The sequence below is a fragment of the Massilia sp. CFBP 13721 genome (assembly GCF_014842025.1).
Taxonomy (GTDB): domain Bacteria; phylum Pseudomonadota; class Gammaproteobacteria; order Burkholderiales; family Burkholderiaceae_D; genus Telluria.
The window spans coordinates 227,765-282,852 of record NZ_JACYUY010000005.1; the positions used below are offsets into that span (position 1 = coordinate 227,765).

At 63.8% G+C, this 55,088-nt stretch carries 56 protein-coding genes (2 of these 56 running past the window's edge); 21 read left to right on the forward strand and 35 right to left on the reverse strand.

Annotated elements, in window-relative coordinates; genetic code table 11:
- On the reverse strand, window positions 1–80 hold the 5' end (the start) of the coding sequence (locus IFT60_RS07020) for an FKBP-type peptidyl-prolyl cis-trans isomerase (RefSeq protein ID WP_192050976.1). 463 nt of this gene lie to the left of the window's left edge; only the first 80 of its 543 coding nucleotides appear in the window; its start codon is at window positions 78–80; its stop codon lies beyond the left edge, outside the window.
- A 78-nt stretch (window positions 81–158) separates the two neighbouring features.
- On the opposite strand from IFT60_RS07020, the gene IFT60_RS07025 reads away from it, so the two are divergent.
- From IFT60_RS07025 to IFT60_RS07035, 3 genes are all read left to right on the forward strand, one after another.
- Entirely contained in the window at window positions 159–1,280 is a 1,122-nt protein-coding gene (locus IFT60_RS07025; protein ID WP_192050978.1) for a ribosomal protein uL16 3-hydroxylase, read from the forward strand.
- Window positions 1,281–1,287: 7 nt separating this feature from the next.
- Window positions 1,288–1,767: a DUF7931 domain-containing protein gene (locus IFT60_RS07030; RefSeq protein WP_192050980.1), complete on the forward strand. Its 480-nt coding sequence runs from the start codon at window positions 1,288–1,290 to the stop codon at window positions 1,765–1,767.
- Between the two features lie 268 nt (window positions 1,768–2,035).
- The gene (locus IFT60_RS07035; RefSeq protein WP_192050983.1) at window positions 2,036–2,338 is read left to right on the forward strand and encodes a hypothetical protein; all 303 of its coding nucleotides are present in this window, start codon (window positions 2,036–2,038) and stop codon (window positions 2,336–2,338) included.
- 304 nt (window positions 2,339–2,642) lie between these two features.
- Here IFT60_RS07035 and bamC read toward each other — a convergent pair whose 3' ends face one another.
- The 7 genes from bamC to IFT60_RS07070 form a co-directional block, all read right to left on the reverse strand.
- On the reverse strand, window positions 2,643–3,815 hold the full coding sequence (bamC, locus tag IFT60_RS07040; protein ID WP_192050986.1) for an NlpB/DapX family lipoprotein: 1,173 nt from the start codon (window positions 3,813–3,815) through the stop codon (window positions 2,643–2,645).
- A 24-nt stretch (window positions 3,816–3,839) separates the two neighbouring features.
- A complete protein-coding gene (gene dapA / locus IFT60_RS07045; protein ID WP_192050988.1) occupies window positions 3,840–4,724 on the reverse strand; it encodes a 4-hydroxy-tetrahydrodipicolinate synthase in 885 nt (294 codons plus the stop codon).
- Window positions 4,725–4,785: 61 nt separating this feature from the next.
- Window positions 4,786–5,355, reverse strand: coding sequence for a class I SAM-dependent methyltransferase (locus tag IFT60_RS07050; RefSeq protein WP_192050991.1), 570 nt, complete (start codon window positions 5,353–5,355; stop codon window positions 4,786–4,788).
- A gap of 13 nt (window positions 5,356–5,368) precedes the next feature.
- Window positions 5,369–6,022, reverse strand: a complete 654-nt coding sequence (locus tag IFT60_RS07055) for a site-2 protease family protein (protein ID WP_192050993.1) — start codon at window positions 6,020–6,022, stop codon at window positions 5,369–5,371.
- A 54-nt stretch (window positions 6,023–6,076) separates the two neighbouring features.
- Window positions 6,077–6,700 (reverse strand): L-threonylcarbamoyladenylate synthase, encoded by a 624-nt coding sequence (locus IFT60_RS07060; protein WP_192050995.1) that lies wholly within the window; start codon window positions 6,698–6,700, stop codon window positions 6,077–6,079.
- Between the two features lie 27 nt (window positions 6,701–6,727).
- Window positions 6,728–7,600, reverse strand: a complete 873-nt coding sequence (gene htpX / locus IFT60_RS07065; protein ID WP_192050998.1) for a protease HtpX — start codon at window positions 7,598–7,600, stop codon at window positions 6,728–6,730.
- A gap of 248 nt (window positions 7,601–7,848) precedes the next feature.
- Window positions 7,849–8,682 carry a 3',5'-nucleoside bisphosphate phosphatase gene (locus IFT60_RS07070; RefSeq protein ID WP_192051143.1) on the reverse strand — a complete coding sequence of 278 codons (834 nt, stop codon included), beginning with the start codon at window positions 8,680–8,682 and terminating at the stop codon, window positions 7,849–7,851.
- Window positions 8,683–8,776: 94 nt separating this feature from the next.
- Between IFT60_RS07070 and IFT60_RS07075 the strand changes: the two genes are divergently transcribed.
- The gene (locus IFT60_RS07075; protein WP_374000831.1) at window positions 8,777–9,196 is read left to right on the forward strand and encodes a GFA family protein; all 420 of its coding nucleotides are present in this window, start codon (window positions 8,777–8,779) and stop codon (window positions 9,194–9,196) included.
- Between the two features lie 201 nt (window positions 9,197–9,397).
- Here the strand turns inward: IFT60_RS07075 and IFT60_RS07080 are convergent, their stop codons facing one another.
- Entirely contained in the window at window positions 9,398–10,276 is an 879-nt protein-coding gene (locus IFT60_RS07080; protein ID WP_192051000.1) for an alpha/beta fold hydrolase, read from the reverse strand.
- Between the two features lie 302 nt (window positions 10,277–10,578).
- Between IFT60_RS07080 and IFT60_RS07085 the strand changes: the two genes are divergently transcribed.
- Genes IFT60_RS07085 through IFT60_RS07095 form a run of 3 tightly spaced genes read left to right on the forward strand, consistent with a single transcriptional unit; the run spans window position 10,579 to window position 12,508 of the window.
- Complete coding sequence (locus tag IFT60_RS07085) at window positions 10,579–11,103, forward strand: gamma carbonic anhydrase family protein (protein ID WP_192051002.1); 525 nt, start codon at window positions 10,579–10,581, stop codon at window positions 11,101–11,103.
- A 3-nt stretch (window positions 11,104–11,106) separates the two neighbouring features.
- Entirely contained in the window at window positions 11,107–12,063 is a 957-nt protein-coding gene (gene hslO / locus IFT60_RS07090; RefSeq protein ID WP_192051005.1) for an Hsp33 family molecular chaperone HslO, read from the forward strand.
- A gap of 16 nt (window positions 12,064–12,079) precedes the next feature.
- Window positions 12,080–12,508, forward strand: a complete 429-nt coding sequence (locus IFT60_RS07095) for an acyl-CoA thioesterase (RefSeq protein WP_197986240.1) — start codon at window positions 12,080–12,082, stop codon at window positions 12,506–12,508.
- Here IFT60_RS07095 and IFT60_RS07100 read toward each other — a convergent pair.
- On the reverse strand, window positions 12,505–12,810 hold the full coding sequence (locus IFT60_RS07100; protein ID WP_192051007.1) for a hypothetical protein: 306 nt from the start codon (window positions 12,808–12,810) through the stop codon (window positions 12,505–12,507). The two genes, IFT60_RS07095 and IFT60_RS07100, sit on opposite strands and share 4 nt — an antisense overlap.
- Window positions 12,811–13,021: 211 nt before the next feature.
- Here IFT60_RS07100 and IFT60_RS07105 point away from each other — a divergent pair, with 211 nt between their 5' ends.
- Window positions 13,022–13,528 (forward strand): Dps family protein, encoded by a 507-nt coding sequence (locus tag IFT60_RS07105; protein ID WP_192051009.1) that lies wholly within the window; start codon window positions 13,022–13,024, stop codon window positions 13,526–13,528.
- A gap of 57 nt (window positions 13,529–13,585) precedes the next feature.
- Here IFT60_RS07105 and IFT60_RS07110 read toward each other — a convergent pair whose 3' ends face one another.
- Genes IFT60_RS07110 through IFT60_RS07120 form a run of 3 tightly spaced genes read right to left on the reverse strand, consistent with a single transcriptional unit; the run spans window position 13,586 to window position 16,789 of the window.
- Complete coding sequence (locus tag IFT60_RS07110) at window positions 13,586–15,049, reverse strand: M48 family metalloprotease (protein WP_192051011.1); 1,464 nt, start codon at window positions 15,047–15,049, stop codon at window positions 13,586–13,588.
- A 2-nt stretch (window positions 15,050–15,051) separates the two neighbouring features.
- Window positions 15,052–15,438, reverse strand: a complete 387-nt coding sequence (locus IFT60_RS07115) for a hypothetical protein (protein WP_192051014.1) — start codon at window positions 15,436–15,438, stop codon at window positions 15,052–15,054.
- The gene (locus IFT60_RS07120) at window positions 15,413–16,789 is read right to left on the reverse strand and encodes a CHASE2 domain-containing protein (RefSeq protein ID WP_192051016.1); all 1,377 of its coding nucleotides are present in this window, start codon (window positions 16,787–16,789) and stop codon (window positions 15,413–15,415) included. Before IFT60_RS07120 ends, IFT60_RS07115 begins: the two co-directional genes overlap by 26 nt.
- A 424-nt stretch (window positions 16,790–17,213) precedes the next feature.
- Here IFT60_RS07120 and IFT60_RS07125 point away from each other — a divergent pair, with 424 nt between their 5' ends.
- Entirely contained in the window at window positions 17,214–17,753 is a 540-nt protein-coding gene (locus IFT60_RS07125; protein WP_192051018.1) for a DUF2726 domain-containing protein, read from the forward strand.
- A 205-nt stretch (window positions 17,754–17,958) separates the two neighbouring features.
- Window positions 17,959–18,561 carry a PEP-CTERM sorting domain-containing protein gene (locus IFT60_RS07130; protein ID WP_192051021.1) on the forward strand — a complete coding sequence of 201 codons (603 nt, stop codon included), beginning with the start codon at window positions 17,959–17,961 and terminating at the stop codon, window positions 18,559–18,561.
- Window positions 18,562–18,596: 35 nt separating this feature from the next.
- Here IFT60_RS07130 and IFT60_RS07135 read toward each other — a convergent pair whose 3' ends face one another.
- From IFT60_RS07135 to IFT60_RS07170, 8 genes are all read right to left on the reverse strand, one after another.
- Window positions 18,597–19,034 (reverse strand): hypothetical protein, encoded by a 438-nt coding sequence (locus IFT60_RS07135; RefSeq protein WP_192051023.1) that lies wholly within the window; start codon window positions 19,032–19,034, stop codon window positions 18,597–18,599.
- 279 nt (window positions 19,035–19,313) lie between these two features.
- Complete coding sequence (locus IFT60_RS07140) at window positions 19,314–19,718, reverse strand: DUF3224 domain-containing protein (protein ID WP_192051025.1); 405 nt, start codon at window positions 19,716–19,718, stop codon at window positions 19,314–19,316.
- 283 nt (window positions 19,719–20,001) lie between these two features.
- Window positions 20,002–20,268, reverse strand: coding sequence for a hypothetical protein (locus IFT60_RS07145; RefSeq protein WP_192051028.1), 267 nt, complete (start codon window positions 20,266–20,268; stop codon window positions 20,002–20,004).
- A 1-nt stretch (window position 20,269) separates the two neighbouring features.
- Window positions 20,270–20,629 carry a cell division protein FtsB gene (gene ftsB, locus IFT60_RS07150; protein WP_192051030.1) on the reverse strand — a complete coding sequence of 120 codons (360 nt, stop codon included), beginning with the start codon at window positions 20,627–20,629 and terminating at the stop codon, window positions 20,270–20,272.
- A 71-nt stretch (window positions 20,630–20,700) separates the two neighbouring features.
- Complete coding sequence (eno, locus tag IFT60_RS07155; RefSeq protein ID WP_192051032.1) at window positions 20,701–21,984, reverse strand: phosphopyruvate hydratase; 1,284 nt, start codon at window positions 21,982–21,984, stop codon at window positions 20,701–20,703.
- A 95-nt stretch (window positions 21,985–22,079) separates the two neighbouring features.
- Window positions 22,080–22,937 carry a 3-deoxy-8-phosphooctulonate synthase gene (gene kdsA / locus IFT60_RS07160; protein WP_192051034.1) on the reverse strand — a complete coding sequence of 286 codons (858 nt, stop codon included), beginning with the start codon at window positions 22,935–22,937 and terminating at the stop codon, window positions 22,080–22,082.
- The gene (gene pyrG, locus IFT60_RS07165) at window positions 22,934–24,637 is read right to left on the reverse strand and encodes a CTP synthase (RefSeq protein ID WP_192051036.1); all 1,704 of its coding nucleotides are present in this window, start codon (window positions 24,635–24,637) and stop codon (window positions 22,934–22,936) included. Before pyrG ends, kdsA begins: the two co-directional genes overlap by 4 nt.
- A 47-nt stretch (window positions 24,638–24,684) precedes the next feature.
- A complete protein-coding gene (locus IFT60_RS07170) occupies window positions 24,685–24,888 on the reverse strand; it encodes a hypothetical protein (protein ID WP_192051038.1) in 204 nt (67 codons plus the stop codon).
- Here IFT60_RS07170 and IFT60_RS07175 point away from each other — a divergent pair.
- Window positions 24,887–26,596, forward strand: coding sequence for a methyl-accepting chemotaxis protein (locus IFT60_RS07175; protein WP_192051041.1), 1,710 nt, complete (start codon window positions 24,887–24,889; stop codon window positions 26,594–26,596). The two genes, IFT60_RS07170 and IFT60_RS07175, sit on opposite strands and share 2 nt — an antisense overlap.
- A 235-nt stretch (window positions 26,597–26,831) precedes the next feature.
- Here the strand turns inward: IFT60_RS07175 and IFT60_RS07180 are convergent, their stop codons facing one another.
- Window positions 26,832–28,175, reverse strand: a complete 1,344-nt coding sequence (locus IFT60_RS07180) for an amidohydrolase (protein WP_192051043.1) — start codon at window positions 28,173–28,175, stop codon at window positions 26,832–26,834.
- A 287-nt stretch (window positions 28,176–28,462) separates the two neighbouring features.
- On the opposite strand from IFT60_RS07180, the gene IFT60_RS07185 reads away from it, so the two are divergent.
- The 4 genes from IFT60_RS07185 (at window position 28,463) to IFT60_RS07200 (ending at window position 32,526) form a co-directional block, all read left to right on the forward strand.
- Complete coding sequence (locus IFT60_RS07185; RefSeq protein WP_192051046.1) at window positions 28,463–30,166, forward strand: methyl-accepting chemotaxis protein; 1,704 nt, start codon at window positions 28,463–28,465, stop codon at window positions 30,164–30,166.
- A 118-nt stretch (window positions 30,167–30,284) separates the two neighbouring features.
- On the forward strand, window positions 30,285–30,899 hold the full coding sequence (locus IFT60_RS07190; protein ID WP_192051048.1) for a hypothetical protein: 615 nt from the start codon (window positions 30,285–30,287) through the stop codon (window positions 30,897–30,899).
- 242 nt (window positions 30,900–31,141) lie between these two features.
- Window positions 31,142–32,122 (forward strand): SMEK domain-containing protein, encoded by a 981-nt coding sequence (locus tag IFT60_RS07195; protein ID WP_192051050.1) that lies wholly within the window; start codon window positions 31,142–31,144, stop codon window positions 32,120–32,122.
- A gap of 146 nt (window positions 32,123–32,268) precedes the next feature.
- Complete coding sequence (locus tag IFT60_RS07200) at window positions 32,269–32,526, forward strand: hypothetical protein (protein WP_192051053.1); 258 nt, start codon at window positions 32,269–32,271, stop codon at window positions 32,524–32,526.
- A gap of 233 nt (window positions 32,527–32,759) precedes the next feature.
- Here the strand turns inward: IFT60_RS07200 and IFT60_RS07205 are convergent, their stop codons facing one another.
- Window positions 32,760–33,149 carry a COG4315 family predicted lipoprotein gene (locus IFT60_RS07205; RefSeq protein WP_192051055.1) on the reverse strand — a complete coding sequence of 130 codons (390 nt, stop codon included), beginning with the start codon at window positions 33,147–33,149 and terminating at the stop codon, window positions 32,760–32,762.
- A 181-nt stretch (window positions 33,150–33,330) separates the two neighbouring features.
- On the opposite strand from IFT60_RS07205, the gene IFT60_RS07210 reads away from it, so the two are divergent.
- Window positions 33,331–34,293, forward strand: a complete 963-nt coding sequence (locus tag IFT60_RS07210; protein ID WP_192051057.1) for an ATP-binding protein — start codon at window positions 33,331–33,333, stop codon at window positions 34,291–34,293.
- Complete coding sequence (locus tag IFT60_RS07215; RefSeq protein WP_192051059.1) at window positions 34,290–34,928, forward strand: response regulator; 639 nt, start codon at window positions 34,290–34,292, stop codon at window positions 34,926–34,928. Before IFT60_RS07210 ends, IFT60_RS07215 begins: the two co-directional genes overlap by 4 nt.
- Here the strand turns inward: IFT60_RS07215 and IFT60_RS07220 are convergent.
- The 6 genes from IFT60_RS07220 to IFT60_RS07245 form a co-directional block, all read right to left on the reverse strand.
- Complete coding sequence (locus IFT60_RS07220) at window positions 34,925–37,318, reverse strand: TonB-dependent receptor (protein ID WP_192051062.1); 2,394 nt, start codon at window positions 37,316–37,318, stop codon at window positions 34,925–34,927. The two genes, IFT60_RS07215 and IFT60_RS07220, sit on opposite strands and share 4 nt — an antisense overlap.
- 551 nt (window positions 37,319–37,869) lie before the next feature.
- A complete protein-coding gene (locus IFT60_RS07225; RefSeq protein WP_192087975.1) occupies window positions 37,870–38,538 on the reverse strand; it encodes a hypothetical protein in 669 nt (222 codons plus the stop codon).
- Window positions 38,539–38,986: 448 nt separating this feature from the next.
- On the reverse strand, window positions 38,987–39,868 hold the full coding sequence (bla, locus tag IFT60_RS07230; RefSeq protein ID WP_192051150.1) for a class A beta-lactamase: 882 nt from the start codon (window positions 39,866–39,868) through the stop codon (window positions 38,987–38,989).
- Between the two features lie 214 nt (window positions 39,869–40,082).
- The gene (locus IFT60_RS07235; RefSeq protein ID WP_192051067.1) at window positions 40,083–40,508 is read right to left on the reverse strand and encodes an ankyrin repeat domain-containing protein; all 426 of its coding nucleotides are present in this window, start codon (window positions 40,506–40,508) and stop codon (window positions 40,083–40,085) included.
- 145 nt (window positions 40,509–40,653) lie between these two features.
- Window positions 40,654–40,986 carry a hypothetical protein gene (locus IFT60_RS07240; RefSeq protein ID WP_192051069.1) on the reverse strand — a complete coding sequence of 111 codons (333 nt, stop codon included), beginning with the start codon at window positions 40,984–40,986 and terminating at the stop codon, window positions 40,654–40,656.
- A 185-nt stretch (window positions 40,987–41,171) separates the two neighbouring features.
- Window positions 41,172–44,363 (reverse strand): error-prone DNA polymerase, encoded by a 3,192-nt coding sequence (locus IFT60_RS07245; protein ID WP_192051072.1) that lies wholly within the window; start codon window positions 44,361–44,363, stop codon window positions 41,172–41,174.
- A gap of 143 nt (window positions 44,364–44,506) precedes the next feature.
- Between IFT60_RS07245 and IFT60_RS07250 the strand changes: the two genes are divergently transcribed.
- Window positions 44,507–45,970, forward strand: coding sequence for an MATE family efflux transporter (locus tag IFT60_RS07250; RefSeq protein ID WP_197986241.1), 1,464 nt, complete (start codon window positions 44,507–44,509; stop codon window positions 45,968–45,970).
- Here IFT60_RS07250 and IFT60_RS07255 read toward each other — a convergent pair.
- The 3 genes from IFT60_RS07255 to IFT60_RS07265 form a co-directional block, all read right to left on the reverse strand.
- On the reverse strand, window positions 45,962–46,579 hold the full coding sequence (locus IFT60_RS07255; RefSeq protein ID WP_192051074.1) for an exopolysaccharide biosynthesis protein: 618 nt from the start codon (window positions 46,577–46,579) through the stop codon (window positions 45,962–45,964). The genes IFT60_RS07250 and IFT60_RS07255 overlap by 9 nt on opposite strands.
- Window positions 46,576–48,165, reverse strand: coding sequence for a TerC family protein (locus IFT60_RS07260; protein ID WP_192051093.1), 1,590 nt, complete (start codon window positions 48,163–48,165; stop codon window positions 46,576–46,578). The genes IFT60_RS07255 and IFT60_RS07260 overlap by 4 nt, the downstream gene beginning before the upstream one ends.
- 124 nt (window positions 48,166–48,289) lie before the next feature.
- Window positions 48,290–48,601, reverse strand: coding sequence for a hypothetical protein (locus IFT60_RS07265; protein ID WP_192051095.1), 312 nt, complete (start codon window positions 48,599–48,601; stop codon window positions 48,290–48,292).
- 89 nt (window positions 48,602–48,690) lie between these two features.
- On the opposite strand from IFT60_RS07265, the gene IFT60_RS07270 reads away from it, so the two are divergent.
- Together IFT60_RS07270 and IFT60_RS07275 are read left to right on the forward strand one after the other, a co-directional pair.
- The gene (locus tag IFT60_RS07270) at window positions 48,691–49,485 is read left to right on the forward strand and encodes a PhzF family phenazine biosynthesis protein (RefSeq protein WP_192051097.1); all 795 of its coding nucleotides are present in this window, start codon (window positions 48,691–48,693) and stop codon (window positions 49,483–49,485) included.
- An 86-nt stretch (window positions 49,486–49,571) separates the two neighbouring features.
- Window positions 49,572–50,960 (forward strand): FAD-binding oxidoreductase, encoded by a 1,389-nt coding sequence (locus IFT60_RS07275; RefSeq protein WP_192051099.1) that lies wholly within the window; start codon window positions 49,572–49,574, stop codon window positions 50,958–50,960.
- 5 nt (window positions 50,961–50,965) lie between these two features.
- Here the strand turns inward: IFT60_RS07275 and IFT60_RS07280 are convergent, their stop codons facing one another.
- Together IFT60_RS07280 and IFT60_RS07285 are read right to left on the reverse strand one after the other, a co-directional pair.
- A complete protein-coding gene (locus tag IFT60_RS07280) occupies window positions 50,966–52,171 on the reverse strand; it encodes a DUF1501 domain-containing protein (protein WP_192051102.1) in 1,206 nt (401 codons plus the stop codon).
- Between the two features lie 2 nt (window positions 52,172–52,173).
- A complete protein-coding gene (locus tag IFT60_RS07285) occupies window positions 52,174–53,550 on the reverse strand; it encodes a DUF1800 domain-containing protein (protein ID WP_192051104.1) in 1,377 nt (458 codons plus the stop codon).
- Between the two features lie 155 nt (window positions 53,551–53,705).
- Between IFT60_RS07285 and IFT60_RS07290 the strand changes: the two genes are divergently transcribed.
- Window positions 53,706–54,674 carry a Bug family tripartite tricarboxylate transporter substrate binding protein gene (locus tag IFT60_RS07290; RefSeq protein ID WP_192051107.1) on the forward strand — a complete coding sequence of 323 codons (969 nt, stop codon included), beginning with the start codon at window positions 53,706–53,708 and terminating at the stop codon, window positions 54,672–54,674.
- Here IFT60_RS07290 and IFT60_RS07295 read toward each other — a convergent pair.
- Window positions 54,661–55,088, reverse strand: partial view of an NUDIX hydrolase gene (locus IFT60_RS07295; RefSeq protein ID WP_229510723.1) — the 3' portion only. 214 nt of this gene lie beyond the right edge of the window; only the last 428 of its 642 coding nucleotides appear in the window; the start codon falls outside the window, past its right edge; it ends in the stop codon at window positions 54,661–54,663. The two genes, IFT60_RS07290 and IFT60_RS07295, sit on opposite strands and share 14 nt — an antisense overlap.

Consider the following 55,088-nt stretch of genomic DNA (forward strand, 5'->3'; position numbering starts at 1 on the left):
GCGCCTTCTTCGATCAGGTTGTTCTGTGCATCCGACAGTTTGTAATTGACCGTCACGACCGTATTCTTGGCAATCTTCATCGCATTTCCTTTCGTTGTAAGGGGCAAATTATAACCCTTCGTCCGCTGCCGCTCCGATAGCGCTGGTTATAATGGCGCATGAAAAAATTACAGCTCCTGGGGAACATCACCCCCGCCCAGTTCCTGCGCGATTACTGGCACAAGAAGCCGCTGCTGATCCGCAACGCCATCCCCGGCTTCAAGCCGCTGCTGAAATTCGACAAGCTGGCCGAAGCGGCCCGCCTGAACCACGTCGAGTCGCGCCTGGTCACCAATGTCGACGGCCAGTGGGACATGCAGCATGGCCCGCTGCTTGAGGTGCCGCCGCGCACCCAGCGCGAATGGACCCTGCTGGTGCAGGGCGTGAACCTGCTCGACGAACGCGCCGATGCCTTGCTGCGCGAGTTTCGCTTCCTGCCCGATGCGCGCCTGGACGACCTGATGGTCAGCTACGCCACCGACGGCGGCGGCGTCGGCCCCCACTTCGATTCCTACGACGTGTTCCTGCTGCAGGCGCAGGGCAAGCGCCGCTGGAAGATCAGCGCCCAGCAAGACCTGTCGCTGGTCGACGGCATGCCGCTGAAGATCCTGTCGAACTTTACCCCGGAAGAAGAATTCGTGCTCGAACCGGGCGACATGCTGTACCTGCCCCCGCACTACGCCCACGACGGCGTGGCCGAGGGCGAATGCATGACCTATTCGATCGGTTTCCGCGCGCCTTCGTTCCAGGAACTGGGCGAAGCCTTCCTGCAGTTCATGGCCGACTCGATCGACCTGCCCGGCCGTTACGCCGACCCCGGCCTGCAGCCGGCGAAGAACCCGGCCGAGATCCCGCGCGAGATGCTGGCTTCGGTGACGGAAGAACTCAACAAGGTGCGCTGGGACGAGGAAGACGTGACGGTGTTCTTCGGCGAATACATGTCCGAGCCGAAGCACAATGTGTTCTTCACGCCGCCACCCAAGCCGCTGGTGGTCGGCCGCTTCATGGAGACGGCCGCCAAACGCGGCCTGAAACTGTCGGCCAAGTCGCTGATGCTGTACCGCGGCAAGCACGTCTTCATCAACGGCGAATCGTTCGCGGTCAACCGTGCGGACAAAATTGTCCTCGACGTGCTCGCCAACGAACGGCGCCTGACGGGCGAAGCGCTGGCGCAGGCATCGGACGACGTGCTCGAGGCCCTGTACACCTGGTACCAGGACGGCTGGGTCGAGCTGGGTTGAGGATGTCATGAGCGAGCCGGCCAGCGTCCGCTTCGATACGCGCCGCGAGCTGCAGGTGCAATGGCGCGCGCTGCTGGCGCGCGCCACTTTCCGGCTCGATCTGTTCGATCCCGATTTCGCCGCGTTTCCGCTGGGCGCGCCGGACGTCGAAGCGACGCTGCGCGCCTTCTTCCAGGGCGGCGGCCGATTGCGCCTGGCTTTGCACGACTTCACTTTTATTCAACAATCGTGTCCACGCTTTCTGGGTCTCGTGCGTTACTACAGCGAGCGCATCGAATGCCGCCAGAGTCCGCGCTCGTTGCGGCACCTGTCGGATTCGTTCGCACTGGCCGATGGCATGCATGTGGTGCGGCGTTTTCACTGCGACCACATGCGCGGCGAAGCAGTATTCGCCAGTCCGGCCGCGGTCGAACTGCCGGCGCACCGCTTCGAAGCGCTGTGGGAAGAGTCGAGTTTGACACTCTCACCGACCGTCACCGGACTGTAAATTTGATTTAAATCGATACGCAAATAGAAATCTTGATGTTTGTAGCATCTTGTAACAAAATGAAGCTTATCAAGTCACAAAATACTTCCATTTTGGCATTGGTTTTCTATTGCGATTCGGTAAATTTGGCTATAATATCGGGTTAGGAAGGTTCCGTTGTCTATCAAGCACTGTTACCAGTACGAAAGCCACGAGAATTCCAAAAGAGCGATAATTACCGGTAATTATTCATCGCAACACAAGTACTAAACTTAATTAAGGAAAAACCATGAAAAAATCCCTGCTGATCGTTTCGCTGATGGCTGTTGCTCTGGCTGCTTGCTCGAAAAAAGAAGAAACCACCACCACCACCACCCCAGCTGCTGTTGAAGCACCTGCAGCGACCACCACCACCGACGCTGCTGCTCCAGCCGCTGACGCGACCACCACGACGACCACCACCACCGACGCTGCTGCTACCCCAGCTGCTGACGCTGCTGCTGCTGCTGCAACCGCTTCGGCTGCTGCTGCTGACGCTGCTTCGGCCGCTTCGACCGCTGCTGACGTCGCTGCTGACGCTGCAAAGAAGTAATCAGCACCTCGCTGATGGAAAAACCGGCCTGCGGGCCGGTTTTTTTTCGTCTGGAGGTTTGGTAACGATGGCGCCCACCACTGGCCGTCGTGCACCGTAGGGTGGGCACTCGTGCCCACGCGGTCGAACGCATGCATATCGAAATGCCGCGCAATACCGCGGTGCATACGTCGAATGAGTTTTCACACGTTGCGGCACGCACCCGTACGACCGCGTGGGCACCAGTGCCCACCCTACGGTGCACCACTGATTCGACATAAAAAAAGCCGGCCACAGGGCCGGCTCTTCTAGTACCGAACAACGATTACTTCAGCTCGTCATTCAGCAGCGACAAGATCTTCTTGCCCGTCGCCGACGTATCCGGCGCGCCGGTGTTGTCCTGCACGGTGACGTTGCTGACGGCGGCGTTCGGCTCGGCCTTGACGATCACGCGGTAGCGCTGGGCTTCCTTGGCCTTGTCGGAATCGCCGAAGCTGAACAGGCGCTTGATGAAGCCTTCCTTGTTCGAGCCGTCCGGATCGACGTAGCGCACGAAGTACACGCCCTGCACGCGGTCGCGGTCTTCGACGGTGAAGCCGACGCGGTCGAGCGCCAGGCCGACGCGGCGCCAGGCGCGGTCGAAGCCCTCGTCGACTTCGACGCGGTCGCCCAGCAGTTTCGCATGCTGCGGCGCCACGGCGGCGTTCGCCAGCGTCGCTTCAGCCGTCTTGACGGCGGCCGGCTCGGTGGCGCCGGTCAGGCGGGCCACCAGGCGCGCCAGGAACTGGGCTTCGAGCGCCGGGTCGTTCGGACGCACGGTCCAGGTGGTCGTTTCCTTCTGGGCGCCGGTCAGCACTTCTTCGGCGCCGCGGTGGCTGATGTAGATCTCGGTCGAGCCGTCCGGCAGGCGCTCGAGGCGGGTGCGGAACTTGTCGCGCTCGCCGGTCGAATAGGCGCTGTCGAACACGCGGCCGAGCGTGCGGCGCACGATGTCTTGCGGGATCTTCGAGCGGTTTTCGTTCCACTCGGTTTCCATGATGCCGGTAGCAGCCGATTCCGACGCCAGCGGGAAGCCCGCGTCTTCCCAGAACTGGCGCACCTGCGGCCACAGCTGTTCAGGCGTCTGCTTGACCACCAGCCAGCGCTGGTCGCCGGCGCGCTCGACGCGCACGGCTTCGGTCGAGACCGGGCCGATGGCTGTACCGCTCGCCGCAGGAACTGCAACGCCAGCGGCAGCGCCAGGCTGCGCAGCCGCGCCCGCCTGCATGCCGGATGCGGTGGCAATGCCGCGTTCAGGCACGGCGTAACGATTGTCTTTCTGCAGCTGGGTCAGGTCGGGCGGCACGTCCAGCGGCGCGGCCTTTTTGGACGACTTGTAGTCCACCTTGTCGGACTCGAAAACGGTGGTGCATGCCGCCATGGAGAGCGCCACGGCGCCGATGGCGAGCACGCGCACAGGCGCGGAAACGGAGGTCGTCGTCTTGTTGCTTTTAGTCATATCGTTACGGTGTCAGATCTGTAATCAGGATTGCACGACGAGGCCGGCGGTGCGCAGGGCGCCGCGGACGGTGTCGTGGAAAGCGTTCGACAAGGGCGCGAGCGGCAGGCGCAGGCCGGATGGCATCTTGCCCATCTCGGCCAGTGCCCATTTCACCGGCACCGGATTCGGCTCGACGAACAGCTTGGCGTGCAGCTCGAGCACGCTGTTGTTGATGGCGATGGCGCGCTGGACGTCGCCGGCCATGGCCGCTTCGCACAGTTCGTGCATGGCGCGCGGCGCCACGTTGGCGGTGACGGAAATATTCCCGGCGCCGCCGCAGAACATCAGCGTCATCGCGGTCGGGTCATCGCCCGAGTACACGGCAAACGACTTGTCGACCAGCTTCAGCAATTCGATGCCGCGGCCGATGTTGCCGGTCGCATCTTTCACGCCGACGATGTTCGGGATCGTGGACAGGCGCAGGATGGTCTCGTTGCTCATGTCGGCCACCGTGCGGCCCGGCACGTTGTACAGGATGACCGGCAGGTCGACCGCTTCGGCGATCGCCTTGAAGTGGCGGTACATGCCTTCCTGGGTCGGACGGTTGTAATACGGCACCACCTGCAGCGAGGCGTCGGCGCCGACTTCCTTGGCCGCACGCGTCAGCGTGATGGCCTCAAGGGTCGAGTTGCCGCCGCTGCCGGCGATGACGGGGATACGGCCGGCGACGTGGTCCACGGCCAGCTTGATCAGTTCGACGTGCTCTTCCGGGGTGACGGTGGCCGATTCGCCGGTGGTGCCGACGATGACGATGCCGTCGGTGCCTTCGTCCACATGCCAGTCGATCAACTTGCGCAGGCCATCCTTGTCGAGGCTGCCGTCTTCGAACATCGGCGTGACGATTGCTACAATGCTGCCCTTAATCATAATCAGTGGTACGTGCGGTAAAGGAAAAATCTGATTGTAGCGGATCGTCCGCCAATATGGTTCATTCCCGACCAACTAAATGGTCGAGCTTGGCCTCGGTTCCGATAAAGGCGCGCCCCGCCGCGCACAGCCTTTGCACCCGCGCAGGCTTCGGATCGGCGACCACACCATCCTCGTAGGCGAGCACGGTCAAGCCGCCCAGCGCAGCCAGTTCCAGCAGTTCGCCGGGGCGCAGCAGGAAGGCTGGATTGCTCGGCTTGCCGAAGGCTTCGTTGCCGATTGCAAAGGTTTCATAGATCAGCACGCCGTCCGGCGCGAGGCTGTCCAGCAAGTGCTGGAACAGCGGCCGGTGCAGGTAATTCGTGACGACGATGCCGGCGAAGCGGCCCGCTGCGAATGGCCAGCACGCGCCTTCTTCCTCAAGGTCGACTTGCAGCGTTTCGATGCCGGCACAGGCTGCGGCGACGAGCGCCTGCGGGTCGCGGTCGGCGGCAAGCACCCGATGCCCGAGGCCGGCGAACAGGCGCGCGTGGCGACCGCTGCCGCAAGCCAGGTCGAGCACCTCGCCGGCCGGCACCAGGCCGGCGAAACGGCGTACCCAGGGGGAGGGATTGTCGGTTGGCGTCCGCATCAAATGCTATCCCTCAGCTCAGCAGGAAGGTAATCGGCGACGCGATCAATTCCACCGCCTGGGCGCCCAGCCACATCACCGGCTGCACCCAGAAGGAGAGCACGCCGAGCCACAGCAGCGCCAGCAGGATGAAGAAGCCGTACGGCTCGATCTTCGCGAATTTATAGGCCAGCGTATTCGGCAGCATGCTGGTCAGCACGCGCCCGCCGTCGAGCGGCGGCAACGGGAACAGGTTGAAGGCGAAGATCAGCAAATTCGTCACGATGCCGGCCTGGGCGACCTTGTGCGGGAAGTCCTCGGCCACCTCCATCGCGCCCAAGGCGACGCCGAAAATCAGCCACATCACCGCCATCACGAGGTTCGCCAGCGGACCGGCCAGCGCCACCCAGGCCATGTCGCGCTTCGGATTGCGCAGGTTGCCGAACTGGATCGGCACCGGCTTGGCATAGCCGAACACGAAGCCCGAAGTCACGTAGAGCGCGACCGGAATGATGATGGTGCCGAACAGATCGATGTGCGAGATGGGGTTGAGCGTCATGCGTCCCTGCGCATACGCCGTGTTGTCGCCGAAATAGCGGGCGACATAGGCGTGGGCGGCTTCGTGCAGGGTAATCGCGAACAGAACGGGCAGCGCATAGACTGCGATATTGCGAATGATTTCATCCATAAGGGAGCGATTCTAGCAGAGCCGGGCGCGCTGGCCCGGCTTGGGGGCGGTCTGTCAGAGACCGAAGGCGGCCGGATCGCCCCTGCCCTCGCGCACGAGGACGGGTTCGGAACCGGTGAGGTCGATGATGGTGGTGGCTTCCAGGGTGCCGGCGCCGCCGTCGATGACGAGCTCGATCTGTTTTTCGAGGCGCTCGCGCACTTCGTCCGGATCGGACAGCATGTGTTCGTCGCCCGGCAGCTGCAAGGTAGTGCCGATCAGCGGCTCGCCCAGTTCTTCCAGCAGCGCCAGCGTGATCGCGTTTTCCGGCACGCGCAGGCCGATGGTCTTGCGCGACGGGTGCGACAGGCGCCGCGGCACCTCTTTCGTCGCTTCCAGGATCACGGTATAGGGCCCCGGCATGGTGGCTTTCAGCAGGCGGTACTGGACGTTGTCGACGCGCGCGTACTGCGCGATTTCCGACAGGTCGCGGCACAGCATCGTCAGGTGGTGCTTGTCGTCAATGCCGCGCACGCGGCGCAGTTTTTCCACCGCCGCCTTGTCGTCCAGCTGGCATACCAGCGCGTAGGCCGAGTCGGTCGGCAGCGCGACCACGCCGCCGGCGCGGATGATCTGCGCCGCCTGCGCGATCAGGCGCTTTTGCGGATTTTCAGCATGAATATGGAAAAACTGGCCCATTCAATGTCCTCTCTCGGTGTCCTCTTATTAACGCAGTGCCTGCAATGCCGCGATGCGTTCTTCCATCGGCGGGTGCGTCGAAAACAGCGCACCCCAGCCGCCACCGCCGCCGGAAATGCCCGAGGCGCTCATCGACGACGGCAAGGCGCCAGGCTGGAAGCCGCCCAGGCGCGCCAGCGCGTTCTGCATCGGCACCGTGCTGCCCAGCAGTTTCGCCGAGCCGGCGTCGGCGCGGAATTCGCGTTTGCGCGAGAACCAGGCGACGATGATCGATGCTAGCAGACCGAACAGGATTTCGCACACGAACACGGCTGCCATGTAACCGATGCCGCGGCCGCCCTCGTTGCGCAGCAGGACCTTGTCGACGAAATAGCCGACCACGCGCGCGAAGAACACGACGAAAGTATTCACCACGCCCTGGATCAGGGTCAGCGTGATCATGTCGCCGTTGGCGATGTGCGCCACTTCGTGGCCGAGCACGGCTTCGACTTCGTCGCGGTTCATGCCTTGCAGCAGGCCGGTGGAAACGGCGACCAGCGCCGAATTCTTGAAGGCGCCGGTGGCGAAGGCGTTCGGCTCGCCATCGTAGACGGCCACTTCCGGCATGCCGATGCCGGCGCGCTCGGACAGCTGGCGCACCGTGTTCACCAGCCACAGCTCGGTGGAATTTTGCGGCTGCTCGATGACGCGCGCACCGGTCGACCACTTGGCCATCGGTTTGCTCATCAAGAGCGAAATGATGGAACCGGTAAAGCCCACCACCAGCGAAAACACGGCCAGCGCGCCGACATTGATCCCCTGCGCCGAAACCGCGCGCCCGACCCCGAGCAGGTTCAGGACGACCGTCAGCACCAGCACAACCGCGAGGTTGGTGGCGAGGAATAACACGATGCGCTTCATGGGGATGCCTCCGGGGCGATTGACATTAACAGGATGCCAAGATAGGGGTGCCCGAGGGGAAATGCAAGGGTGGGAGGCTTATGCTGGGCTTAAAGCGCCCGCAATCGGATCACGGTTTTGTAGGGTGGGCGCCCCGTGCCCACGCGTCAACCATGCGTCGTGTTGGCTCGTCATTTTGAGAACAAGGCCAACACCATGCGAACGTCACGCGTGGGCACGGGGCGCCCACCCCACGCGCAACACAACGATCAAAACCAGTCGTACCACACCGGCGTTACCCCGGCCGGCAACGGCGGCAGCGCATCGAACTCCACCCGCGCCTCCCCCGGCGCATGGAAATCCGTTCCGCGCGACGCCAAAAAGCCATAGCGCCGCGCCACCTCGGCATAGGTCGCGTACTGGTCCGGTGTATGGCTGCCGGTCACGACCTCGATTGCATTCCCGCCCAGCTGGCGGAATTCGTCGAACAGCGCGTCCTCGGCCGTCTGCGAGAATTTGTAGCGCCCCGGATGCGCGATCACGGGAATGCCGCCGGCGCCCTGGATCCAGCCCATGGCTTCCGGCAGCGAGGCCCAGCGGTGCGGCACGTAGCCCGGCTTGCCTTCGGTAAGGAAGCGGCGGAACACCTCGGTGGTGGTGTCGCACTTGCCGCATTCGACCAGGTAGCGCGCGAAATGGGTGCGCGAGAGCAGGTCCGGGTTGCCGACGAATTTCAGTGCGCCCTGGTAGGCGTCCGGGATGCCCGCTGCTTCCAGCTGAGCGGCAATTTCGCGTCCGCGCGCATCGCGTCCGTTGCGGGTCTGGGCCAGGCCGGCCAGCAGCGCCGGATTGTCTTCGTCGATCTGCAGGCCGACCAGGTGCACGGTCTGGTTGGCCCAGGTGACCGAGATTTCGACGCCGGGCACGAAGCGCATGCCCTGCTCTGTCGCCGCGGCGCGCGCCGGCTTGACGCCGCCCACTTCGTCGTGGTCGGTCAGGCCCCAGACCTCGACCCCGCCCTTGCGCGCGTAAGCGGCCAGGGCGGCGGGTGCGAGCACGCCGTCGGAGACATTGGAATGGCAGTGAAGATCGACTTTCAGCATGATGCGCGGGCGGTTTTCTGGACGAGCAAACATTGTACGCCGCATTGCGCGGGCCGGCGCGACGGCGTCCGCTTGCCGGGGTGGAAATGGTAGAGTGAGCGTTTCATTTCGGGAGCGCATGATGCGGACTTGCCACGGCAGCTGTCATTGCGGCGCGGTGCACTACGAAGCCGACCTCGCCGCCGGCACCGTCAAATGCAATTGCTCGGTCTGCACGAAGATGCGTTTCTGGGCGGTGCAGGTGCCGTCCAGCGCATTCCGGCTGCTGGCGGGCGAGAATGCCTTGAGCGAGTATCGCTTCGCTGCCAAGCGCGACGTTCATTGTTTTTGCCGGCATTGCGGGATCAATGTGTTTTCGACCGGGCATTCGGCGCGGCTGGGGGCGTTCCATGCGGTGACGGTGGCGAGCCTGGATGATGTGCCGGTGGAAGAATTGCTGGCGGCGCCGGTGCGTTACGTCGATGGGCGCAATGATGCGTGGGAGGTGCCGCCGGTGGAGGTGCGGCATTTGTAGGGGATGCAAATATTCTTTGCAGTTTGAGGCTGGGATGCAAATTTCCTTTGCATCGTGCTTACGCTAACTGAACGCGTGGACGGGGGACCCGTCCACCCTACATTATGCTCGTCGGGCGACGACCCTATCCCGTAGGATGGGCACTTGCGCCCATGCGGATTCGACTCACCATGAACAGGCAACAGCCCCAGAGTCTCCACATCACCGCGCCAAAAACGCTTCGATCAACCCCGCCAGCACCTCCGGCTGGTCATGGTGCACCATATGCCCCGCCCCCGGCACGATGTGCGGCTCCACCGACGCCATGTGCGCCAGCCGCCCATCGACTTCCGCCCGCATTCCGTCCTGCGGCCCCATCCACTTCCACATTTCTGTCTCGGCGCCCTCGATCCACAGCACCGGCGCGCTAATGCGCTTCCACATGGCGATCATCTCGTCGAGGTGGTACAGCAGCGGCCCCGGCATCTTGTGCGCCGGATCGCCCAGGATTTCGTACTCGCCGGCATCGTTGGGCGCCGACCAGTGTTCGGCCAGGAAGGCCGCGCGCGCGAACGGCAGGCGCGGGTTCGTCTTGCGCAACCGCCCTGCCACTTCGTCGAGGCTGGCGTAGCCGCGCATAGTCGGCGGCGTGCGCAGCTCGTCCAGCCACTTGGCCATGCGCTTCGGCGCCTGCTCCGGCCTGGCGCCCATCAGGCCGATGCCTTCCAGGTTGATCAGCTTTCGTACCCGCTCCGGCCGCACGCCCGCATACATGCTGACGATGTTGCCGCCCATGCTGTGGCCGAGCAGGTTCACCGGCGCGTCCGGCGAATAATGCTCGAGCAAGGCGTCGAGGTCGGCCACGTAGTCCGGGAACCAGTAGGTGTCGGAATGGCTGCGCTCGGAGAGCCCGAAGCCGCGCCAGTCGTTGGCGATCACGTGCCAGTCTCCGGCAAGGTGATCGACGATGAACTGGAACGAGGCCGACATGTCCATCCAGCCATGCGACATGAACAATGTCGGGGCGCCTTCGCGGCCCCAGTGGCGCACGTGGGTGCGCAGGCCGCGGATGGTGAGGAATTCGGAACGGGAAGGTGTCATGTCGGCCCTAAAAAAGTACGGTCGTTCGGATCAATGTTGATTATACGCATGCCCTTGGATTCTTGCCCACCGTCCCCATTTACGTACTCACCCAAAAATAAATGTGTTTTTGGCTGCCATAACCGGCGCGCTGCGGCGTTGGCTCGCGCTTGCAGTGCTCGCACTGCGGCGCACTCGCCGCCTTGCATCGCCTCCGGTTCTGTTTGCCAAAATTCACATTTATTTCTGGTCGAGTACTTAGCTGCAATCAGCGGACGCGAGCGCGTAAAATAGCGTCACTTCAACCTTCCGCGAGCACATCCATGGCGATTTACCAGCTGGGCGAGCATGCCCCCGAGATCGATGCGTCGGCCTTCGTTGCCGATTCGGCCAACCTGATCGGCAAGGTGACGCTCGAGGCGAATGCCTCGGTGTGGTTCGGGGTCACGATTCGCGGCGACAACGAGCGCATCACCATCGGGGAAAACAGCAACGTCCAGGAAGGCACGGTGATGCACACCGACATGGGCTACCCGCTCGTGATCGGCAAGGGCGTCACCATCGGCCACCAGGCCATGCTGCACGGCTGCACGGTGGGCGACGGTTCGCTCATCGGCATCCAGGCGGTGATTCTCAACGGCGCGAAGATCGGCAAGGGTTGCCTGGTCGGCGCCGGCGCCCTGGTGACCGAAGGGAAAGAGTTCCCGGATAACTCGCTGATATTGGGTTCGCCTGCGAAAGCGGTGCGAACGCTCACGGAAGAAGACCTGCTGCGTCTGCAAGGCAACGCCGCCAGTTACGTGGCGCGTGGCCAATTGTTCAAGGCGCAGCTCAAGCACATCGGATAGAGAATGACGACAGTAGACACCAAGGACACCCTGCAGAAATTTATCTTCGACAACGCCGCCGTGCGCGGCGAGCTGGTCGAGATTTCCGACACCTGGCGCGAGATCCAGGCCCGCCACGGTTACCCAAAAGCCGTGCGCTCGATGCTGGGCGAGATGGTGGCCGCCGCCGCCCTGCTGTCGGCCAACCTGAAATTCAACGGCTCGATCGTGATGCAGATCCACGGCGACGGTCCCGTGCGCCTGCTGGTGGTCGAGTGCGACGCCGACCTGCGCATCCGCGCCACGGCAAAATTGGCCCCGGACGCGCACATCGTCGACGACGCCGGCCTGACCGACCTGCTCAACGTGAACCGCCGCGGCCGCTTCGTGATCACGCTCGACCCGCTAGAAAAGATGCCGGGCCAGCAGCCCTACCAGGGCATCGTCCCGCTCGACGGCGACAGCGTGGCGACCGTCATCGAAAACTACATGCTGCGTTCGGAACAGATGGACACCAAACTGTGGCTGGCGGCCGACGACAAGGTCTCGCGCGGCTTGCTGCTGCAAAAACTGCCGCGCCACAGTGGCAAGGATGACCAGACGGTGCAGGCGAGCGAAGAGGAAGACCTGGAAACCTGGCACCGCGCGGTCATGCTCGGCCAGACGCTGAAGCAGGAAGAACTGCTCACGACCAACATCGAAACGCTCCTGAACCGCCTGTTCTGGGAAGAGACGATCCGCGTCTTCGATCCGCAGCACCCGCAATTCCACTGCAGCTGCACCCGCGAAAAGGTCGGCAACATGCTGAAAATGCTGGGCCAGCCGGAAGTCGAATCGGCGCTGGCGGACCTGGGCGAACTGGGCATCAACTGCGACTTCTGCGGCAAACACTACGCCTTCGACAAGGTCGATTGCGCGCAGCTGTTCGCCACCGCGACCACGGCCGACGCGCTGGTGCCGGCCCCCGATATCAAACATTGATTAGAGATAATTAACGATGCGCGACACGCCCCGCTCCGCCTTCCCCCACTTGTCGACGCTGCCGACGCGCTGGATGGACAACGACAGCTACGGGCATGTCAACAACGTCAATTACTACAGCTTCTTTGACACCGCGGTCAATCGCTTGCTGATCGACCGCGGCGTGCTCGACATCCACAAGAGCGAGGTGGTCGGCTTCGTGGTCGACACCGGCTGCTCCTACTTCAGTTCGATTTCCTTTCCCGACACCATCCATGTCGGCGTGCGCGTGGCAAAGCTCGGCACATCGAGCGTGCGCTATGAACTGGCTTTGTACCGCAACGACGAGCCCCTGCCCGCGGCGGCCGGGCATTTCGTGCACGTGTACGTGGACCGTCCCAGCGGCAAGTCGGTACCGATTCCGCCTGCGGTGCGCGCAGTCCTCGCGAGTCTGCAGGTCGCTTAGCCTCGCAGGTGCGCGATCTCGACCGAGCCGTTTTCGTCGAACACCGGTGATGATTGCGCGAGGCGCACGGCATCGTTGAAATCGCTTGCCGCGACGAGACAATAGCCGGACAAGGCGCTGCTGCTCAGCTTGGGGCCGATCAGGCGCGTCGGCACCTCGACGCTGCCATGGCTGAGCGCACCGCGGTCGACCAATGCCCCGCCCAGCGCGTTGAACCAGGCATCCCAGCGTGCCGGATCATGTTGCGGACCTTCGGCTTGCCCGATGGTCGCACCCCGAAAAACGATCAGAAACCTTTCCATGCCGTCTCCTCCGCGGTTGTTGCGCACGTGGCCATGCGCCAGTGGCTCGACGGTAGCACAAGCCTGCCGGCAGCGACGCACGACATTGCCGTGTCCCGCAATTGAAACGGGGCATCGTGCCGCACGATTTTCCAGCCGGTGCTAAGCTGTTGCATTGTTAGCAGTGTTGTAAATTTCACCAACACTAACACTTACTTATGGGAGAACTGCAATGCACATGGATACCGGAATCAACACTGAAGACCGCGCAAAAATCGTCGAATCGCTCTCGACTGTCCTGGCGGATGCTTTCATGTTGTACCTGAAGACGCACAATTTCCACTGGAACGTGACGGGCCCGATGTTTTCGACCTTGCACGTGATGTTTGAAGAACAATACACCGAGCAGTGGAATGCGCTGGACGAGATCGCCGAGCGCATCCGCGCGCTGGGTCATTTCGCACCGGCCACCTCCAAGCGTTATGTCGATCTGTCGAGCATCACCGAAGAACCGGAAGTGCTGTCGTCCAAGGACATGATCCGCCAACTGGTCGACGGCAACGAAGTCCTGGTGCGCACGATGCGCGCTGCTGTCAAGGTCGCCGACGAGCTCGACGACTTCCCGACCGCCGACATGCTGACCACCCGCATGGAAGTGCACGAGAAGAACGCGTGGATGCTGCGCTCCTTCCTCGAGCAGGGCGCCGGCGCGCAGCAGGGCGAAGCGTCGTCGAACTAAGGCAGTACCGCCGCGGCGCGCCCCGACAGGGAGCGCGCCCGGCTTTTATTCCCAGTTCTATTTCCACTTGAGCATTTTCATGACCTTGTCGGCGGCGTTCTTGCTCAGTTGGTCTTCACGGGCCTTTGCCTGCGCTGCCTGTTGAGCGCGTTCCTGCTCGGTATTGGCGCTCTCCCCGCACGCCTTGCGGTAGCTTGCGTATTGCAGGCAACGCGTCATTATGCCGGTCTGCGCCAGCGCGTCCCCGCTCTCCCGGTAGATCGCCACCATGTCCGGCATGGCGCTGGCCGGTTCGCCGAACATCTTGAACAGGGTATCGAGCCCCGCTTTCGCCTGTGCCGGTTGGGCCGGCATGTGGGCCAGGTAAACCGCCTGGCGCAAGGCGTTCCACGAGCGTTCCGGCCAGTCCCTGTTGCGAACGAGAACCTCCGCCTGCGCGAGAGACGATGCCCCGGTGCGCCGCATCGCGTCCTGCAGCGTCAGCAGCATGGTGGCGTCGCCCGCCGTCGCGCCGGAAGCCGCCTGTTGCGCCAGCTTTAGCGCCTCGCCCTGCTTGCCCTGCGCCTGCAGGGCGGCAATGCGCGGCAGCAGCGCAAAATGGGCCAGTACTTCGGCCGTGCCCGGCGCGCGCAGCGCCGCCTGCCACGGGGCCTTGCGCGGCGCCGGACGCGGACGCGGCAACAGCGGCGCGACGCGCTCGGTCAACAGCGTCTCGCGCTCTTGCGCACTGGCGTGGGTCTTGCGCGCAGTCGTGCCCGCCACGGCCGCGCCGCTGGCGTTCGCCGTATTCGTGGCTGCCGCGTCGCGCGCTTCGAGCGTGGCCAGGCGCTCGAGGAAGGTTTTAAAACCCGCCGGGTAGGAATAGCCGGCGCGCATGCTCAGGTGTACCCCGGCCATGTCGGCCTGCTGTTCGACGTCGCGCTGCCACACCGGAATCAGGGCGTCGTGCGCCAGGCTGTTGGCGGCGCCGATGGTGTCGCCCACGCCCCACTTGACGGCCCCACCCGTGCCACCGATCTTGCCTGCCAGGACACCGAGGATGGTACCGGCAAAGCGCAGGTTTTCCGCCGTGTTATGCGTTTCGTAGGTGGCCTGGTGGTTCAGGTACACGTGGGCGAACTCGTGCGCGAGCACGGAATAGATTTCGTCCTCAGATTCGGCCGACTGGATCAGCGCGATATGCAGGAACAGGTTGCCGGCGGCCGACGCGTGGGCATTGAGCGTGGTGTCGGCGGAGATGTACACCGATCCCGGCCAGTCGGGCACCCCGGCCGACGCCTTGAGCCTGGCGTACAGGCCGTCCAGGTACTGTTGCAGCGCCGGCATCGACACCAGTCCGTTGCCGTGGACGCGGTTATCGTCCAGGCTCGCCCGGGGGTCGGCCCACACATGCGGCGGTGGCGGCGGCAGCTCGGCGACACCGGCAACGGCCGGGATCTCGGCCGCCGCTGCCGCCGGGGCTGCCGCCATCCAGGCGAACGCGGCCAGCCATGCCGCGGCGCGCAAGCGGGGTGGCTGCATCCTCATTTGCAGCGCACGCGGCCAAGGCCAGGGGCGCCGGCGACCGGGACCGGCTGCACCTGGCCGACGCGCACCAGCTGCGGGCAAGCGTCGCTCGATGCCCGCGACACCGTGACCTGCATCGCGTCGACCCAGGCATCCTTGCCATTCAGGGCGACCCGGTAGAAGCTGTTCTTTTCTTCCTTGATTGCCCACGGCAGGCCAGCAACCGGCAACATGACGCCCGGCTCGGCATTGTCGGGGACTGCGAACACCTCGACCTGCTTGCCCTTGACGGCGACGACCTCGTCGGCGGCAAGCGCGGTGCCGGCTGCAAGGCCCAGGACGAGCAGCATGGCGGCCGGGCGCGCCAGCTGAGCCAGCTTAAGTAGCGGGGGTGGGAACATCATCGACAGGCTCCTCGGGAGAAACGGTTATTGGAACGGGTTGGATGGCGGATTGCGGTACCGCAGGCGGCAGCAGCAGGTGGCGGCGCAGTTTTTCGTTCAGGTCGAACCACTCGGCAAACAGGGTCATGAAGATCACGCCGACCACGGACAGCACGCCCAGGCCGAAGAAGCGCTGCCCGGCCCAGATCATCGTGTACCCGGCCACCAGCACGCCCGCCACACGGATCAGCCACACGGCGGGCAGCACCAGCAATGCGCCCCATTGCACGCCCTCCGTCCTGCGCAGGCGCAGGCGTGCCATCCAGAACTCGACCGGCTCCTCCAGCAGCTGCGTGCCGAAACGCGCCTCCACCCAGGGGCGCAGCAGCTTGGGTACGATGGTCACGAACAGGATCGACAGCCCCAGGAAGGCGACCAGCGGCGCCTGCTCGCGACCGGGCTGCATGGACATATGGCGCGCATGGTCGTCGCCGTCGACCAGCAGGTTGTCGAGCGCCATCGCGTGCAGGTAAATGCCCGGAATGCGCCCATGCAGGGGCGACTGGACGAAGTCGCCCGAATTCGTCGTGCCGAGTCCGACCAGGACGAGCTTGCCCTCGATCTGTCTGCGCAGCTGCGCCTCGCCTTCCGTGGTCGTGTTCGCAAGATCGCCGGCGTGCAAGGTTTCGTGATACACGCACAGGGGCTTGTCGGTGTCCTCGTACCAGAGGCCGCGTATGCCCGGGGGCAGCAGCTCTGCAAAGCCGCTCCATGGCCGGCAATACGAGGCGACGTTCGGGCCGGCATCCTGGCGCCAACCGGTGCCCTGCCCGGCCTGGTAGCTGCCCCAGGTCAGAGCCAGCGGATGCCGTACCGCCGCCAGTGCGCGGCCGCTGGCCGCCTCGTGCAAGGCCAGCGCCGCGCTCCTGAGCGGCGCGGCGCCCTGCCCGGCGCGCTCGGCGACAAGCGGATAATTCCAGGCAATGCGGTCGATATCGTCAGGGGTGTATTGAATCGCCACTTTGTCGAAGCATTTGCCGGCGAGTGCGTCGAGTTCCGGGCGCAATGGGTAATTCCCGCTGCCGTCGCGCGCGCTGGCCAGGAATACGGCAATGCCCTCGCGCCGCAATGCGCATAAGGCGCGGTTTAATGCGGCGAACGAAGGGTCGTCGCGCTGCGCACTGAAATAAATATCGACGAAGATCGCTTTCGGTTTGTAGTGGGCGATGGCGCCGAGCAGGCGCGCGGAATAGCCGTAACGGGCGGGCCAGACCTGGCCTGCCGCCGCCAGCGCGGCATCATCGATCAGCAATACCCGGATATCGTCGCGCCTGCCTTCCCCATACTGCGCGCCCGCGATCGGCGCATACACGCGAGCCTGCTCGCGCGTAGCGAACTCTTCGCCAAACAGCCATTGCAGGATGAACGCCAGAGAACAGCCGATGAGAAGCGCGAAAGCACACTCGTACAAACTATGCCGGAATGTTTTCTTTTCTGGAGCATTCACCTGTTCATTCCGGCTGGACGATAACAGGCGAAGCATGCCCGAAAATGGATTCCAAGACAATTATTAATTTAATATTAGAAATAATTTGCCTGAATCCTGATACGCATTTGTTCAAAATGTGCACTGGCTATTTATCGATACGTGCCTGGACGCATCTGGATCGCCGATCGCCCGCCAGTTTGCGTCGCTGACAATTCACCCTGCCTCAGGAATAATATAGTTCCCTTGGGCAACATATTGTAATAGGATATGGTCTCACTACCGCCTTCATAGAAAGGAAGTACGCCTCATGAAAACATTGCTCGTCCTATCCATGCTTGTTGCGCTGGCCGCCGTCGTTGGCGCGATGCTGGCGAAAGGCGCGAAAAAGACCGGACGTAGCGGCGCTTATCGGGCCCGCAAGCTGATGTCCGATAACGAACAGGAATTCTTCGGCCGGCTCGTCGCCGCCCTGCCCGACCATAATGTGTTTCCCCAAGTGGCAATGTCGGCCCTGATCGAAGCCGCCAGCGCGGATAAAAAGATGGCGCACGGCGACCGTCTGAGGATTGCCCAGCAGCGCGTCGATTACGTCGTTTGTACCGGGAACTGCGACGTCGTCGCCGTCATCGAACTCGATGACCGGACCCATTCCGCCGCAAAAGACGCCCTGCGCGATGCGCGGCTGGAGCAAGCGGGCATTCGTACTGTGCGCTTCCAGTCGCGCAAGAAGCCTGCAGTCGACGTGCTGCGTGCGGCGATTCTGGGTGTGATTCCCGTCACGCTGGCGACACCGTCCGCTTCAGTGCTCCATACGGTCCCTGCATCCGCAAGCCTGCTGACGCCATGAGTAATGCATAATGGCGGAAATGGCCAAGTTTCACGCAAATACCGGAGAGCGGCGAAGCCGCTTGCCGTGCAGGATGATGTCCTGCCTGTCGGTAATTTTTACACTGCATATGTAAAAAAGATCGCACTCCAATTGTCTCCATAGGACACATTTGTTGTGGAACGTTCCTTGCTTTAGAAAAGCTACCAAAAACAAAGGATCACCCATGAACATCAAGTCTGCCCTAGCCGCTGCCGCCTGTTCCCTGCTTCCCCTGCTGAGCCACGCCGGCATGGTCTACGAATGGACTGCGACCAACGACAAGACGCCGCTGGGCATCACGCTGGAACTCGAATTCGACCGCCAGACTGTCGAAGCCGGCACGTTCCAGTTTGCATTCGTCCAATATATCGGCAGCGCCCCGGCGCCTGTGCAAGGCCTGCTCGGCCTGCGCTACAGCTACCCGGGCATGGGCCAGCTTATGCATTATTCGTCCACCAACGGCCGTGGATTCAGTACCCGCTTCGGCTATCTCGACATGAACCTGTCCTTCGGCGCAGACGGGTTCCTCACCGGAGCGCTGTACGCCAACGATCAGTTCTCTCATATTAGGATGGGGTCGAGCGGCCAGGTGTTCACGGTAAGCGATGCCAACAGCGATGGCAGCATGGCGGGCGCAGGATGCGGAGGGCCAAGCGGCAACCAGTGCGCAGGTGCAACCGGCTACCTGAAACTCGTCCGCGACACCGAGGTTCCCGAACCGGCGAGCATCGCCCTGTTTGCCGCCGGACTGGCCGGGCTGGCCGGGCTGCGCCGCAAACGCGTCTAAGGACGCCATGGGGTCATACGACCCCATGCATGTGCTCAGCGCTGCGCGATGCGCGAAGAGAGGACAACGACCTGGGCCAGGCGCCCATCCGGCACAAAGCTCATCGTCATGCCGTCCGCGAATTCGCCTTGCCTGAAGCGCATGCTGACCTTGCCGTCGCGCGAGACGAAGGTATCGTTGCCGACCGAACGCAGCCGCATCGGTTTTTCGCTGTCGATGCGCGCCTCGATGTAGCGTCCCGACACCATGCTGACCTTGGTCCGCCAGCCGTTCGACATGCTGTACGAGCCGGCAATCTCGCGCGCCTGGTCGGGCGTGACGAAGGCGCTGGCGGCAGGCGCCGTCACCTGTACGGTCGACCCGGCCGTATCGTCGTCGACTTGTGGATAGGGCATGGTGCGGGCCGAGGCGGCACTGGCCAGGAGGAGCAGGCAGGCGGGGAGCAGGCGGTGCAGGCGATAAGCGTGACGCATGATGGTTCCTTTACGAAGCGGGATAGGTTCGGACCAGGCAGCGTATCGCCACCTGCTCCTTCGGAATTCCGCAATGCATTCCAAGTGGATTGCGGATGACCCAGTCTATGCCGGCGCTCGCCGGCAAAACAGCACTATCCAGCCCGTATCACGAAACAATCTCAAGCTGCATAAAAGCAGATCGCAACGAAATGAATCGAAATCCCGCATGCAGATGCCATTTTTCGAATCATATGGGGTCGATTCTGCCAAGCATCTCCCTAGCCTGCTTGTCGGCGTTCACGCTTGCGGCAGGATGTAGTCGAATTCGTAGAAATGCTTGCGCTCCTCGATACGGATGCGCATCGTGCCGGCGATCCCGGTCAGCTCGCCGGTGCCTGAATCCGGCACGACCGTGATCGACAAAGCCTGCGCCCCGCGCGCCATGGTGCCGCTGTGCTGGACGACGAAGCTGCCGCTACGGCCCTGCAGGGTGCCGGTCACGCGCTCGATGGCGACGTAGCCGGCCGAGCCTTCGGTGGTCGTCATGGCCGACAGCATCTCGCCTACGCCCGTAGCCTCGAGCTCGCCGTGGTAGCGCTTGTCGATGGCCATGCGGCCGGTGGTCATGCCATCGCGTACCTCGGGCTGGCCTTGCGGGGTGACGGTGACGTCGAATGGTCCTGCGACATGTTGCTGGCTCATGATCGGCTTCCTTGTGAATGTAGAGATGGCGAACATTCTAGGGCAATCAGGACGGCTTGCGGACGCTGATCTAGGCCTAATCGAGAGTGCGGGCTGTGCATGGGCCGGTTGAACGCGTGGGCGGGGGACCCGCCCACCCTACGGGTCAGATCAATTTGAATTGGTCGGGTTTGCGTCGGCAGATGGCATGCACCTCAACGCCAAAGGTCGTGGACGATGCACAGACCCGTAAGGTGGGCGGGTCTCCCGCCCACGCGTTCAAAGGACACGCGAGCAGCCGCGGTTAGTGCGCCGCCCCCGGCATATGCAAGTCGATCACCTTCATGATCGCCAGCGTGGTCCCCATGCTCATTTCGCCGCTAACGAAGGCATGGCGCAGTTCAAGCTGGGGCAAGCCTGCGGCGGCGGCCAGGTGGGCCGTGCCCTCGGCACGGGCGGCAGTGGCGAAGGCTTCGGCGAGGCTGGCGGCGTCGCCGCTCTCGAAGGCGGCGGCGAGGTAGGCGGCGAGCGCCTCGAGCGTCGTCAGGGACGCGGGGTCGGTAGAATGCATCTCAGTGGGTCGGTGCGTGGGCAGCGCCTTTGCCGGGCTTGGGCGCCGGCGGTGGCGGCGGCACCGTCATCGATTCGGTCGGCTGCTCGTCTTTCCTCAGCACCTGCACGAAGATTTCGTTTTGCTTGATCATGCCCAGCTCCAGGCGCGCGCGTTCCTCGACGGCGCCGGTGCCTTCGCGCAGGTCGCGCACTTCCGATTCGAGCTTGGCGTTGCGCGCCTTGAGCTGCTCGGTCTTGACCTGGGCCAGCTGGACCTGGTCGCGCATGTCGGCGACGGCGAGCATGCCGCCCTTCCCCAGCCACAGGGGGTATTGGATCAGGACCAGTAAAGCGGCGAGAACGAGCGTAATGATGCGCATGGCGGAATTCGGGAACGCGGGCCGCGCCAGGATGGGCGGCCCGCGGGGTACATCGATTTATTTCAGACGAATCACTTCAAATTATAGAAAGCATCACGGCCAGGATAGCTGGCGACGTCGCCGAGGTCTTCCTCGATGCGCAGCAGCTGGTTGTACTTGGCCATGCGGTCCGAACGCGACATCGAGCCGGTCTTGATCTGCAGGGCGTTCAGGCCCACCGCGATGTCGGCAATGGTCGAGTCCTCGGTTTCGCCCGAACGGTGCGAAATCACGGCCGTGTAGCCGGCGCGCTTGGCCATCTCGATGGCGGCGAAGGTCTCGGTCAGGGTACCGATCTGGTTGATCTTGATGAGGATCGAGTTGCCGATGCCCTTCTGGATGCCCTCTTTGAGGATCTTGGTGTTGGTGACGAACAGATCGTCGCCCACCAGCTGCACGCGCTTGCCCAGGGCTTCGGTCAGGATGCCCCAGCCTTCCCAGTCGCCTTCATGCATCGCGTCCTCGATCGAGATGATCGGGTATTTGTCGCACCAGGTCGAGAGCATGTTGGTGAAGTCGGTCGCGCTCAGTTCCAGGCCTTCGCCTTCCAGGTGGTACTTGCCGTCCTTGTAGAACTCGCTGGCGGCGCAGTCCAGGCCGATGGCGATTTGCGTGCCGGCTTCATAGCCTGCCTGCTCGATCGCCTGCATGATCAGCTTGATCGCTTCTTCGTGGCTCGACACCGATGGGGCGAAGCCGCCTTCGTCGCCGACCGCGGTCGACAGGCCCTTCGAATGCAGGATCTTCTTCAGGGTGTGGAACACCTCGGCGCCGTAGCGGATCGCTTCCTTGAAGCTGGGCGCACCGACCGGGATGATCATGAATTCCTGGATGTCCAGGTTGTTGTCGGCGTGGGCGCCGCCGTTAATCACGTTCATCATCGGCACCGGCATCTGCATCGCGCCCGAACCGCCGAAGTAGCGGTACAGCGGCAGGCCCGCTTCCTCGGCGGCGGCTTTCGCCACGGCCATCGACACGGCCAGCATGGCGTTGGCGCCCAGGCGGCTCTTGTTTTCGGTGCCGTCGAGGTCGATCAGGGTGCGGTCGAGGAAAGCCTGTTCGTTGGCGTCCAGGCCCATGATGGCTTCGCTGATTTCGGTGTTGATGTTCTCGCAGGCTTGCAGCACGCCCTTGCCGAAATAACGCTTCGGATCGCCGTCGCGCAGTTCGATCGCTTCGCGCGAACCGGTCGACGCGCCCGACGGCACGGCCGCGCGGCCCATCACGCCGGATTCGAGCAGGACGTCGCATTCGACGGTCGGATTGCCGCGCGAGTCAATGATCTCGCGGCCGATAATATCAACGATAGCACTCATGTTTTACATCTCCAAAGGGTAAAAATCGTCTCGCACATGAAAGACGAGGCGCCAAAGAGGCGCCTCGACTCGCTTGCTACATTAGCTCAGCAGTATTATGCCTTGAAGTCGTTCTCGAGGAAGCCCGCACGCTTGACCACGCGATCGATCTCGACCAGGGTGGTAAGCAGTTCCTTCATGCGGCCCAGCGGCACCGCGTTCGGGCCGTCGGACAGGGCGTTCTTCGGATCCGGATGGGTTTCCATGAACAGGCCGGCGATGCCCGCCGCGACCGCCGCGCGCGACAGCACCGGGATGTGTTCGCGCTGGCCGCCCGAGGACGTGCCCTGCCCGCCCGGCAGCTGCACCGAGTGGGTGGCGTCGAACACCACCGGGCAGTTCGATTCGCGCATGATGGCGAGCGAACGCATGTCCGAGACCAGGTTGTTGTAGCCGAACGAGGCGCCGCGTTCGCAGGCCATGAAGTTGTCTTCGTTCAGGCCGGCCGAACGTGCCGCATTGCGTGCCTTGTCGATCACGTTCTTCATGTCGCCCGGCGCCAGGAACTGCCCCTTCTTGATGTTCACCGGCAGGCCCGAACGGGCGCAGGCGTTGATGAAATCGGTCTGGCGGCACAGGAAGGCCGGGGTCTGCAGGACGTCGACGATGCTCGACACCTCAGGAATCTCTTCCTCGGTGTGGACGTCGGTCAGCACCGGCACGCCGATGGTCTTTTTGACGTCGGCGAGGATCTCCAGGCCCTTTTCGCGGCCAGGGCCGCGGAACGAAGTGCCCGACGAGCGGTTCGCTTTGTCGAACGAGGATTTGTAGATGAACGGGATGCCGAGTGCCGAGGTGATTTCCTTGAGCGTGCCGGCGACGTCGAGCGCCATCTGGCGCGATTCGATCACGCAGGTGCCGGCGATCAGGAAGATCGGCTGGTCCTGGCCTACTTCAAAGTCGCATAACTTCATGCTGCGTCTCCTTGCAAAGCGGTGGGGGCCGCATCTAAAGGCCCATTTGCGGCGGTGGCGGTGTTCGCCGACTGGTGCGCCAATGCGGCCTGGATGAACGACGTGAACAGCGGGTGGCCGCTGCGCGGGGTCGACTTGAATTCAGGGTGGAACTGCACGCCCATGTACCACGGGTGCGCGTTGTCGCCGCTGCGCGGCAGTTCCATGATTTCGCACAGGTTCTCGTTCGGGGTGCGCGCCGCGACCACGAGGCCGGCCGCTTCCACCTTCGGCAGGTAGAAGTTGTTGGCTTCGTAGCGATGGCGATGGCGCTCGGTGACTACGTTGCCGTAGATCTCGGCCGCCAGCGTGCCCGGATTGACTTCGCAAGTCTGCGCGCCCAGGCGCATGGTACCGCCCAGGTCCGAGTTCTCGTCGCGCTGTTCGACTTTGCCGTCGTGGTTCTGCCACTCGTTGATCAGGGCGACGACCGGCTGGTCGGTCTCGAGATCGAATTCGGTCGAGTTCGCATTCGGCAGGCCGGCCATGTGGCGCGCGTATTCGATCAGCGCGACCTGCATGCCCAGGCAGATGCCCAGGTACGGGATCTTGTTTTCGCGGGCATAGCGCGCGGCCATGATCTTGCCTTCCACGCCGCGCTTGCCGAAGCCGCCCGGCACGAGAATCGCGTCGTACTTGGCCAAATGCTCACAGCCTTTTGTTTCGATCTCTTCCGAGTCGAGATATTCGATGTTGACGCGGCTCTCGGTGTGGATGCCGGCGTGGCGCAGCGCTTCGGTGAGCGACTTGTACGATTCGGTCAGGTCGACGTACTTGCCGACCATGCCGATGGTGACTTCGCGCTTCGGGTTTTCCAGCGTGTAGATCAGCTTCGACCACATCGACAGGTCGGCCGGCGGCGCCTGCAGGTCGAGCGCTTCGAGGATGATGTCGTCCAGGCCCTGCTCGTTGAGCACTTGCGGCACTTTATAGATGGTATCGACGTCCCACACCGAAATCACGGCCTGCTCTTCGACGTTGGCGAACAGCGAGATCTTCGCGCGCTCGTCGTCGGGGATGCGGCGGTCGGCGCGGCACAGCAAGGCGTTCGGCGAAATGCCGATCTCGCGCAGCTTTTGCACGCTGTGCTGGGTCGGCTTGGTCTTCAGTTCGCCGGCGGACGCGATGTAGGGAACCAGGGTCAGGTGCACGAAAGCGGTCGACTTGCGGCCGGCGCGCAGCGACAGCTGGCGTGCGGCTTCGAGGAAAGGCAGCGACTCGATGTCGCCGACGGTGCCGCCGATTTCGACCAGCGCGACGTCGACGCCTTCGGCGCCGCGGCGGATGTAGTCCTGGATTTCGTTGGTGATGTGCGGGATCACCTGCACGGTCTTGCCGAGGTACTCGCCGCGGCGTTCCTTGCGGATCACCGATTCGTAGATCTGGCCGGTGGTGAAGTTGTTCACCTTCTTCATGCGGGTGCTGATGAAGCGCTCGTAGTGGCCGAGATCGAGGTCGGTCTCGGCGCCGTCGTCGGTGACGAAGACTTCGCCGTGCTGCATCGGGCTCATCGTGCCTGGATCCACGTTAATGTAGGGATCGAGCTTGAGCATGGTGACTTTGAGGCCGCGCGATTCGAGGATCGCGGCGAGAGAGGCGGCCGCGATTCCCTTGCCCAGGGAAGAGACGACGCCGCCAGTGACGAATACAAATTTGGTCATTGTGCTGAAGGTGCCGAATGGCACGCGCGGGAAATTGAAATTATACCTCAAACAGGCAAATACAGCTTCATCAACGGCCTCCTGCCGGGCTGGCGCGGCCGTTTCACCTTCCCGCAGGCCGCCTGTTTCGTAAAGACAACAACTCGCGCCATCACACATCCAAATGAGGGATATATATCCCAGTTGTAATTGAAATTGCCGTGAATCACGGTTAAATTCAGATTTTCCTTTTTATTAGGCAGCGGCGTCATGGGCTTTTTTAGCAACCTCAACATCGGCAAGCGCCTGGCGATCGGCTTCGCGCTGACCCTGGCCATGGCGGTCCTGATCGCCGTGGTCGGCATCTACCGCGTCAATGGCGGCGCCGCCAGCACGGCGCAAGTCCTGGCCGAGCCGCTGGCCAAGGAACGCATGATCACGGAGTGGTATATGCAGGTCTTCGGCGCCGTGCGCCGTACGGCGGCGATCGTCAAGAGCAGCGATGCCAGCCTCGGGCCCTTCTTCAAGGAAGACAGCGCCGCGACCGGCAAGCGCTCGGCCGAGCTGCTCAAGCAGATCGAAGCCCTAATCGTGCCTGGCGAAGAAAAAGCCCTGTTCGACCGCATCACCGAACAACGCAAGGCCTATTCGAGCGCGCGCGACGAAGCCGTCAAGGCCAAGGCCGACGGCGACCAGGAACTGGCCGCGCGCATCCTCGACGAGCGCTTCACGCCCACCGCCAAGGCCTACCAGGAATCGATGCAGCAGCTGGTCGCGATGCAGGCGGCGCACATCAGCGCCACCGCACGCGACATCGACGCCCGTGCACACGACAGCCAGACCCTGATCGCCACGCTGGCCCTGTTCTCGGTGCTGCTCGGCGCCCTCGCCTCCTGGCTGCTCACGCGCGGCATCGTGCGCCCGATCCAGCAAGCGGTGCAGCTGGCCGAGACGGTCGCCGGCGGCGACCTGACGCGCCGCATCGACGTCACCACGCGCGACGAAACCGGCGCGCTCCTGCGCGCACTCGGCCACATGAACGACAGCCTGGTGCGCATCGTCAGCGAAGTACGGGGCGGTACCGACACCATCGCCGGCGCCTCGAGCGAAATCGCCAGCGGCAACATGGACCTGTCCGCGCGCACTGAACAACAAGCCGCCTCGCTCGAAGAGACGGCGGCCTCGATGGAACAGCTGACCGGCACCGTGCGCCAGAACGCCGACAACGCGCGCCAGGCCAACCAGCTGGCCATCACCGCCTCGAACGTGGCGATCGAAGGCGGCGCCGTCGTCGGCCAGGTCATCACGACCATGGGGTCGATCAACGAATCGTCGCGCAAGATCGTCGACATCATCGGCGTCATCGACGGTATCGCCTTCCAGACCAACATCCTGGCGCTGAACGCCGCGGTGGAAGCGGCGCGTGCCGGCGAACAGGGACGCGGCTTCGCCGTCGTCGCTTCCGAAGTGCGCAACCTGGCCCAGCGTTCGGCCGCGGCGGCCAAGGAAATCAAGGTCCTGATCGGCGACTCGGTCGAGAAAGTCGATGTCGGCGCCAAGCTGGTCGACCAGGCCGGCGCCACGATGGAACAAGTGGTCGAATCGATCCGCCGCGTCACCGACATCATGGCCGAGATCACCCACGCGACCCAGGAACAGACCGGCGGCATCGAGCAGGTCAACCAGTCGATCGGCCTGATGGACGAAGCGACCCAGCAGAACGCCGCCCTGGTCGAGGAATCGGCGGCGGCGGCCGGCGCCATGCAGGAACAGGCGGCCAGGCTGGCGCAGGTGGTGGGGGTGTTCAAGCTCGATGTGCAGGCGGCGGCAGCGCCGGCGCCGGCGCCGGTGCGCGTGGTCACGGCGCGTCCGCAGTTGGCGCGTCCGCTGGCAAAGGCGGCGCCGGTTGCAGCGGCACCAGCCAAGCCGGCCGCGCGCGCCAAGGCCACGGCCGCGGCCGAAGAGTGGGAAGAATTCTGATCGCTACCGTTTGACGTGATCGATAGAGCCGCCCGCATGCCGGGCGGTTTTTATTTGTGCCGCGGGTAAGCGAACGGTGAAACGCGTGGAGTCGGGACTCCACCCTACAATTCGCGCGATACGTAGGGTGGAGTCCTGACTCCATGCGGTACGGCGCCCGCCCATCGCCGACGCATCCGCAAGACCAAAAAAAAACGCCGGCATCAAGCCGGCGTTTTCATGACTACCTGGTACCTTACTTCTTCTGCCCCGGCTTCAGCAGATCCAGCAGGATCGCCGTTTCCGCCGTGATGAACGAACGCACGGTCGGCTTGAAGTCCGGCGCCCACTGCGGCGAGTGCGTACCAGGCGGGTACTTGCCGGCCGCGCGGGCATCGGCCAGTTTCTTCGGTTCGACGGCGCCCACGTGCAGCAGCACGGCTTTCACACCGGCCTGGCCGTAATTCGCAAAATCTTCCGACGTCATCTTGGCCGGCATCTCGACCACGTTCTTGGCGCCCAGCGCGCCCTGCACCGCCGTCACGGCGCGTGCGGTCAGCTCGGGGTCGTTGTAGACCGAATCGGCGCCCGGCACGATGTCCACTTGCGGCTTCTTCGGCATGCCGGCGGCCATTGCCTCGCCTTCGACTTCACGCACGATGCTGGCCAGCACGCGCTTGCGCACTTCCGGGCGGAAGGTACGCACCGTCAGCTGCAGCTTGACCTGGTCGGGCACGATGTTGGCCTGGGTGCCGCCGTGGATGCTGCCGACGGTGATGACGACCGGGTCGGCCGGGTTGTTCTCGCGCGAGATCAGGGTCTGCAGCGCCAGCACGACGCGTGCCGACATGACGACCGGGTCGCGCGTTTCCTGTGGCGTGGCGCCGTGGCCGCCCTGGCCGTGCAGGGTGATGGTGACGGTGTCGGCCGACGCGCGGAAGTGGCCGGCGTGCCAGCCAAGCTGGCCTGCCGGCAGCGTGCCTTCGTCGTGCAGCGAGATCGCATAGTCAGGCTTCGGGAAGCGCGTGAACAGGCCATCCTTGAGCATCGCGGCGGAGCCGGTCAGCGGTTCTTCGGCCGGCTGGCCGACCAGCATCAGCGTGCCGCTCCAGGCCTTGCGGTTTTCCGCCATCAGCTTGGCGGTGGCATACCAGGCCGACATGTGGACGTCGTGGCCGCAGGCGTGCATGGTCGGGACGGTCTCGCCGGCGGCATTCTTGGCGGTGGCGGTACTGGCGAACGGCAGGCCGGTCTTTTCCAGCACCGGCAGCGCGTCGATTTCGGTACGCAGCATGGCGATCGGGCCAGGGCCGTTCTTCAGGATCGCGACGACGCCGGTGCCGCCGACGCCGGTGGTCACTTCAAAGCCCAGCGCTTTCACGCGTTCGGCCAGTTTTTTCGCGGTCTGGTGTTCCTGGAAGGCCAGCTCCGGGTTGCGGTGCAGGTCCTGGTAGAGGGCCTCGATGGCGGGGAAATCCTTGTCCAGCTGGGCGGTGAATTCGGGTGGCAATGCTGCTGCCGCATGGGCGGCGCCGGCGAAGGTGCTCGATACGGCAGTGGCCAGCAGCAGATATTTCAGGAGGCGGGAAGTTGGTTTCATGGTCTTGTTTAGGTATGGCGGGTGACCCGGAATCTAGTCCAGATTCCGGAAGGCCGCAAGACTAACAAATCCAATGTTGCATAGCAATATTTAACAATCAACCCGGTATGACTGTGATAAAGCTGTCAGCAAAAGTGTCGTAAAAATTTCCATACGTCACTTTTTTCTGGCGCCAATAGCCACATCGCCCGTAGAATCCGCTACCTCGAATGCGCCCATCCAGGGCGCTTCGGCTGCCCGTACCGCACGGCCGCTACCCAACTCCAACAATCACAAGGAATGCTGTAATGGGCTTCATCTCGAATATCAAGATCGGCAAGCGCCTCGGACTCGGCTTCGCGCTGATCCTGGCCATGACCGTGCTGATCGCTTGCGCCGGTATCTGGCGCCTCAGCGAAGTGGCCGACGCCACCCGCACCATGATGGCCGCGCCGCTGTCCAAGGAACGCCTGATCACCGACTGGTACAGCCTGAACTTCGCATCGATCCGCCGCACCGCCGCCATCGTCAAGAGCACCGATCCGGCGCTCGGCCCCTACTTCAAGGAAGACGCGGCCGCTTCGGTAAAAAAGGCCGCCGAACTGCTCAAGGGGATTGAGCCGCTGATCGCGGGCGACGCCGAAAAGGCCCTGTTCGCGAAGATCCTCGAGCAGCGCAAGCACTACAGCGCCTCGCGCGACGGCGCCGTCAAGGCCAAGGCCGACGGCAACGAAGCCGAAGCGGCGCGCCTGCTCGACGAGAAGTTCACTCCGGCCGCCAAGCTGTACCAGGACCTGCTGCAGGAACTGGTCGTCATGCAGCGCACCAGCATCGACGCGACCGCCAAGGCCATCGACGCCAGCGCCGCGCGCAGCACGACCATCATCGCCCTGCTGACCGCCGCCGCCGTCCTGCTCGGCGCGATCCTGTCGTGGCTGCTCACCAAAGGCATTACCCGTCCAATCCAGGATGCGCTCGAACTGGCCGAGACCGTGGCCGGCGGCGACCTGACGCGCGACATCAACGCCACCTCGAAAGACGAAACCGGCGCCCTGCTGCGCGCCCTGCGCCACATGAACGACAGCCTGGTCAAGATCGTGACCCAGGTCCGCAGCGGCACCGACACCATCGCCACCGCCTCGGCCGAAATCTCGGCCGGCAACCTCGACCTGTCGAGCCGCACCGAACAGCAGGCCGGCGCGCTGGAAGAAACCGCCGCCTCGATGGAAGAACTGACCACCACCGTGCGCCAGAACGCCGACAACGCGCGCCAGGCCAACCAGCTCTCGATCGCCGCGTCCGAAGTGGCGGCGCAAGGCGGCGCGGTGGTCGGCCAGGTCATCACGACCATGGGGTCGATCAACGAGTCCTCGCGCAAGATCGTCGACATCATCGGCGTCATCGACGGTATCGCCTTCCAGACCAACATCCTGGCGCTGAACGCCGCGGTGGAGGCGGCCCGTGCCGGCGAACAGGGCCGCGGCTTTGCGGTCGTCGCTTCCGAAGTGCGCAACCTGGCCCAGCGCTCGGCCGCGGCGGCCAAGGAAATCAAGGTCCTGATCGGCGACTCGGTCGACAAGGTCGACGTCGGCGCCAAGCTGGTCGACCAGGCCGGCGCCACGATGGAGCAGGTGGTGTCGTCGATTCGCCGCGTCACCGACATCATGGCCGAGATCACCCACGCCAGCACCGAACAGACCGGCGGCATCGAGCAGGTGAACCAGGCCATCGGCCAGATGGACCAGGTCACCCAGCAGAACGCCGCCCTGGTCGAGGAAGCCGCCGCCGCGGCCGCCTCGATGCAGGACCAGGCGGCAACGCTGGCGCAGGTCGTGGGCGTGTTCAAGCTGGCCGGCCCGGCCCTGCCGGCCCCTGCCGTCCGTGCCACCCCGGCCACGCCGGCAGCCCCGGTGCGCGCCATCGCCCGCCCTGCCCCGGCCCTGCGCGTCTCCAGGACGGCGCCGCTCAAGTCGCCGGCACGCGTCGATGCCGACGAATGGGAAACCTTCTGATTGCTCCTCAATCCCGTCAAAAACCGCCTTCACGGCGGTTTTTTTTCGCCTGCAGGAATTTATTGCACAAGCGCAAACAGGGATCTAAGATCGCGGGGTGACCAGCCAATGAAAGTTGATGATGATCCAGCGCTGTCTGTGCGCACTGTTCGCTGCAATCGCCATAGGGAACAGCCCTGCCCTCGCCGACACCACGCGCGGCGGATTCCAGCTCGACCAGGGGAAGCACACCCTGTCCGCCGACGCCATGGCCTCGCTCGAGGAACAATTGCGTATCGTGGAATCGGTCGGCCTTCCGCCGGCCATCCTCGCATCGATGAAAAAAACGGCGATCGTGGTCGACCCCGAGCTGACCGGCAATCCGGGCATCTTCGCGGTCCGTAACGGGACCGGCGCCGTGTATATCCGTCCCATCGTGTTTTCGGCGGATAAACCGATCCTGCTGCATGAACTGCTTCACGCATACCACTTCACGACCCTGGGACTGGACCGTCCCGAAATCCGCCAGGAATTCCAGCGCGTCCAGGGTACGGACCTTTTCCCGGCGCGCTTCCGGTCCGCGCATTTCCTTGAAAATCCAAAAGAGTTTTTCGCCGTCACGGCGACTTTGTACCTGTTCGGGGATATCCAGCAGCCGCCGTTCCGGTGCACGGCCCTGGCGAAACTCGATGGCGGATATCGGGGTTTTCTTAACGACTTGTTCGGCGAGCGCCATTGCCGGAACTCGCCTTGAGCGGATCACTGCCATTTCGCCGTCGAAGGGCTGCGACGCAGCTTTTCCGGACCCGGCGCGCCTGGGCAGCTTCACTCCCTATGGGTCCTACCGCAAGTGGCTAGGGCTTGACAATTAGGTGTTCGGTATCGCGATCAAGATACGCAGGTTGTTCATGATGATGTGCGATAAATTTTGTCGATACACTGCGGATGGGTCAATTCTTTATCTACGACGCATTCCAATGACAATTCTCTTCTACCATGACAAAAAATAACGACCTCCTTAAAGAATTCATCAGCCTGGTCGACGCGAAATATATGAACGTCGAGTCTGCGAATAAATTAAATTTGACGGACGAAGCCGTTGGCCTCGAAAGCTGGGCACGCGAAATTGCTGGGATTATTTGGAAAATAAAATTTACCAGTTCCAATCTGTTTGTCGCGAATGCTGACTCTTTCGACATGTCCGGCGGCGATATGGCAATTCAAGTAACGTCCGATTTGTCGTCGACAAAGATAAAGTCAAGTATCAAGACATTCGATGAGAAAGCCCATCACAAAAAATTTCCCAAGTTGTATTTTTTCCTGCTCGGAGAACGTCCAAAATATCAGGAAGAGACGTTTAAAGAGGTGTCGTTCCCTTTTGATAAAGACAAAAACATAATAGGCAAGACACAATTGTATCGTCACGTTCAAGCACTCGATAACGTTATCGAACTGGAAAATGTGCTGGAAATTACTCAAAATTACTTCTCGGACTATCGTAATGTAACGATGTTTGATCGGTACACACTAGCAAAAGATGCCACAGGTTACAAGCAGGAAATTATTGTAATGATGGAGCGTAGCCAGGAAGCGCTTCTGGAAGCTGAGCGTCATGCCATGAAATTCGAGATGTCAAACGACGATGCGGTCTTTCTTGATGGGTTGAAAAAGACTGTCGGCATATTCGCTTCTGCAAACCGGTCTTTCACACACTTGATAAATAAAATTCAATCGGCTTCACCTGCCGAGTTGTCGGCGTTATCTCGCTTGATGCTGGATACCTATGTGGCATGTCTCGACGGAGAAACCATTCTGAAGGCGCTTCTACCTCGCATACTCAGAACCTGGCATCTCGCCGGTACCATCGCCGGACTAGAAAAAAATCAGTTGGACATTCGGAATGGAGAGGCAGGGATCGCAAAAGTGCAACAGGAACTCGACACTGCCGAGTTCGCAATCAGGTTTCTTAGCCCCTGAGCAGGTCCCGTAACCACGTTTTTGCAGGCGTGCAGACCTTGCTACCTGCATGTCGTACCATGCCAGCATCAATGCGTGAACGTTCAAAGGATGACCAACCGCGCCATGCCGGTTGTTGTCTTCGCTTGATTGGAAGGAGCCTGAAAATGCTGAAGCTTGGACGGGACGACGCGCTGGTCGACAAACTGGGCGCACTGGCGGCAAACGTGGTCGAGGAAGCGCTGGCATCGGGCCTGGCCTGGGACCAGGCCATTGTCGCCTTCGGCATCGCCAGCAAGGCGATCGCGGCGCAAGCGGCCAACCAGGGCAATGGCACGCTCGAACAATGTACGGCGCACGCGCACGGGCGCCTACAGTTCGGCATGGAGCAGAGTGCGGACGTGCTCAAGGCGTGGCTGCGCTGAGCGAGCCTCAGTTTAAGCCGGATTTTTCCAGAAAAAATGCTCAGACCCGTAGGGTGGGCGGCTATACCTCTTCAGGTTGCGGGCCAGCGGCATACGCGCCGCCCACGCGTTCAACCAGCCGGTGATGCGTCGCGACGTTTCAGCGTGTGGTTGAACGCGTGGGCAGCATCCAGGCAGCAGGCAATCACGCGCCAAGGTATAGCCGCCCACCCTACAACATCAACAACCCGCCCTCAATCCGCCACCACGTGCCACACATCCTTCATCTTGTCCCCCTTGCGCTCGCCCGGCTTGGTATCGTTGGCGAACAGGTACAGGGGCTTGCCCTTGTAGGCCAGCTGCTTTGTGCCGTCGTCGCGCGTCACGGTCGAATACGGCGCGGCGACGCGTTCCTCGGTAACGGGCACCGGCGGCCACATCTTGGCGCAGCCTTCGTTGCAGGCGCTCTTGCCCGAGCCGGCGGTGTCCTTGTCGAAGGTGTAGACCGTCATCCCGGCGGCGTCGGCCAGCGCGCCGTTCGCCTTCTTGAAGCCCGATTGCGCCAGCGCGGCGCCGCTCGAGAACACCAGTGCAGTGGTCAGTGCTGCAAATACAGGGTGAATCGCAGGGTAAATCGCTTTCATGGCAACCTCCTGGATGACAGTGAGTCTGAAGTATAGGCCTTGAATGGCAGGAATGGCACTCATCAAAAAAAGTTGACAGACTTGCCAGCACAGGAGGATATTTCTTTCTGTTATGCCGCCGCGTTACCGGCATGCCAGATGAACGCAGTCCGATCGCCACTCCCTGATATCGCCCATATCGATGGCTCAAGATCCTGTTCACACCGCCCCGAGCCGCCCGGCCTGGTGGCGCGGCGTCGCCGCCGACCTGGGTATCGTCGCCCTCCTGACGATGCTTGCCTTCCTCTGCGCTACCCGATTCGAATTATCCGAGCGCATCGCCGCGTGGGAAGTGCGCCACGAATCCTGGCAGGTCGATGAATTGCCGGGGACGCTGGTCGTGCTGCTGGCCGGCCTGCTGTGGTTTTGCTGGCGCAGGACGGGACAAGCGCGGCAAGAGATGCACGAGCGGATGGCGGCGCAGCAGCAGGTCGTGACCCTGCTGGTGAGTAACCGCGACCTGGCGCGCCAGCTGATCGTGATGCAGGAAAACGAGCGGCGCACGCTGGCGCGCGAACTGCACGATGAACTCGGCCAGAACTGTACCGCGATCCGCGCCGACGCCACCTATATCCTGCATGCTCGGCCAGGCGACAGCGCCGGCGTCACGGCCAGCGCGCAGCGCATCGCCGCGACCTCGGAAGCGCTGTACGGGATTGTAAAAACGATGCTGCGCCGCCTGCGCCCGATGACGCTCGACAGCCTCGGCCTGGTGCCTGCCCTGCAGGAATTGTGCGAACTCTGGGAAGAGCAGACCGGTATCGGCTGCGCGTTTTTCCCCTCGTGCGTTCCCGACGACCTCGACGACCTGGTCAGCATTACCCTGTTCCGGCTGGTGCAGGAAAGCCTGACCAATGTGGCGCGCCATGCGCAGGCGAGCCAGGTCAGGATCGAACTGCGCCGCAGCGATTGCGGGGGCCAGCTGAAGCTGCGTATCGAGGACGATGGCCGCGGCATGGCCGCCGGTGGCGAACTCCAGGCCGGCTTTGGCCTGACCGGGATGCGCGAGCGCGTGGCCAGCCTGCAGGGCCGCTTGCAGATCGGCGCCGGAGCGGGCCAGGGCGTGCGCATCGAGGCGCTGCTGCCGCTCGCGGGGGCTGCATGAGTACGATCCAGGTGCTGCTGGTCGACGATCACCCGGTGGTGCGCTCAGGCTACCGCCGCCTGCTCGAGCAGGCCGGCGACATTGCCATCGCCGAAGCTGGCAGTGCCGAGCAGGCCTACCTCGATTTCGTGCGGCAGCCGGTCGACGTCTGCGTCACCGACCTCTCGCTGCCCGGCACGGGCGGGCTTGAACTGCTGCACCGCATTCGCGCGCGCGACGACCATGCCCGGGTGGTCGTCTTCAGCATGTACGACTCGGCGCACCTGGTGCGGCGCACCTTCGATGCCGGCGCCTGCGGTTTCGTCAGCAAGCAGGCTGCGCCCGACGACATGGTGGCCGCGGTGCGGGCGGCGCATGGCGGCCAGCGCTTCCTGAGCGCCAACCTGTCGCGCCACCTGCTGCAGGCGGGAAGCGACGACGAAAGCCGCTGCCTCGACTCGCTCAGCCCGCGCGAATTCGAGGTGTTCCGCCTGCTGGCCGAAGGCCGCTCCGCCGCCGACTGCGCACAGCTGCTCAACATCAGCCAGAAGACCGCCGCCAACATCCAGACGCGGGTCAAGGCCAAGCTGAACGTGTCGACCTCCGCGGCGCTGGTGCACCTGGCGCTGCGCCGCGGGATCATCGCGTCGAACTAGAACTTGTAGTTCATGCCGATGCTGAACGAACGCGGCGCGCCCGGCGCGACGAAGCGGGCATCCTCTGCCTCCCCGGTGCCGAGCGCCGGCTGCACCAGCTGGCCGTCCGGGAACATGTTCTCGGCCAGCACGCCATAGGTTTCGTAGCGCCGGTCCAGGGCGTTGTTGATGCGCGCATAGAATTCCAGCTGCCGCGTCGGCTTGTAGCTGGCGCGCAGGGCCAGCACGGCGTGGCCAGCGATGCCGGCGTCGCCCGTGGCGAGCGGCTCGTCGTCCTCGGGGTCTTCCAATAAACCGTCTTCGTTACCTTGCGTGACCAGGCTGGAGACGGCGACCAGGTCGGCGCCGAACATCCACTGCGCCGACGGCCGCCAGTCCAGTCCCAGCTTCAACGTGTGGCGCGGCAGGCCCGCGATGCGGGTGCCGGGCCGCACCTGCACGGTACGCTCGCCGGCGAACAGGCTGCCGTCGGCGTCGTAGGTCGCGTCCAGGTAACTGTAGCCGAGGCGGGCCGCAAACGGGCCGAGGTTGCGCTGTGCCGACAGGTCGACACCGCGGTGGCGGGTGCGTTCGAAATTATCGAAGTAACCCAGTTGCGTGGCGCCGGCGCGCAGGAACAGGATGTCGTCGCGGTTGACGCTCTGGTAGACGGAGACCGATACCCTGCCCCTGCCGTTGTCATCCAGGCGTGCACCCGCTTCGATCGTGCGCGAGGTCACCTGCTCCAGGAAGGGATCGGCCTGCAGGCCGGTGGGCAGCGCGCACGGTTGCTCGGGGTCGGCGCAGCCAAGTTCGATCACGGTCGGCACGCGCGTGTTCTGGGCCAGGTTGGCGAACAGGGTCCAGCCGCTCCCGATCTGGTGGGTAATGCCGAGCGCGGGATTGAGTTTGGTGTAGCGGAAGGACTCGGTCGGCTGCACGCCATTCTCGTTGGTCAGCGTATTCGTCACCTTGGCGACGTTGTAGCGGGCCGAAGCCGTCAGGTGGGTGGCGCCGGACAGGGACATGGTATTGGAGGCATACAGCGCCGCGTTCCAGGCGTGGCCACGCACCGCCGCGTCCAGTTCAGGCTCGGCGCCCGGGAAGGCGACGGCGCCGCGGCTGTCGTCGAAGCCGGCATCCTCGGTGGTCTGCTCGTAGCGCACCCTGCTGCGCTCGGCCGAGGCGCCGACACTGAACTTGTGGATGCCGACGTCGCGCGCCAGGTTCAACCCGAACCCGTACGAACGCTGGCGGGTGTGGGTCTGGTTCAGCACACCCGGCGCCATGCCGAGCGCGGCGGCGCGGGTCAGCGGATTGCCATCATTGTCGACGCACTCGTCGTCCTCGACCGGTGCGCCGCCGGCGTCGAACCCGCCCTCGCAGGCTTCGGCATAGGATTCGTAAGCGGGATTGATGTCGCCATTCACGGTACTGCGCCGGCTGTTGCGGCCATAGACCAGCGCGGCGACGACGGTGCTGCTGTCGAGCCAGTGCTCGGCATTGAAGGCAAGTTGATGGACCCGGTTGCGGCTGCGGTCTGGGTGCGTATAGACGGTACGGCGATCGTCCTCGTACAGTTCGTCCGGCAGCAAGCCGTTGCCGACCAGGGTGCTGGAACCGTGCAGCAGCGACAGGTCCCAATTGTCGCGCCCGCTGCTGCGGCCGAACTTGGCGAAGACGTTGCCGAGCCGGCCGTTCGAATAGTCGCGCCAGCCGTCTTCGATAAAGCGGGTGCCGGCGACGAAGGCATGCCAGCCATCCTCGAACTGCGCCCCGTAGCCGAGATCGATGCGCTTGCGACCAAAACTGCCCAGCGAGACGTCGGCCTCGAAGCCGGGGTCGGTGCGGCCCGACTTGGTGCGGAACGCCAGCGCCCCGCCCAGCGAATTCAGGCCATAAGTCGGGTTCGCGCCCGGCACCAGCGTCACGCTGGCGATCGCCGCTTCCGGCAGCATGTCCCAGTTGATGACGTCGCCGAAGCCCTCGTTGATGCGCACGCCGTCGAGAAACACGGAGATGCCCTGCGGCGCGCCCAGCAGCGGCGAGGCCCGATAGCCGCGGAAGGTCAGGTCGTTCTGGAACGGACTGCCCTGCACCTCGTTGACGTTCACGCCGGTCAGGTTCTGCGCCATGTACTCGCTCAGGTTCCCCGCCCGCGCGCCCTTGCGCTCGCGCTCGCCGGCGGTCTGCACCGGATAGGGAAGCAGGTTCCGGTCGATGCCGATGCCGGGGAGCGGCGTGGTGCCGATGACCTCGACGACCGGCATGGGGGGATCGGTTTGCGTTTGCGCCTGCGCCTGGGCTGCCAGTGCGGCGCCGGCGCAGGCCAGGCCCAGCAGGGAGACGCAGGTGGCGGTGGGTTTTGTTGGTGGGAGGTTGCGTGGATCAGGCAAGACTGGCGAGTGCATGTTCTGTCTCCATTGACGATTTGTTATTGTCAATGAAGGTTACGGCAAATGCATGGGTTCGGGGATGGGAAAAATTCCCGACTTGTCTCGCAGGCAGCTCAGGGCAGCTCGGGAAAAAGTGGCGCAATCAGGAAAATGAGCGTGGCGTTCTGTATCGCGTGCGCAGTAGCGGAAGCGATGAATGCCGGGCGGACGCCCAGCGCGCGGAACATGACATACCTGAAGGAGAAGATAGCGCCACTAAAGAATGAGCAAAGTCCGTGAATGACTCCGCCATTCAAGAAATGGCCGAGCCCGGAAGCGACTCCGCCCAACAGGAGCGGACTGCCCCCATTCTGCCATTGACAGAAATCGATGAACCGTCAGCAGAAATAATCAGGAAAACAAGGTACTGAAAACCCCCAGCATCATGCCTGTCCTGGCTGCTGCGATACCAGGACGCTTTTCGCTCGATAGTGGCAAGAAAGCAAAGGGAAGTGCTTTAAAAGGAGCACTTTCCATGCTTTCCAAATGCTGCTATCGGATTACATTATTTTTGTAAAGTCTGATTATCAGCTTTGACCGACAGCGCTCGCCAAGAAAATGATGGCTGCTACAAACTGGGAAACTGCGAGAATGCTCCAGATGACCAAAAGAATGGGACATAATATCGTCGCTGCCGAGTTGCCGGATTTGTGGGCCAGCGAATCCCCGAACGGCCGTGGCAAGTAAAGATAGGATTCAAAGAGATTCTTGTCGTCGATGAGTGTACGGTAATAATAATATTTCAAATACGATAACTGATGGATTGCCGCCTTCACCGCAGCCTGGCAGCGTAGGCTGGCATAAGCTGCAGCGATGGACAACACAGTCATCAGCGTGCAGGCCATGCATTGCATGATGAAGACATCATTCGATTCCTTGCGACGGGCAAGATTATCCTGGTGCGCTCCTGAATCCACTAACATGCAGACATTGCCTGAAGGCGTACTCGACAGCGTGCAGCTCGAACTGTCCCCCATGCCGGATATGATGCTACCAGCGATGAATGCCTGTGCAGTAATAAAGGCTGCGGAAATAACGATCGCCCACATAATCCGATTGTTAATCAAATCGTTTTCGCGCTGCATATTTTGCCAAATGGCATTGTAGATAGCGACCAGATCCTTTTTCACAAGTTCTGCAACAGTCAGGCAAAATCCATTGATGGTAACGCGCCGCTCATCCTCTGATTCGCACAAGGTCGCCTCCGGACATGTAAGTAGAACTCTTCACGTGCACATCGAAAACTACGCATAGGGCTTGCGCAGCAAGTGCCTATCATAACAAGCGCAAAATTTGGCAAAAAGATATAAATGACTCTATGAAAGCTTCGCACATTCCGGCAGAGATCGACAAGAAGAAGTGAAGTGGCTGCTATTAAAACAACACTACTGCTCACTTGGTACGCAATAGCGAACCCTATGAAGTCATTATCGGATTCGTTTGAGCGCGGGGTTGGCAAAGCGGAGTTTCTACTAAAATTGTCCGTTTGCCGACATGATGTGCAGATCAGATGCAGGGCTTCGCTATAAATTCAACAGAGTTTGCCAATAGGGAATCTCTGTTTTCATACAACCATTTATCGTTCATAGTCCGCTGGGTTTCAATATTGGCTTCCTGCGCCTATATCAGCATTTTGTTGCGGTATCAGGTGACCAGTAAGCCCGCGACCAAGCGCGTCGCGGCAGCGACAATGTCGTTGCGCGCCTTGCTGTCCTGTGCATACTGCACCGTATACACCGACAGCACGATCGGCGCACGGCCGGTGGGCCAGATCACGCCGATGTCGTTCGCGCTGCCGTAACCGCCTGTTCCGGTTTTATCGGCCACTTTCCAGTCGGCCGGCACGCCTGCACGGATACGCGTCGCACCGGTGGCGCAGTCGCGCATCCACTGGGTCAGCTGGGCGCGCTCATGCGCGGGCAGTGCTGCGCCGAGCAGGAGGACATTCAGCGTGGCAGTCATCGCTGCGGGCGTGGTCGTGTCGCGCGGATCGCCGGCGTAGGCCGTATTGAGTTCGGTTTCCCAGCGGTCGAGCCGGAACTGGGTGTCGCCGATCTTGCGGACAAACCGTGTCAGCCCTTCGGGACCGCCGAGCTCGCGCAGGATCAGGTTGCCGGCGCTGTTATCGCTATGAATGACGGTCGCGGCGCAGAGCTGTTCCAGCGTCATACCATCCTGCAGGTGCTGTTCAGTGACCGTAGAATACGTGACCAGGTCGTCCTTGGAATAACGGATGCGCTTCTGCAGCAGCCCTGGCGCTTCGACATCGCGTGCAAGGATCGCAGCAGCGGCGATCGCCTTGAAGGTGCTGCACATGGCGAAGCGCTCATGCTCGCGGTAGCCGATGCTGCGGCCGCTACCGGTATCGAGTGCCGAGACGCCCAGGCGACCGCCCAGGTCTTTTTCGAGTGCTGCGAAACCTGCGTCCGTTGCGGCTGCCGAGGAATGCGCGCAACCGGAGAGGTAATACACGGGAACTGCTGCCAGGGCCGCGAGCATCCTGCGGCGTGAAGTGAAGTTGTTCATGGAGTCGTCTATCTGAGGATCACGCATTCGTTTTCAGTTCAATTTTTTTTGTTGGGCCGAGCCGGTAAGATGTTCTCGCGGGCCAAAAAATTTGGCATTCCGTCGATTAGTCCACCTGGATTCCTTCGGTTTGTTAGTTCTCTCCTGGCCGATTGCTGATCGATTGCAAACTCCGCTTACACGAAGCAGACCTTCCAGTGAGGCCGGCGTCATATCAAGATTTCGATGGGCACTTTGCCAAAACCATATATATTTCCCGTCCCACAACATCAGTTCGACGGCCCGCACGAAGCCGTGCTGTTAAGCCCATCCAGCCAGTAATATCTGGGTCGGCACCGGCCTCAAGCAGAAGGTTTACTATCCCAAGGTGTTCGCCCTGAACAGCAAGCGCCAATGGCGTCTCACCAATCGTTGCGTCGTCGTTTGCATTGACGAGCGCACCGTGTCGAAGTAGCACCCCTATTGCTTCAATCTGCTTGCCTTCAACAGCGTAATGCAATGGCGCGTAACCCATGTCATCGAACAGGTTAACGTCGTATCCAGACAGGATAAGGCGCTCGGTCTCTTGAATGTCACCATCGCTCGCAGCTCGATGCAAACGCTCAGCTTCGTACCAATTTTCGTGATTGTAGGTCGTCATCGGTATAAGACTTGGAAAAATACCCTAAAGCAGTAGGCATTGCCCGAAACCTGCTTAGAGACTTGGACGTCCGCTTCTGGCTAAAAGCAGGCCTATCGTAGCGTCCGCCAACGGCCGTTGCAGATCTTTACCTGTACCTCTCGTCTCAACTGCTTCGCCGCCGTGCAAACACCATAAACTCAACATCCTTCGGATCAGCGAGCCACCTTGCTGCAATCATCGTCCCAGGGTTTTCTGCGTACAGTAGATCCGCATCTGTTTGCCATGTCTTGCCATCCGGATCACCAAAGCCAACCGTGCATCCTGACCTGATAAGTGCAGTCGTAACGCGCGCGATTACCAAGGGAAGCACTTCGCTTGGGTAAGCCGGTCCATTGAACTTCGCGGCAGCGATATGCCAGAGGAAAACGAGGTCGCGCTCCGCTTCGCAAATCAAGAACCTGATCCACTCTTGTTCAAGCCGGTCTGTTTCACTCATAAAGAATACCCGCCCACGACATCTCAGGAAAGACCACAATATTCAATGTCTGCCTCTGGACGATCACAGCCACATTAAAGACTTAGTGTACGGTTCTGTTACCAGCAGAACAAGCTGAACTTTTCAGACAAAAAAGCACGACAGTTTCATCAAGCCGGATGCCCTTTCCATCGCAGGCAAGTACCTCAACAAAAATCCCTGCTCCCCGTCGTCAACCTCCCCAGCAAATGCGACAAATCCACCAGCCGCTTCGCCACCAGATGCTTTACAAGCCCCTGGCTCTGCCAGATCCCATACACGCCGAGCAAATTCGCGCCCAATACTTCGCGGCGCTGGTGCTCGACCAGGTCGGGCCAGACGATCACGTTGACGTTGCCGGTCTCGTCTTCCAGCGTCAGGAACAGCACGCCCTTGGCGGTGCCGGGGCGCTGGCGCACGGTGACCAGGCCGCAGCCGCGCGCGAGCTGGCCGTCGGCGTAGTCGTTCAGGACGGACGAGGGCATGAAGCGCTGCGCCAGCAGCTGCTTGCGCAGCAGCGCCAGCGGGTGGCGGCCCAGGGTGAGGCCCTGGGCGCGGTAGTCGCCGACGATCTCGTCGCCTTCCGAGGGTGCGGCCAGCACCGGCATCTCCTCGTCGACTGTGGTCGGGCGCAGCAGGTCTTTGTCGGGCACGCCGCCGACCGCCTGCCAAAGCGCTTCGCGGCGGTGCCCGGCCAGCGAGCGCAGGGCGTTGGCGCCGGCCAGCACCTGCAGGTCGGCGCGGTCGAGTCCTGCCCTGCGCGCCAGGTCAGCCACGTTGTCGAAGGGACGGATTGCGCGCGCGTCCTCGATGCGCGCCGCCGCCTCGCGGCTCATGCTGCGCTGGAGCGATAGCCCCAGACGCACCGCCGGCTGGCGCGTGAGATCGTGCAGCTCTTCCAACGTGGACTCCCAGCCGCTGATCGCGATGTCGACCGGCCGCACTTCGATGCCGTGGCGCTGGGCGTCCTGTACCAGTTGCGAGGGAGAATAGAAGCCCATGGGTTGGCTGTTGAGCAGTGCGCATAAAAACGCCGCCGGCTCGTGGCACTTCAGCCAGGAACTGGCATAGGCCAGCAAGGCAAAACTGGCCGCGTGCGATTCGGGGAAGCCATATTCGCCGAAGCCCTGGATCTGGCTGAAGATCGCTTCGGCAAACTCCAGTTCATAACCGCGTTCGAGCATGCCGCGCACGATGCGGTCGTAATACTGTTCGAGGCCGCCCTTTCGCTTCCAGGCCGCCATCGCACGGCGCAGCTGGTCCGCTTCGCCCGGCGTAAAACCGGCGCCGAGGATCGCCACCTGCATCACCTGCTCCTGGAAGATCGGCACGCCCAGCGTGCGCCCGAGCGCGGCGCGCATCTCCTCGCTCGGGTAGCGCACCGGTTCCAGTCCCTGCCGGCGGCGCAGGTACGGATGCACCATGCCGCCCTGGATCGGCCCCGGCCGCACCACCGCCACCTCGATCACGAGGTCGTAGAACACGCGCGGCTTCATCCGCGGCAGCATGCTCATTTGCGCGCGCGACTCGATCTGGAAGACGCCCACCGTGTCGGCCGCGCAGATCATGTCGTAGGTCGCCTTGTCGTCGGGCGGGATGTCCTGCATTTCGAAGAGACTGCCGTGGCGCAGGCTGACCAGCTCCAGGGCACGCCGCAGCATCGACAGCATGCCCAGCGCCAGCACGTCGACCTTCATCAGGCCGAGTTCCTCGAGGTCGTTCTTGTCCCACTGGATGACGCTGCGATCGGCCATCGCCGCGTTCTCGATCGGCACCAGGCGCGACAGCTTGCCCCGGGCGATGACGAAGCCGCCCGGATGCTGCGACAGGTGGCGCGGGAAGTTCAGCAATTGCGTGGCCAGGATCGCCCACTGGCGCGACAGCGGCGCTTCCGGGTCGAGGCCACTCTCGGCCAGGCGATTGAGCAGGTCGGCCTTGCTGTCGAACCAGCGGTGGCTTTTACACACCTTTTCGATGATGCCGAGATCGACGCCGAGCGCGCGCCCGCTGTCGCGCAACGCGCTTTTCGGGCGGTAGCTGATGACGACCGCCGCCAGCGCGGCGCGGGTGCGGCCGTACTTGTTGTAGATGTACTGGATCACCTCTTCGCGGCGCTGGTGCTCGAAGTCGACGTCGATGTCGGGCGGCTCGTTGCGCTCCTTTGAAATAAACCGTTCGAACAGCAGATTGGCGCGCGCCGGATCCACCTCGGTGATGCCGAGGCAATAGCACACCGCCGAATTGGCGGCCGAACCGCGGCCCTGGCACAGGATGTTGTTCGCGCGCGCGAAGTGGACGATGTCGTAGACCGTGAGGAAGTAGTGTTCGTAGCCCATCTCGGCGATGAGGCCCAGTTCGTGCTCGACCTGCGCCTGCACCTTGGCCGGGATCCCTTCTTTAAAACGCCGGTGCGCGCCGATGTAGGTCTCGGCGCGCAGGAAGCTCGATGCCGTGTGCCCCTTGGGGACGACTTCGTTCGGGTATTCGTAGCGCAGCTCGTCGAGCGAGAAGGTGCACAGCGAAGCGATACGGAGTGTCTCGTTCAGCGCCGCGCGCGAATAGATGTTCGCCAGGCGCAGGCGCGCGCGCAGGTGCTGTTCGGCGTTCTGCGCCAGGCCGTAGCCGCATTCGTCCACCGGCTTGTTCAGGCGCGTGGCGGTGAGCGTGTCCTGCAGCGGTTTGCGCGAACGCACGTGCATCACCACGTGGCCGAGGGCGACGATGGGCAAACGGTGCTGCCAGCCGACTTCCTCGACCGTCGCCTGGTGCGCTTCGTCGAAGGCGCGGTGCAGCAGCACCAGGCCGAGCCAGGCGCGTCCCGGAAATTGGGTCGCTACCCACTTGGCCTGCTCGTGCAGGCGGTCGACGTCTTTCGGTTCGTGGCCGGGATACGCGGGAAGCAGGATCGCCAGGCAGTCGGGCATGCCCTGCAGGTGCGCGAACTCCGGCGGCGGGTTGGCGATGTCGTCCGGCGTGAGGAAATAGGTGCCCTTCTCGGCCCGCGTGCGGCCCAGCGTGATGAACTCGGACAGGTTGCCATAGCCATTGCGGTTCTGTGCCAGCAGGATCAGCGACAGTGCGGGGTCGCCGCCCGGATGGCGTAAATGAAAATGGGCGCCGACGATGAAGGGCAGCGCCGCCTTCTTGGCTTCGGCATGGGCGCGCACCACACCAGCCAGCGAACATTCGTCGGTCAGCGCCAGCGCCGAATAGCCCAGCCGCACTGCCCGCTCCACCAGTTCCTCGGCGTGCGATGCGCCTTGCAGGAAGGAGAAATTCGACAGGCAGAACAGCTCAGCATAATCAGGCAAATGAGCGGGCAAATCCTGCGTCGGCAGCAAGGGCGGCGGTGACGGCATCGGCGAATGAAGATTGTGAGTTCACAAACTACTGTACAAAAACACAGTATAACCGACGAGATCAACTTGGCAATTGATTTCCGTGCGGATAGGAACGTTGGCACGCCCCTGCCGAACAGCCTGTTTCATGCGGATGGCTTAGCATGACGAACAGACAATATCCCTACATGACCACGACACGCATGGCATCCGACCGCAAAACTCTGTTCCTCGAAGGCTCCATCCCGCGCGCACTGACCACGCTCGCCATCCCCATCATCCTGGCCAACCTGCTGCAAACCGGCTACCAGCTGACCGACGCCTTCTGGGTCGGCCGCCTGGGCGCGGCGGCGGTGGCGGCGATTTCGGTCAGCTTTCCCGTCACCTTCCTGGTCATTGCGCTCGGCTCGGGCCTGGCCATGGCCGGCGCCACCATGACGGCGCAATACGTCGGCGCCGGGCGCCAGGACATGGTAAACCACGTCGCCGCGCAGACCATGCTGATGGTCGTGATCACATCGGTGCTGTTCGGCGCCCTCGGCTTCATGCTGGCGCCAACACTCCTGCGCCTGCTCGGCGTGGCGCCGGAAGTGTATGCCGGCGCGCTCGGCTTCCTGCGCGTCTCGTTCGCCGGCATCATTTTCGTGTTCATGTACGCCATGTTCCAGGCGCTGATGCGCGGCGTCGGCCAGACGAAGATCCCGCTGATGATCGTCGCCGGCACGGTGCTGCTGAATTTCATTCTCGACCCGCTGTTCATCTTCGGCTGGGGGCCGATTCCGGCACAGGGCGTCATGGGCGCGGCCTACGCCACCTTGGTCACGCAGGCGCTGGCGGCCGGGCTGGGCATGATGATCTTCCTGCGCGGGCGCCATGGCATCGCGCTCAGCTGGAAAGGATTCATCCCGGACGCGCCCTATTTGAAACGCGCGTTCTTCCTCGGCCTGCCGGGGTCGGTCGAACTGTCCACGCGCGCGCTCGGCCTGATGGTGATGTCCTTCCTGGTGGCGAGCTTCGGCACGCTGGCGATCGCCACCTACGGCGTCGGCTCCAACATCCTGCAGGTGATTACCATCCCGGTGATGGGCGTGGCGATGGCGGTGGCGACGCTGGTCGGCCAGAACATCGGCGCCGGCAATGTCGAGCGCGCCGAACGCATCACCTGGCTCGGCACCGTGGTCAGCTTCGTCATCCTCACGCTGCTGGGCGGCTTCGCCTGGCTGTGCGCGCCCTGGCTGGTGCGCTTTTTCATTCCGGACGATCCGGCGGTGATCGCCGGCGGCGCCCATTTCATCCGCATCATGTGCCTGGCCTGGGGCGGCATCGGCATCCAGCTGTGCATCGTGTCGGCCTTCCGCGCGTCCGGCAACATGCTCGGTGCGATGATCATCGCGATGGTGTCGCAGTGGATGATCCAGTTTCCCATCGCCTATGTGTTGGGCAAGCACACGAGCCTGGGCGCGGACGGGCTCTGGTGGTCGTTTCCGGTCACCAACGTGGCGGTGGCGCTGATCTCGGTGGCCTGGTTCGCGCGCGGCAGCTGGAAAACGACGCGCCTGACCGCGGACGACGCGCAGGTCGCCGAGGTGAGCAAGGAAACGGCGATCGAGGAAGCGACGCTACGCTAGATACTTCATCACCATGAACAGCACCGCCTGCACGCTGGCGAACACGACGCCCGACACCAGCACCGCCGACGCCGCGGCCACCGCCAGGCCGCCGACGACCCAGTAGCCGTCGCGCTCCAGGATGCCCAGCGCCAGCATGCTGATCGCCAGCGCCGGCAGCATGTTCCCGAGCGGGATCGGCAGCAGCACCACGATCGCCAGCAGCAGGCAGACCAGCCCCACCAGGTATTCCATCGGCGGCAGCGCCAGGGCGCTGGCGCGCGGGCGCAGCATGCGTTCGGCGCGTTGCAGCCAGGGGCAGATGCGGGCAATCAGTGCCTGGAAGTCGGCGCGCGCCATCGAACGGCGGGCGATGAAGCCGGGCAGCCACGGCTGGCGTTTAAAGGCCAGTTGCGCCGCCAGCAGCACCAGCGGCGCGCCCAGGATCACCGAAGTGCCGGGCAGCGCCGGCAGCGCGTTCGGGCAGGCGAACACGAACAGCAAGGCGCCGAGCGCGCGGTCGGACAGCGCCGCCAGCAAGTCGCCGACCGCGATGCGCTCGCGCGCGTCGTCCTCGGCCAGCCCCTGCAGGATGCTGGATAACGCCTGACCACCCGCCCGCTCCATCATCGTGTCCCCTCCACTCCTGCATGCGCCTCTTCCATCTCGACCGGGGCGAGTCGGCGGATCGCCACCCTGGCGATGCGGCGCTCTTCCACCGCCAGGATTTCATAATGCAAGCCATTCAGCTCGACACTTTGTCCGACCTCGGGGAAGCGCTCGAAATGCGCCAGCAGGAAGCCGGCCAGCGACGTGTAGTCGGCATGATCGCCCACCAGCCCATCGGTGTCCAGCACCTGCTCGAGCTGGCGCAGGTCGGCGGTGCCGATGACTTCCCACGCGCCGGGACCGCGCGCCTGGATCGCCAGTTGCTCGTCCTCGTCCGGGAACTCGCCGGCGATCGCTTCCAGGATGTCGACTGGACTTAACAGGCCTTGCACGCTGCCGTATTCGTCGGTTACCAGCACCAGCTGGCCGTGCGAGCGCTTGAGCGTATCCATCGCCTTGAGCACGCCGGCGGTGTCGGGCAGGAAGGTCGGCGCGCGCAGGGGGCTGTCCGCGCCCGTTTCCTGGACGCGCCCGTGCAGCAGCAGCGCGCCGATCAGGTCCTTGGTGCGGGCGATGCCGACAATGTTGTCCAGTTCGCCCCGGGACACCGGCATCAGGCCGTGCGGCGTGTCCTGCAGCTGGCGCAGGATGTCCTCGACGCTGTTGCCGAGGTCGACCCAGGACACTTCCGAACGCGGCGTCATCACCGAGCGGATCGAACGGTCGGCCAGCGTCAGCACGCCGCTGACCATGTTGCGCTCCTCGGCGGCGAAGGCGGCTTCTTCCTCGGTCTTTTCGTCCTCCACTGCATGCGCGGCGTCGACCCGGTTGCGCCCGCCCATCAGGCGCAGCACGCGGTCGGCGGTGCGCGCGCGCAGCGGCAGGCGCGCCTCGTTCCGGATCGAGTTACGGCGCGCGAACTGGTTCAGCGCCTCGATCACGATCGAAAAGCCGATGGCGGCGTACAGGTAGCCTTTCGGAATATGGAAGCCCAGGCCCTCGGCCACCAGCGACAGGCCGATCATCAACAGGAAGCTCAGGCACAGCACGACCACGGTCGGATGCGCGTTGACGAAACGCGTCAGCGCCTTCGAGGCCAGGATCATGACGCCGATCGAGATGACCACGGCCGCCATCATGACGCCCAGTTCGTCGACCATGCCGACCGCGGTGATGACGGCGTCGAGCGAGAACACGGCGTCGAGCACGACGATCTGCGCGACGACGACGCCAAAGGCGGCATAGGCCTTCGAGCTGGTATGCGCATGCGTCACGCCTTCGAGGCGTTCATGCAGTTCGGTGGTGGCCTTGAACAGCAGGAACACGCCGCCGCCGAGCAGGATCAGGTCGCGTCCGGAAAAGCTGAAGCTTCCCAGCGCAAACAGAGGTTCGGTGAGCGTGACCAGCCAGGACACGATGGTCAGCAGGCCCAAGCGCATCAGCATCGCCAGCGACAGGCCGATCAGGCGCGCCTTGTCGCGCTGGTGCGGCGGCAGCTTGTCGGCCAGGATGGCGATGAAAATCAGGTTGTCGATGCCCAGGACAATTTCCAGGACGACGAGTGTGAGCAGACCCGCCCAGATTGCCGGGTCGAATAGCCATTCCATGTGATACCTCGTTAATATAAAAACAATGTCGCTCCCGGCTGAACGGAGTGCCTGGTCGGCACGTGCTTACAGCGGGAAGGCGTGTGCGGACGGCGGCCTTGCCGGATGAACGGCAGGACCGCAGTTACACGGGAGGCGGCTTTATAGGCGGGAAAGGCGCGAGGCCGCGCCGCGCGGGGGAAGGCGGGCTGACGAGACGGCCAGGAAGCACGGCGGCCTGCAGGCGGCCCTCTTCGTTCATGGAATCGTGGAAATCGTAGCCGGCCGGGGGTTCGTCGGCATCGGGGTCGCCCAGCGTCTGCAGATCGACGCTGTTCGTGAAAGCGCTGGCCTCATGCGTGACAGCGGTGTGCTGTAGCGATGCGACCGAGGTCGACAGCGCAAGGACGTTCAGGGGAAACAGCAGGATCAGGAAGATGACGAATACTCGTCGCATGGCAGCGTGGTTGGACAGGACGGGTCGAGTATATCAGCTATCCTCCCAAGCGGTTTTCACGGAACTGGGCAGCAACTTTTTGGGCGCATATGAACATCAGAAAATTCAACTGCTTCGGCAACGGCGACGGCGGCGGCAATCCCGCGCTGGTGATCGAGGACGGTCCGGCCGACCAGGCGCAGCGCGCCCGGCTGGCGCATGAACACGCACTGACCTGCGTCTTCATCGACGAAGCGACCGAGCCCTGCGTGACCGCCACCCTCGACTTCGTCTATCCGCACATGCGCAGTCCATTGTGCCTGCACGCGACGCTGGCGGCGGCGCAGGTGCTGTTCGAGCGGGAGCAACACGCGGCGCCGCTCACGGTGAAGACGGCGATGCACGGACAACCCCTGGCCCTGTCGCGCGATGCGCAGACGGTGTTCGTGCGGCTGGCGCGCCAGGCGGCACCGCGGGTAGCGGTCGACGGGGCATTGGCCGCGCGCCTGCTGGCGGCGCCGGGGTTACGTCTGGCAAGCGCGCCGGGGATTGCCTCGGTCGGCAGTCCGAAGCTGTTGATCGAAGTGGCGAACGCCCATACCCTGCACGGCTTGCGGCCCGACCTGGCGGTGATCCAGGCGTGGGGCAAGGCGCATGGCGTGAGCGGCTGCTACGCCTGGTGCCGTCTTGGCGGGAATGAAGTGGAAGGCCGTAACTTCAATCACCTCGATCCCCTGCTCGAAGACAGTGCGACCGGCGTCGCGGCCGGTGCGCTGGCCGCCCTGCTCGGCCATGGCCTGCTGCTGCGCCAGGGCCGCGCGCGCGGCAACGATTGCCTCATCCGCACGGCGCTCGAGGGCGACGCCGTATTGGTCGGTGGCCGGGTAAGCAGCGCCGACAGGTGACGCTGAGGTGAGGCCCACTTCGCTTGCATACCGCCCGCGTTTTTCTATCCTGAAGTCTGGTCAACCAACCAACGCGGAGGCACACGATGGATACCAAAGTGGTGGACGAGGCTGCGGGGCTGCGGGCCAGTCTCAGGGGCAGCCTGCTCCTGCCGGACGAGCCCGGATACGACGAGGCGCGCACGATCTGGAATGCGATGATCGACAAGCGCCCCGGCATGATCGTGCGCTGTGCCGGCGCGGCCGACGTGCGTACGGCGGTGAACTTCGCACGCGAGCACGGCCTGGCGCTGGCGGTGCGCGGCGGCGGCCACAACATCGCCGGCAGCGCGCTGGTCGACGACGGCCTGGTGATCGACCTGTCCATGATGCGTTCGGTGCGGATCGATCCCCGGGTCCGGCGTGCCTGGGTCGAAGGCGGCGCCCTCCTGCGCGACGTCGACCACGAAGCGCAGGCCTATGGACTGGCGACGCCGCTGGGCATCAATTCGACCACCGGCGTGGCCGGGCTCACGCTTGGCGGCGGCTTCGGCTGGCTCACGCGCAAGTACGGCATGGCGGTCGACAACCTGGTCGCGGCCGATATCGTCACCGCCGATGGCGAGCGCATGCATATCGACAGCGGCAACTACCCCGACCTGTTCTGGGCCATCCGCGGGGGCGGCGGCAATTTCGGCGTCGTCACCGGCTTCGAATTCGCGCTGCACGAGGTCGGTCCGATGGTGACCGCGGGCCTGATCGTGTTCCCGTTCGCGCAGGCGCGCACGGTGCTGCGCCACTACCGCGATTATGTCGCAACCCTTGGCGACGATATCTCGCTGTGGGGCGTGTTGCGCGGCGCGCCGCCACTGCCCTTCCTGCCGACAGAAGTGCATGGCACCGGCATCGTGGCCCTGGTCTTTTTCTCGCCTGCTGCGCAGGAGGAGGTGCAGGGCGCCATCGATACGGTGCGCTCCTTCGGCACGCCGCTGGGCGAACACGTGGGCGCGGTGCCCTACACCGCATGGCAGCAGGTGTTCGACCCACTGCTGGTGCCGCCGGCGCGCAACTACTGGAAGTCGCATAATTTCAATACGCTCGGCGACGCCGCCCTCGACATCGTGGCCGACTACGCCGGCAGGCTGCCGTCCGCCGACAGCGAGATCTTCCTCGGCCTGATCGGCGGCGCGGCCAACACCCATGCGCCGGACGAGACGGCCTATCCGCACCGCCAGGCGCTGTGGGCGATGAACGTGCACACGCGCTGGCAGGAGCCGTCCCAGGATGCCGCCTGCCTGGCCTGGGCGCGGGCCTTCTTCCAGGCCGCCGCGCCCCATGCCGCCGGCGGTGTCTACATCAACTTCCTCAATGAAGACGAAGTCGACCGGATTGCCGACGCCTACGGGCCGAACTACCAGCGGATGCGGCAGATCAAGGCGAAGTACGATCCCGACAACCTGTTCCGCGCCAATCAAAACATCCGGCCGGAGGCGTGAAGAGGCTATGCGGCCGGGCTTTTCAGCAGCCGTGGCAGCGGCTTGCCGCGCGCGCCATGCGGGAACAAGGTGCGCGCGGTGCGCTCCGGGTCCTGGCCGAACAGTTCGGCGCAGGTCTGGGCGATGAGCGTGTCCAGCGCCAGCGTCGGTTGCAGGTCGCGGCCGTCGAGCAGGCTGGCCGGGGCCAGGCCGGGCCAGTCCGCCACGACACGCCCGCCCTCGACCGCGCCGCCGATCAGCATGGCCGCCGCCCCGGTACCGTGGTCGGTGCCGCCGGTGCCGTTCACGGCCACGGTGCGGCCGAACTCGGTCGCGACCAGGATCGCGGTCTGGCCCCAGGCCTTGTCCAAGCCCGTCCCCAAGCCCTCGCGCAGGCCGCCGACGAGCTGGTCGAGGTTGCCGAGTTGGGCCGCCAGGCGGTTGTTCTGGCCGCTGTGCGTATCCCAGCCATTGGTTTCGATCATGGCGATGCGCGGACCGTCGGGACGGGCCAGGAAGCCGGCCGCCATGCGCCCGAGTTCGGCCGGGTTCTGGCGCTTGGTTGCCCCTGCGCCTGCGCCGGCACCGTCGGCCATGCGGCGCGCGTCGAGCGCCGCCGACCACAGCGCATGCAGCTGCGCATCCTGCGCATACAGCTGCCCGGCACGCAGCAGCAGGTCCTCGTTCGGCTGGGCCAGGGCGGAAGGCGCATAGGAAGCCACCTCGACGCCGCCGCGCAGCGCCAGCGGCAGCGTCGGCGCAAAGGCGATCGCGTCATGAGCACTATGGACACCACGGGCACCACGGGCACCACGGGGCAGCATGCCCGCCAGCCGGTTCATCCAGCCGTCCTTCAGTGCGAAAGGCGCCGCGGCACCGGTCTCCAGCACGTTCTGGCCATCGAAGTGGGAGCGGTCGCGATACGGGGAAGCCACCGCATGAAAGAAGCTCGCCTGGCGGGCGCGGTACAGCTCCCCGATGACGGACAGGGCCGGATGCAGCGCGAACATCGCATCGAGCCTGAGCGCCGCTTCGGGTTCGATCGCCAGCGCGCCGCGCAGTCCGGCATAGGCCGGCTCCGCATAGGGAATCACGGTACCCAGGCCATCGGCCGCGCCGCGCTGGATGATGAAGACGAAGCGCCGCTCGCCGCCAGCCCCCGCGAATGCCAGGCCCGGCGCCGCCAGCACGGCGGCGCCGGCGGACAGGAAATGCCGTCGGTTCAGTCCCATCGTTATCTCCTCAGGAATTCGGGTGAGGCCAGCAGCAGCGCCAGCGCGGTGGCGGGACTGTCGGCGGCGGCGATCGCCTTGCGCGTCGGCTCGCCCAGCGTCCCGGGCAGCACGCGCGGCGCCAATGCGCGCGCATCGACGACGGCGCCCAGCGGCGCGGCCAGGCGCTGCGCCATCTCGACGCGGCGTACCAGCGCGTCGGGCGCGGCCCAGGCGGCGGCGACGTCGCCGAAACCGGCCGGCGAACCGGGGTTCCATACTGGCTGGCCCAGCTGGTTCATCAGGTTGACAGCCTGCTGGCCGGGCAGTTCGCGCCGGCCCAGCGCACGCAGGCTCGACACGGCCCAGTCCCAGGGCGACTTGAATTTGAGCGCCTCGGCGGCCCAGGCTTCGGGCGCCGCCGCCAGTTCGCGGTAAACGGCGGGCAGGTCGCCGCCGCTCGCGCGGAAGGTTTCAGCCAGGCGCCGCACGAGCGCCGGCGGCGGATCGTCGGCGACGAAATGGCGCGCCAGCTTGGTGGCGATGTGCCGCGCGGTCGCCGGCGCCACGGCCAGGTCGCGCAGGATGGCGCGCGCCTGGTCCTCTCCGCCTTCAGCGTAGCTGCGCCCAAGCACCGTGCGGCTGCCCGGTTCGTGCATGGCGGCGTCGAAGCGGAAGCTTGCCGGTGCCTCCCCTTGCGCCTCCCCTTGCGCGGCGGCGTCGGGCAGCGTCCAGCCGGTCAGCGCGCGGGCGAATTCCGTCACGTCGCCTTGCGTATAGCCGCTGCGCACGCCGAGCGTATGCAGTTCGAGGATTTCGCGCGCCAGGTTCTCGTTGAGCCCCTTGCGATTATTCCGGCGCAGGGCGGCGCGGCGGCCGGCGCGGCTGTCCGGCCCGGTCGACTGGACCTGGTCCAGGTACAGCAGCATGGCCGGATGGCGCACTGCCGCCAGCAGCAGGTCGTCGAAGCGGCCCAGCACCTGCGGGCGGATGGCGTCGGCCTCGAAGGCGCCGGCCAGGCCCATCGCCTGCACCTTGTCGACGGAAACGGCGAAATGATTCGACCAGAAGTGCACCAGCCGTTCCACGAACGGGGCCGGCGTCTGCAGGGCGAGCGTGGCGCGCACGCCGGCGCCGGCGAGATAGGCTTCGCGTTCCGTGCGGCGCCAGGCTGCGCGCAGGGCCTCGCGTTCGCTCTCGGGCGCCTGGCGCAACGCACGCTGGTGCGCGGCAAAATCGCGTACCCGCGATGCCGTCGACCCCAGCGCCTGCCATGCCGCGGGACGCGCTTCGTAGGCCTCGAACTGGGACACCAGCCAGCGCCGCGGCGCCGGCGGCAGCGCTTCGTCGGGCCGGACGCCGAGTCCGAACCGGTTCATTGCGATGGCTTCAGTGTGCATGTCGTTCCATTCCTCGTGCTGGGGCAAGCGTCCGGCTTGATCCTAGTCCTGTATTGCGCCGAGAGGGCAATAAAGTTCCCATTTTTTTCAGGCGCCGGCAGCCGCGCCGCGCCATGCTACAGTTTATGAACAAAACAACGAGGAATGGAGACGGCATGAACTTCTGGACGACCACACGGCGCCGCATGGCTGCCATCGCGCTGGCCTTGCCTGTCACGGCATTCGCCTTTCCGAACGGCCCCATCGAATGGGTCGTGCCCTACGCGGCCGGCGGCGGGTCCGACGTCGTGGCGCGCGTGGTCGCATCGGAAATGACGAAGACGCTGGGCCAGCCGATCATCATCAACAACAAGCCCGGCGCCGGCACCAACATCGGCGCGGCCTATGCCGCCAAGGCGAAAGCCGACGGCCACGTGGTCCTGACGGCCGATACCGCCACCCTGGCCACCAACCAGTTTTTATATGCGAAGCCGGGCTACAGCGCGGAACAGGATTTCGTGCCGGTCGGACTCATCGCCCGCTTCCCGATGATCCTGGTCGTCAATCCGCAGGTGCCGGTGAAGAACCTGCAGGAGTTCCTGGCCTGGGCCAGGGCACAGCCGAATCCGGTGGCCTACGGCAGCCCCGGCGCCGGCAGCCCGCATCACCTGGCAACCGAACTGTTTTCCGACCTCGCCAGGGTCACGCTGCTGCACGCGCCCTATAAAGGCGCGGCGCCGGCGGTGCAGGACGTGATCGGCGGCCAGGTGCCCTTCATGTTCGTCGACACCGCCGCCGGCGGCGCCCACATCCGCGCCGGCAAACTCAAGGCGATCGGCGTCGCCAGCCTGAAGCGGGTGCAGAATTTCGAGACCATCCCGACGCTCAATGAACAGGGACTGGGCGGATTCGAAGCCTACGCCTGGCAGGGCATGGTGGCGCCGGCGAAGACGCCCGCCGCCGCCGTTGGGGCGCTCAATCAGGCCCTGCGCAAGGCGATCGCTACCGAAGCGGTGCAAGCGCGCTTCCAGGCGCTGGGACTCGAAGCCATTCCGGGCAGCCCGAACGAGATGGCCGCCTACGCCAGGGCCGAGCGCGAAAAATGGGGCAAGGTGATCAAGGCAAAAGAGATCAGGCTCGATTGAGTTTTTCGAGTAATGGCTGGTCGCCGGGATGGGTCAGAAATGCTGCAAGTTGCGCGCGCGGCACCAGATGCACCGCCTGCGTCTCCCAGCCCATGTCCGCCGGCGTGCCGCCGCTGCGCTGCGCCCGGTAATAACGGGTATAGCTCAGGGTCCGGTTCGAATCGGCCAACCAGCCGGTGATCCGCACCTGTAGCCCCGATTCCTCGAAGGCTTCGCGGATTGCGCAAGCCTGCAGGTTGACGCCGCCATCGATGCGGCCTTTCGGGAAGGTCGCCGCGTGGCCGCCGAAGCGGTTCGATGGCGCCACCAGCCAGATCCTGCCGTCGGCTTCCTCGACGACGACGCCGGCCGCCGCCATCTTGCCCGGCACGACGGCGAACGGCGGCTCCTCGAAGTCCAGCTGGCCGGGAACGC

Excerpts from the sequence above, each read along its gene's own strand:
- dapA (WP_192050988.1), bottom strand. The coding sequence starts at position 4,724 with ATGATTAAGGGCAGCATTGTAGCAATCGTCACGCCGATGTTCGAAGAC.
- IFT60_RS07195 (WP_192051050.1), top strand. The coding sequence starts at position 31,142 with ATGACAAAAAATAACGACCTCCTTAAAGAATTCATCAGCCTGGTCGAC.
- IFT60_RS07210 (WP_192051057.1), top strand. The coding sequence starts at position 33,331 with ATGGCTCAAGATCCTGTTCACACCGCCCCGAGCCGCCCGGCCTGGTGG.
- IFT60_RS07110 (WP_192051011.1), bottom strand. The coding sequence starts at position 15,049 with ATGCAGCCACCCCGCTTGCGCGCCGCGGCATGGCTGGCCGCGTTCGCC.
- IFT60_RS07130 (WP_192051021.1), top strand. The coding sequence starts at position 17,959 with ATGAACATCAAGTCTGCCCTAGCCGCTGCCGCCTGTTCCCTGCTTCCC.
- IFT60_RS07285 (WP_192051104.1), bottom strand. The coding sequence starts at position 53,550 with ATGCACACTGAAGCCATCGCAATGAACCGGTTCGGACTCGGCGTCCGG.
- IFT60_RS07190 (WP_192051048.1), top strand. The coding sequence starts at position 30,285 with ATGATGATCCAGCGCTGTCTGTGCGCACTGTTCGCTGCAATCGCCATA.
- IFT60_RS07105 (WP_192051009.1), top strand. The coding sequence starts at position 13,022 with ATGCACATGGATACCGGAATCAACACTGAAGACCGCGCAAAAATCGTC.
- IFT60_RS07185 (WP_192051046.1), top strand. The coding sequence starts at position 28,463 with ATGGGCTTCATCTCGAATATCAAGATCGGCAAGCGCCTCGGACTCGGC.
- IFT60_RS07060 (WP_192050995.1), bottom strand. The coding sequence starts at position 6,700 with ATGGGCCAGTTTTTCCATATTCATGCTGAAAATCCGCAAAAGCGCCTG.
- IFT60_RS07145 (WP_192051028.1), bottom strand. The coding sequence starts at position 20,268 with ATGCATTCTACCGACCCCGCGTCCCTGACGACGCTCGAGGCGCTCGCC.
- IFT60_RS07205 (WP_192051055.1), bottom strand. The coding sequence starts at position 33,149 with ATGAAAGCGATTTACCCTGCGATTCACCCTGTATTTGCAGCACTGACC.
- IFT60_RS07260 (WP_192051093.1), bottom strand. The coding sequence starts at position 48,165 with ATGGAATGGCTATTCGACCCGGCAATCTGGGCGGGTCTGCTCACACTC.
- IFT60_RS07095 (WP_197986240.1), top strand. The coding sequence starts at position 12,080 with ATGCGCGACACGCCCCGCTCCGCCTTCCCCCACTTGTCGACGCTGCCG.
- IFT60_RS07050 (WP_192050991.1), bottom strand. The coding sequence starts at position 5,355 with ATGCGGACGCCAACCGACAATCCCTCCCCCTGGGTACGCCGTTTCGCC.
- IFT60_RS07175 (WP_192051041.1), top strand. The coding sequence starts at position 24,887 with ATGGGCTTTTTTAGCAACCTCAACATCGGCAAGCGCCTGGCGATCGGC.
- IFT60_RS07200 (WP_192051053.1), top strand. The coding sequence starts at position 32,269 with ATGCTGAAGCTTGGACGGGACGACGCGCTGGTCGACAAACTGGGCGCA.
- IFT60_RS07025 (WP_192050978.1), top strand. The coding sequence starts at position 159 with ATGAAAAAATTACAGCTCCTGGGGAACATCACCCCCGCCCAGTTCCTG.
- IFT60_RS07070 (WP_192051143.1), bottom strand. The coding sequence starts at position 8,682 with ATGCTGAAAGTCGATCTTCACTGCCATTCCAATGTCTCCGACGGCGTG.
- IFT60_RS07265 (WP_192051095.1), bottom strand. The coding sequence starts at position 48,601 with ATGCGACGAGTATTCGTCATCTTCCTGATCCTGCTGTTTCCCCTGAAC.
- IFT60_RS07220 (WP_192051062.1), bottom strand. The coding sequence starts at position 37,318 with ATGCACTCGCCAGTCTTGCCTGATCCACGCAACCTCCCACCAACAAAA.
- IFT60_RS07115 (WP_192051014.1), bottom strand. The coding sequence starts at position 15,438 with ATGATGTTCCCACCCCCGCTACTTAAGCTGGCTCAGCTGGCGCGCCCG.
- IFT60_RS07140 (WP_192051025.1), bottom strand. The coding sequence starts at position 19,718 with ATGAGCCAGCAACATGTCGCAGGACCATTCGACGTCACCGTCACCCCG.
- IFT60_RS07245 (WP_192051072.1), bottom strand. The coding sequence starts at position 44,363 with ATGCCGTCACCGCCGCCCTTGCTGCCGACGCAGGATTTGCCCGCTCAT.
- hslO (WP_192051005.1), top strand. The coding sequence starts at position 11,107 with ATGACGACAGTAGACACCAAGGACACCCTGCAGAAATTTATCTTCGAC.
- IFT60_RS07275 (WP_192051099.1), top strand. The coding sequence starts at position 49,572 with ATGGATACCAAAGTGGTGGACGAGGCTGCGGGGCTGCGGGCCAGTCTC.
- IFT60_RS07235 (WP_192051067.1), bottom strand. The coding sequence starts at position 40,508 with ATGACGACCTACAATCACGAAAATTGGTACGAAGCTGAGCGTTTGCAT.
- IFT60_RS07290 (WP_192051107.1), top strand. The coding sequence starts at position 53,706 with ATGAACTTCTGGACGACCACACGGCGCCGCATGGCTGCCATCGCGCTG.
- IFT60_RS07080 (WP_192051000.1), bottom strand. The coding sequence starts at position 10,276 with ATGACACCTTCCCGTTCCGAATTCCTCACCATCCGCGGCCTGCGCACC.
- pyrG (WP_192051036.1), bottom strand. The coding sequence starts at position 24,637 with ATGACCAAATTTGTATTCGTCACTGGCGGCGTCGTCTCTTCCCTGGGC.
- IFT60_RS07255 (WP_192051074.1), bottom strand. The coding sequence starts at position 46,579 with ATGATGGAGCGGGCGGGTGGTCAGGCGTTATCCAGCATCCTGCAGGGG.
- bamC (WP_192050986.1), bottom strand. The coding sequence starts at position 3,815 with ATGACTAAAAGCAACAAGACGACGACCTCCGTTTCCGCGCCTGTGCGC.
- IFT60_RS07215 (WP_192051059.1), top strand. The coding sequence starts at position 34,290 with ATGAGTACGATCCAGGTGCTGCTGGTCGACGATCACCCGGTGGTGCGC.
- IFT60_RS07030 (WP_192050980.1), top strand. The coding sequence starts at position 1,288 with ATGAGCGAGCCGGCCAGCGTCCGCTTCGATACGCGCCGCGAGCTGCAG.
- IFT60_RS07240 (WP_192051069.1), bottom strand. The coding sequence starts at position 40,986 with ATGAGTGAAACAGACCGGCTTGAACAAGAGTGGATCAGGTTCTTGATT.
- IFT60_RS07035 (WP_192050983.1), top strand. The coding sequence starts at position 2,036 with ATGAAAAAATCCCTGCTGATCGTTTCGCTGATGGCTGTTGCTCTGGCT.
- IFT60_RS07125 (WP_192051018.1), top strand. The coding sequence starts at position 17,214 with ATGAAAACATTGCTCGTCCTATCCATGCTTGTTGCGCTGGCCGCCGTC.
- IFT60_RS07085 (WP_192051002.1), top strand. The coding sequence starts at position 10,579 with ATGGCGATTTACCAGCTGGGCGAGCATGCCCCCGAGATCGATGCGTCG.
- IFT60_RS07180 (WP_192051043.1), bottom strand. The coding sequence starts at position 28,175 with ATGAAACCAACTTCCCGCCTCCTGAAATATCTGCTGCTGGCCACTGCC.
- ftsB (WP_192051030.1), bottom strand. The coding sequence starts at position 20,629 with ATGCGCATCATTACGCTCGTTCTCGCCGCTTTACTGGTCCTGATCCAA.
- IFT60_RS07270 (WP_192051097.1), top strand. The coding sequence starts at position 48,691 with ATGAACATCAGAAAATTCAACTGCTTCGGCAACGGCGACGGCGGCGGC.
- IFT60_RS07250 (WP_197986241.1), top strand. The coding sequence starts at position 44,507 with ATGACGAACAGACAATATCCCTACATGACCACGACACGCATGGCATCC.
- IFT60_RS07100 (WP_192051007.1), bottom strand. The coding sequence starts at position 12,810 with ATGGAAAGGTTTCTGATCGTTTTTCGGGGTGCGACCATCGGGCAAGCC.
- kdsA (WP_192051034.1), bottom strand. The coding sequence starts at position 22,937 with ATGAAGTTATGCGACTTTGAAGTAGGCCAGGACCAGCCGATCTTCCTG.
- IFT60_RS07170 (WP_192051038.1), bottom strand. The coding sequence starts at position 24,888 with ATGACGCCGCTGCCTAATAAAAAGGAAAATCTGAATTTAACCGTGATT.
- bla (WP_192051150.1), bottom strand. The coding sequence starts at position 39,868 with ATGAACAACTTCACTTCACGCCGCAGGATGCTCGCGGCCCTGGCAGCA.
- htpX (WP_192050998.1), bottom strand. The coding sequence starts at position 7,600 with ATGAAGCGCATCGTGTTATTCCTCGCCACCAACCTCGCGGTTGTGCTG.
- eno (WP_192051032.1), bottom strand. The coding sequence starts at position 21,984 with ATGAGTGCTATCGTTGATATTATCGGCCGCGAGATCATTGACTCGCGC.
- IFT60_RS07055 (WP_192050993.1), bottom strand. The coding sequence starts at position 6,022 with ATGGATGAAATCATTCGCAATATCGCAGTCTATGCGCTGCCCGTTCTG.
- IFT60_RS07135 (WP_192051023.1), bottom strand. The coding sequence starts at position 19,034 with ATGCGTCACGCTTATCGCCTGCACCGCCTGCTCCCCGCCTGCCTGCTC.
- IFT60_RS07280 (WP_192051102.1), bottom strand. The coding sequence starts at position 52,171 with ATGGGACTGAACCGACGGCATTTCCTGTCCGCCGGCGCCGCCGTGCTG.